At 46.9% G+C, this 55,684-nt stretch carries 53 protein-coding genes, 1 tRNA gene and 2 pseudogenes; 36 read left to right on the top strand and 20 right to left on the bottom strand.

Going from position 1 to position 55,684, the window contains the following annotated elements; genetic code table 11:
- Together pstA and pstB are read left to right on the top strand one after the other, a co-directional pair.
- Positions 1-1,144, top strand: a 1,144-nt coding sequence (gene pstA, locus L4D06_RS23070; protein WP_429741644.1) for a phosphate ABC transporter permease PstA, incomplete at its 5' end; no start/stop codon positions are given.
- A gap of 139 nt (positions 1,145-1,283) precedes the next feature.
- On the top strand, positions 1,284-2,036 hold the full coding sequence (pstB, locus tag L4D06_RS23075) for a phosphate ABC transporter ATP-binding protein PstB (RefSeq protein ID WP_274163883.1): 753 nt from the start codon (positions 1,284-1,286) through the stop codon (positions 2,034-2,036).
- Between the two features lie 87 nt (positions 2,037-2,123).
- On the opposite strand, the gene L4D06_RS23080 is transcribed toward pstB, so the two are convergent.
- The gene (locus L4D06_RS23080; protein WP_429741646.1) at positions 2,124-3,806 is read right to left on the bottom strand and encodes an amidohydrolase; all 1,683 of its coding nucleotides are present in this window, start codon (positions 3,804-3,806) and stop codon (positions 2,124-2,126) included.
- A 129-nt stretch (positions 3,807-3,935) separates the two neighbouring features.
- Between L4D06_RS23080 and L4D06_RS23085 the strand changes: the two genes are divergently transcribed.
- Complete coding sequence (locus tag L4D06_RS23085) at positions 3,936-4,823, top strand: LysR family transcriptional regulator (protein WP_429741648.1); 888 nt, start codon at positions 3,936-3,938, stop codon at positions 4,821-4,823.
- Positions 4,824-4,943: 120 nt separating this feature from the next.
- On the opposite strand, the gene L4D06_RS23090 is transcribed toward L4D06_RS23085, so the two are convergent.
- The 7 genes from L4D06_RS23090 to L4D06_RS23120 form a co-directional block, all read right to left on the bottom strand.
- Positions 4,944-6,176 (bottom strand): carbohydrate porin, encoded by a 1,233-nt coding sequence (locus L4D06_RS23090; RefSeq protein ID WP_429741650.1) that lies wholly within the window; start codon positions 6,174-6,176, stop codon positions 4,944-4,946.
- 30 nt (positions 6,177-6,206) lie between these two features.
- On the bottom strand, positions 6,207-6,746 hold the full coding sequence (locus L4D06_RS23095; RefSeq protein WP_429741652.1) for a hypothetical protein: 540 nt from the start codon (positions 6,744-6,746) through the stop codon (positions 6,207-6,209).
- 448 nt (positions 6,747-7,194) lie between these two features.
- Positions 7,195-7,794, bottom strand: coding sequence for a hypothetical protein (locus tag L4D06_RS23100; protein WP_429741654.1), 600 nt, complete (start codon positions 7,792-7,794; stop codon positions 7,195-7,197).
- Positions 7,734-8,498, bottom strand: a complete 765-nt coding sequence (locus L4D06_RS23105; protein ID WP_429741656.1) for a winged helix-turn-helix domain-containing protein — start codon at positions 8,496-8,498, stop codon at positions 7,734-7,736. The genes L4D06_RS23100 and L4D06_RS23105 overlap by 61 nt, the downstream gene beginning before the upstream one ends.
- A 47-nt stretch (positions 8,499-8,545) precedes the next feature.
- The gene (locus L4D06_RS23110; protein WP_429741658.1) at positions 8,546-8,725 is read right to left on the bottom strand and encodes a hypothetical protein; all 180 of its coding nucleotides are present in this window, start codon (positions 8,723-8,725) and stop codon (positions 8,546-8,548) included.
- Positions 8,726-8,804: 79 nt separating this feature from the next.
- Positions 8,805-9,776: a hypothetical protein gene (locus tag L4D06_RS23115; RefSeq protein ID WP_429741660.1), complete on the bottom strand. Its 972-nt coding sequence runs from the start codon at positions 9,774-9,776 to the stop codon at positions 8,805-8,807.
- 26 nt (positions 9,777-9,802) lie between these two features.
- Positions 9,803-10,033 (bottom strand): cold shock domain-containing protein, encoded by a 231-nt coding sequence (locus L4D06_RS23120; RefSeq protein ID WP_429741662.1) that lies wholly within the window; start codon positions 10,031-10,033, stop codon positions 9,803-9,805.
- Between the two features lie 258 nt (positions 10,034-10,291).
- Here L4D06_RS23120 and L4D06_RS23125 point away from each other — a divergent pair, with 258 nt between their 5' ends.
- The 6 genes from L4D06_RS23125 to L4D06_RS23150 all read left to right on the top strand — a co-directional run bounded on the left by L4D06_RS23125 (position 10,292) and on the right by L4D06_RS23150 (position 18,097).
- Positions 10,292-11,650, top strand: coding sequence for a TolC family outer membrane protein (locus tag L4D06_RS23125; RefSeq protein ID WP_429741664.1), 1,359 nt, complete (start codon positions 10,292-10,294; stop codon positions 11,648-11,650).
- Positions 11,651-11,709: 59 nt separating this feature from the next.
- Positions 11,710-12,789 carry an efflux RND transporter periplasmic adaptor subunit gene (locus tag L4D06_RS23130; RefSeq protein WP_429741666.1) on the top strand — a complete coding sequence of 360 codons (1,080 nt, stop codon included), beginning with the start codon at positions 11,710-11,712 and terminating at the stop codon, positions 12,787-12,789.
- A 6-nt stretch (positions 12,790-12,795) separates the two neighbouring features.
- On the top strand, positions 12,796-15,915 hold the full coding sequence (locus L4D06_RS23135) for an efflux RND transporter permease subunit (RefSeq protein WP_429741668.1): 3,120 nt from the start codon (positions 12,796-12,798) through the stop codon (positions 15,913-15,915).
- Between the two features lie 235 nt (positions 15,916-16,150).
- Positions 16,151-16,918, top strand: coding sequence for a hypothetical protein (locus L4D06_RS23140; protein WP_429741670.1), 768 nt, complete (start codon positions 16,151-16,153; stop codon positions 16,916-16,918).
- A 191-nt stretch (positions 16,919-17,109) separates the two neighbouring features.
- A tRNA-Ser gene (locus L4D06_RS23145) sits at positions 17,110-17,200 on the top strand.
- Between the two features lie 282 nt (positions 17,201-17,482).
- A complete protein-coding gene (locus L4D06_RS23150) occupies positions 17,483-18,097 on the top strand; it encodes a LysE family translocator (RefSeq protein WP_429741672.1) in 615 nt (204 codons plus the stop codon).
- Between the two features lie 70 nt (positions 18,098-18,167).
- Here the strand turns inward: L4D06_RS23150 and L4D06_RS23155 are convergent, their stop codons facing one another.
- Positions 18,168-20,024 (bottom strand): MFS transporter, encoded by a 1,857-nt coding sequence (locus L4D06_RS23155; RefSeq protein WP_429741675.1) that lies wholly within the window; start codon positions 20,022-20,024, stop codon positions 18,168-18,170.
- A gap of 423 nt (positions 20,025-20,447) precedes the next feature.
- Here L4D06_RS23155 and L4D06_RS23160 point away from each other — a divergent pair, with 423 nt between their 5' ends.
- The gene (locus tag L4D06_RS23160) at positions 20,448-23,012 is read left to right on the top strand and encodes a YncE family protein (RefSeq protein WP_429741677.1); all 2,565 of its coding nucleotides are present in this window, start codon (positions 20,448-20,450) and stop codon (positions 23,010-23,012) included.
- A 134-nt stretch (positions 23,013-23,146) separates the two neighbouring features.
- Here L4D06_RS23160 and L4D06_RS23165 read toward each other — a convergent pair whose 3' ends face one another.
- The gene (locus tag L4D06_RS23165; protein ID WP_429741679.1) at positions 23,147-24,046 is read right to left on the bottom strand and encodes a LysR family transcriptional regulator; all 900 of its coding nucleotides are present in this window, start codon (positions 24,044-24,046) and stop codon (positions 23,147-23,149) included.
- 130 nt (positions 24,047-24,176) lie between these two features.
- Between L4D06_RS23165 and L4D06_RS23170 the strand changes: the two genes are divergently transcribed.
- Positions 24,177-24,602, top strand: coding sequence for a PACE efflux transporter (locus L4D06_RS23170; RefSeq protein ID WP_429741681.1), 426 nt, complete (start codon positions 24,177-24,179; stop codon positions 24,600-24,602).
- 108 nt (positions 24,603-24,710) lie between these two features.
- Here the strand turns inward: L4D06_RS23170 and ppsA are convergent, their stop codons facing one another.
- A complete protein-coding gene (gene ppsA, locus L4D06_RS23175) occupies positions 24,711-27,080 on the bottom strand; it encodes a phosphoenolpyruvate synthase (protein WP_429741683.1) in 2,370 nt (789 codons plus the stop codon).
- A gap of 175 nt (positions 27,081-27,255) precedes the next feature.
- On the opposite strand from ppsA, the gene ppsR reads away from it, so the two are divergent.
- Together ppsR and L4D06_RS23185 are read left to right on the top strand one after the other, a co-directional pair.
- A complete protein-coding gene (gene ppsR / locus L4D06_RS23180; RefSeq protein ID WP_274163710.1) occupies positions 27,256-28,089 on the top strand; it encodes a posphoenolpyruvate synthetase regulatory kinase/phosphorylase PpsR in 834 nt (277 codons plus the stop codon).
- A gap of 297 nt (positions 28,090-28,386) precedes the next feature.
- Positions 28,387-29,577: a diaminopropionate ammonia-lyase gene (locus L4D06_RS23185; RefSeq protein WP_429741685.1), complete on the top strand. Its 1,191-nt coding sequence runs from the start codon at positions 28,387-28,389 to the stop codon at positions 29,575-29,577.
- Positions 29,578-29,660: 83 nt separating this feature from the next.
- Here the strand turns inward: L4D06_RS23185 and L4D06_RS23190 are convergent, their stop codons facing one another.
- A complete protein-coding gene (locus L4D06_RS23190; RefSeq protein WP_274163708.1) occupies positions 29,661-30,152 on the bottom strand; it encodes an Lrp/AsnC family transcriptional regulator in 492 nt (163 codons plus the stop codon).
- Positions 30,153-30,443: 291 nt separating this feature from the next.
- Between L4D06_RS23190 and L4D06_RS23195 the strand changes: the two genes are divergently transcribed.
- The 7 genes from L4D06_RS23195 (at position 30,444) to L4D06_RS23225 (ending at position 37,887) form a co-directional block, all read left to right on the top strand.
- Positions 30,444-31,205, top strand: coding sequence for a maleate cis-trans isomerase family protein (locus L4D06_RS23195; RefSeq protein WP_429741734.1), 762 nt, complete (start codon positions 30,444-30,446; stop codon positions 31,203-31,205).
- A gap of 64 nt (positions 31,206-31,269) precedes the next feature.
- On the top strand, positions 31,270-32,487 hold the full coding sequence (locus tag L4D06_RS23200; protein ID WP_429741687.1) for a M20 aminoacylase family protein: 1,218 nt from the start codon (positions 31,270-31,272) through the stop codon (positions 32,485-32,487).
- 180 nt (positions 32,488-32,667) lie between these two features.
- Positions 32,668-33,711, top strand: a complete 1,044-nt coding sequence (gene dctP, locus L4D06_RS23205; RefSeq protein WP_429741689.1) for a TRAP transporter substrate-binding protein DctP — start codon at positions 32,668-32,670, stop codon at positions 33,709-33,711.
- Positions 33,712-33,862: 151 nt separating this feature from the next.
- Entirely contained in the window at positions 33,863-34,402 is a 540-nt protein-coding gene (locus L4D06_RS23210) for a TRAP transporter small permease (protein WP_429741691.1), read from the top strand.
- On the top strand, positions 34,402-35,745 hold the full coding sequence (locus L4D06_RS23215; protein ID WP_274163704.1) for a TRAP transporter large permease: 1,344 nt from the start codon (positions 34,402-34,404) through the stop codon (positions 35,743-35,745). Before L4D06_RS23210 ends, L4D06_RS23215 begins: the two co-directional genes overlap by 1 nt.
- A 39-nt stretch (positions 35,746-35,784) precedes the next feature.
- A complete protein-coding gene (locus tag L4D06_RS23220; RefSeq protein WP_429741693.1) occupies positions 35,785-36,963 on the top strand; it encodes a M24 family metallopeptidase in 1,179 nt (392 codons plus the stop codon).
- A gap of 219 nt (positions 36,964-37,182) precedes the next feature.
- The gene (locus L4D06_RS23225; RefSeq protein WP_274163702.1) at positions 37,183-37,887 is read left to right on the top strand and encodes a VC0807 family protein; all 705 of its coding nucleotides are present in this window, start codon (positions 37,183-37,185) and stop codon (positions 37,885-37,887) included.
- A 124-nt stretch (positions 37,888-38,011) separates the two neighbouring features.
- On the opposite strand, the gene L4D06_RS23230 is transcribed toward L4D06_RS23225, so the two are convergent.
- Positions 38,012-38,485, bottom strand: coding sequence for a hypothetical protein (locus L4D06_RS23230; RefSeq protein WP_274163701.1), 474 nt, complete (start codon positions 38,483-38,485; stop codon positions 38,012-38,014).
- 352 nt (positions 38,486-38,837) lie between these two features.
- Between L4D06_RS23230 and L4D06_RS23235 the strand changes: the two genes are divergently transcribed.
- Positions 38,838-39,893 carry a UDP-glucose--hexose-1-phosphate uridylyltransferase gene (locus tag L4D06_RS23235; protein ID WP_429741736.1) on the top strand — a complete coding sequence of 352 codons (1,056 nt, stop codon included), beginning with the start codon at positions 38,838-38,840 and terminating at the stop codon, positions 39,891-39,893.
- Between the two features lie 82 nt (positions 39,894-39,975).
- On the top strand, positions 39,976-41,136 hold the full coding sequence (gene galK, locus L4D06_RS23240) for a galactokinase (RefSeq protein ID WP_429741696.1): 1,161 nt from the start codon (positions 39,976-39,978) through the stop codon (positions 41,134-41,136).
- Positions 41,137-41,342: 206 nt separating this feature from the next.
- Here the strand turns inward: galK and L4D06_RS23245 are convergent, their stop codons facing one another.
- Entirely contained in the window at positions 41,343-41,681 is a 339-nt protein-coding gene (locus L4D06_RS23245) for a cytosolic protein (protein ID WP_274163699.1), read from the bottom strand.
- A gap of 473 nt (positions 41,682-42,154) precedes the next feature.
- Here L4D06_RS23245 and L4D06_RS23250 point away from each other — a divergent pair, with 473 nt between their 5' ends.
- A complete protein-coding gene (locus L4D06_RS23250) occupies positions 42,155-42,433 on the top strand; it encodes a hypothetical protein (RefSeq protein WP_429741698.1) in 279 nt (92 codons plus the stop codon).
- Between the two features lie 225 nt (positions 42,434-42,658).
- Here the strand turns inward: L4D06_RS23250 and L4D06_RS23255 are convergent, their stop codons facing one another.
- Complete coding sequence (locus tag L4D06_RS23255; RefSeq protein ID WP_429741700.1) at positions 42,659-42,814, bottom strand: hypothetical protein; 156 nt, start codon at positions 42,812-42,814, stop codon at positions 42,659-42,661.
- A 587-nt stretch (positions 42,815-43,401) separates the two neighbouring features.
- Complete coding sequence (locus L4D06_RS23260) at positions 43,402-43,557, bottom strand: hypothetical protein (protein WP_429741702.1); 156 nt, start codon at positions 43,555-43,557, stop codon at positions 43,402-43,404.
- Between the two features lie 118 nt (positions 43,558-43,675).
- Between L4D06_RS23260 and L4D06_RS23265 the strand changes: the two genes are divergently transcribed.
- Positions 43,676-44,047: a hypothetical protein gene (locus tag L4D06_RS23265; RefSeq protein WP_429741704.1), complete on the top strand. Its 372-nt coding sequence runs from the start codon at positions 43,676-43,678 to the stop codon at positions 44,045-44,047.
- 357 nt (positions 44,048-44,404) lie between these two features.
- On the opposite strand, the pseudogene L4D06_RS23270 reads toward L4D06_RS23265, so the two are convergent.
- A pseudogene (locus L4D06_RS23270) lies at positions 44,405-45,426 on the bottom strand (IS110 family RNA-guided transposase).
- 88 nt (positions 45,427-45,514) lie between these two features.
- On the opposite strand from L4D06_RS23270, the gene L4D06_RS23275 reads away from it, so the two are divergent.
- A complete protein-coding gene (locus L4D06_RS23275) occupies positions 45,515-45,862 on the top strand; it encodes a cupin domain-containing protein (protein ID WP_429741706.1) in 348 nt (115 codons plus the stop codon).
- 22 nt (positions 45,863-45,884) lie between these two features.
- Here the strand turns inward: L4D06_RS23275 and L4D06_RS23280 are convergent, their stop codons facing one another.
- Complete coding sequence (locus L4D06_RS23280) at positions 45,885-46,841, bottom strand: IS30 family transposase (RefSeq protein ID WP_429741708.1); 957 nt, start codon at positions 46,839-46,841, stop codon at positions 45,885-45,887.
- 227 nt (positions 46,842-47,068) lie between these two features.
- On the opposite strand from L4D06_RS23280, the gene L4D06_RS23285 reads away from it, so the two are divergent.
- The 7 genes from L4D06_RS23285 to L4D06_RS23315 all read left to right on the top strand — a co-directional run bounded on the left by L4D06_RS23285 (position 47,069) and on the right by L4D06_RS23315 (position 51,859).
- A complete protein-coding gene (locus L4D06_RS23285; RefSeq protein WP_429741710.1) occupies positions 47,069-47,617 on the top strand; it encodes a hypothetical protein in 549 nt (182 codons plus the stop codon).
- Between the two features lie 523 nt (positions 47,618-48,140).
- Positions 48,141-48,626, top strand: coding sequence for a DUF6985 domain-containing protein (locus L4D06_RS23290; RefSeq protein WP_429741712.1), 486 nt, complete (start codon positions 48,141-48,143; stop codon positions 48,624-48,626).
- 71 nt (positions 48,627-48,697) lie between these two features.
- Positions 48,698-49,180 carry a hypothetical protein gene (locus tag L4D06_RS23295; RefSeq protein WP_429741714.1) on the top strand — a complete coding sequence of 161 codons (483 nt, stop codon included), beginning with the start codon at positions 48,698-48,700 and terminating at the stop codon, positions 49,178-49,180.
- A gap of 632 nt (positions 49,181-49,812) precedes the next feature.
- The gene (locus L4D06_RS23300; protein ID WP_429741716.1) at positions 49,813-50,292 is read left to right on the top strand and encodes a GNAT family N-acetyltransferase; all 480 of its coding nucleotides are present in this window, start codon (positions 49,813-49,815) and stop codon (positions 50,290-50,292) included.
- A gap of 136 nt (positions 50,293-50,428) precedes the next feature.
- Entirely contained in the window at positions 50,429-50,728 is a 300-nt protein-coding gene (locus L4D06_RS23305) for a MafI2 family immunity protein (protein ID WP_429741718.1), read from the top strand.
- 311 nt (positions 50,729-51,039) lie between these two features.
- Entirely contained in the window at positions 51,040-51,369 is a 330-nt protein-coding gene (locus tag L4D06_RS23310) for a DUF4926 domain-containing protein (protein ID WP_429741720.1), read from the top strand.
- 130 nt (positions 51,370-51,499) lie between these two features.
- The gene (locus L4D06_RS23315) at positions 51,500-51,859 is read left to right on the top strand and encodes an Imm8 family immunity protein (protein WP_429741722.1); all 360 of its coding nucleotides are present in this window, start codon (positions 51,500-51,502) and stop codon (positions 51,857-51,859) included.
- 206 nt (positions 51,860-52,065) lie between these two features.
- Here the strand turns inward: L4D06_RS23315 and L4D06_RS23320 are convergent.
- Positions 52,066-52,666, bottom strand: a pseudogene (locus tag L4D06_RS23320) (substrate-binding domain-containing protein); the annotation flags it as partial.
- Between the two features lie 79 nt (positions 52,667-52,745).
- Here L4D06_RS23320 and L4D06_RS23325 point away from each other — a divergent pair.
- The 4 genes from L4D06_RS23325 to L4D06_RS23340 all read left to right on the top strand — a co-directional run bounded on the left by L4D06_RS23325 (position 52,746) and on the right by L4D06_RS23340 (position 55,427).
- Positions 52,746-53,042: a hypothetical protein gene (locus L4D06_RS23325; protein WP_429741724.1), complete on the top strand. Its 297-nt coding sequence runs from the start codon at positions 52,746-52,748 to the stop codon at positions 53,040-53,042.
- Between the two features lie 168 nt (positions 53,043-53,210).
- On the top strand, positions 53,211-53,672 hold the full coding sequence (locus tag L4D06_RS23330; protein ID WP_429741726.1) for a DUF1240 domain-containing protein: 462 nt from the start codon (positions 53,211-53,213) through the stop codon (positions 53,670-53,672).
- 697 nt (positions 53,673-54,369) lie between these two features.
- Complete coding sequence (locus L4D06_RS23335; RefSeq protein ID WP_429741728.1) at positions 54,370-54,813, top strand: hypothetical protein; 444 nt, start codon at positions 54,370-54,372, stop codon at positions 54,811-54,813.
- 95 nt (positions 54,814-54,908) lie between these two features.
- Positions 54,909-55,427 (top strand): YbjN domain-containing protein, encoded by a 519-nt coding sequence (locus tag L4D06_RS23340; protein WP_429741730.1) that lies wholly within the window; start codon positions 54,909-54,911, stop codon positions 55,425-55,427.
- Here the strand turns inward: L4D06_RS23340 and L4D06_RS23345 are convergent.
- Positions 55,414-55,684 (bottom strand): hypothetical protein (locus L4D06_RS23345; protein ID WP_429741732.1); only part of this gene is annotated, 271 nt, incomplete at its 5' end. The genes L4D06_RS23340 and L4D06_RS23345 overlap by 14 nt on opposite strands.

Consider the following 55,684-nt stretch of genomic DNA (forward strand, 5'->3'; position numbering starts at 1 on the left):
CTCTGACGGCTACACCGCGTTCTACACCACGGAAATCAAACTGACCGTGGATTTGTCTGAAAGCGCGTTGGGTATTGATGGGCAAGACATCAACAAAAAGACATTAATGAATGCCAGCTTCCGCAAAGTGGTGCGCAAAGCCATTCTTCAAGAAATCCCTGTTGATGGCCGCAAGAACAAACGTGCGCTGTATTCGTTTCTATCGAACGGTGCAGAATACGATTTGCGGGACAGGGTGATTGCGGACCCATCCTTGATTGGGCAGAAGCTCGAGTATTGGGCGCAAGCGGGTGATAACTTCAACCAATACAACAAGGGCAACATCAAAGCCAGCACTCCTGAAGATGGTCGTCAGTTCAAGAACCAGCAAATTGAGTGGTATGACGAATTGAAGCGTGAAGGCAATGTGCGCACTGTCTTTAACAAGAACTTCTTCACCAATGGCGATAGCCGAGATGCAGAGCTTGCCGGCATTTGGGGCGCAACCGTTGGCTCGTTCTACACCTTGTTGGTCACGTTAGCCTTGAGCTTTCCAATTGGTATATCTGCAGCAATTTACCTAGAAGAGTTTGCGCCACGCAACCGTGCCACCGAACTGATTGAAATCAACATCAATAACCTGGCAGCGGTTCCTTCGATTGTGTTTGGTTTGCTCGGCTTGGCTGTGTTCTTGAATGTGGCGGATTTACCTCGTTCCGCGCCTGTAGTGGGTGGTTTGGTACTGACCTTGATGACACTGCCAACCATCATTATTTCAAGCCGTGCCGCGATCAAAGCTGTGCCGCCATCCGTGCGTGATGCTGCATTGGGTGTCGGCGCATCAAAAATGCAAATGGTCATGCACCACGTATTGCCTTTGGCAATGCCGGGCATGCTAACTGGCACCATCATCGGGATGGCACAAGCCTTGGGTGAAACCGCGCCGCTGCTGATGATTGGTATGGTTGCATTTATCGTAGAAGTGCCTTCTGGCCCACTCGATGCGGCCACGGCGTTACCTGTACAAATTTATCTCTGGGCAGAAAACCCAGAAAAAGGTTTTGTTGAGAATACATCGGGCGCAATTATGGTGCTGCTGGCGTTCTTGGCATTTATGAACGCATGTGCCGTTATCATGCGTAAGCGCTTAGAGCGCAGATGGTAGGAGTATGGAAATGACAACCACGACCACAACTGCAATGACACATGTCGGTGAATTCCCGCAGAAAAAGAAAATGGAAGCGGCTGAGCACACTGCAGCCCCGAAAGAGACCTGTGGTGTCCCGTTTGTAGACGCACCAAGAATGACGGCTAGAAACGTCAGCGTGAGCTACGAAGCGGGCGCAAAATCAGCCATTCGTAACATCAATCTCGATATTGGTGAGAAACAAGTGCTTGCCATGATTGGCCCGTCAGGCTGTGGTAAATCCACGTTTCTTCGTTGTTTAAATCGCATGAACGATACGGTTCCTGGCTGTGAAGTGAAAGGCGAGATTTTGTTGGACGGCCATAATATCTATGCCAAAGAGCAAGAAATCGTTGAGTTGCGTTCACAAGTCGGCATGGTATTCCAACGTCCAAACCCATTCCCGAAATCCATCTATGACAATGTGGCTTATGGCCCGCGTATTCATGGTTTGGTTGACAGCAAAGACGAGCTAGACGGCGTGATCGAAGAATCACTGCGCCGTGCAGGTTTGTGGGATGAAGTAGCGTCACGTTTGGATCAGCCTGCGACAGGTTTGTCGGGTGGCCAGCAACAGCGCCTTTGTATTGCGCGAAGCATCGCGATTGCACCGGAAGTGATTCTGATGGATGAGCCGTGTTCAGCACTTGACCCAATCGCAACGGGTATCATCGAAGATTTGATTGAAGAACTGAAAGAGAACTTCAGCATCGTGATGGTCACGCACTCCATGTCACAAGCTAAGCGTGTCTCAGACCGCACCGCCTACTTTCACTTGGGCGACTTAGTAGAGTTGAATACCACCGAAAACGTATTCAACAACCCAGAGCATAAATTAACACGTGATTACATCAGTGGGCGTTTCGGTTAGTTTGTTGTTTTTAAGTGAGAAATAACATGAAAGGCGGACATGGAGTCCGCCTTTTGATTCGTATTAAGTGATGTTACTTACCCATGTTTAGCCCGCGTATTCAAACACAGTTTTACCATCTTTGATGGTTTCTAACACCTTGATGTCTTTGATTTCCAATGGCTCAACATTCAAAGGGTTTTGTGCTAAAACGACCAAGTCTGCTCGTTTTCCCACTTCGATAGTGCCTTTTTCTATTTCTTCAAAGTTTTGGTATGCCGCGGTTTTAGTGACGGCTTCCAGTGCTTGGTAAGGGGTGATTTTGTGGTGTTCACCTAGCGTTTCGCCAGAACGCGTAACACGGTTAACGGCGGTCCACATGTTTAGCATTTGGTCTGGGAAGGCAACGGGAGCATCCATGTGAATGGTGTATGTTAGCCCAAACTCCTCAGCCCATCCCATCGGGGAGATGTTTGATGCGCGCCATGGGCCTAAAACAGAGTCGCGATGGTAATCACCCCAAAAGAAGGTGTGAGCTGGGAAGTAAGACGCCATCATTCCGGCATCACGCATGCGTTTGATTTGGTCGAGACGCATCGTTTGAGCATGAATCGTTGTAGTGCGGTGATCTCGCTCCCCGTACTTTGCGTTGGCTTTTTCTACTGCATTTAACAGTAAATCGGCAGCGGCATCACCATTCGCGTGACTGATCAATTGTGCGTTGTGTTGAAAAGCCAAATCTACGTAGTGATCCATTTCATCTTGGTTCAAGACAGGATAGCCGTGATAGTGATAAGAGTGGCTGTGCGGCACTTCAAAGTACGGCGTAGATAGGAAAGCGGTCTTTCCTTGAGGAGAGCCATCACCCGTGACTTTCATCCCCGCCAGTTTCAGGCCGTTGTTGTACTCACCAAGCTTCATGTTCTCCAAGATGGTTTCGAAATCTACCCATTTGGCATACGCCAATACATCAATTTTTAGTGCGCCAGTATCGGCCATGGATTTGATAAGCCCTAGTGTGGAAGCCGTTGCTAAACCTTCTTGTGCGGTTGTCACACCATAACTGGCAAAGAGATCTTGAGCCTTCTGAAAATTGGCAAGGGCCTCTTCTTGGCTGCCAACCGTCAAATGTGGAAAAAGCGCATAAGTCGCGGATTCTTCAATCAAGCCAGTCAACTCACCGTTGCTATCTTTGTGGATAATGCCGCCGCTCGGGTTCTCTGATGCTGTGGTGTAACCAATTTGTGTCATGCCTGCCGTGTTACACACGCCTAAGTGACCAGAGACGTGCATCATACAAACGCTGAAATCGCCGGTAACCTTATCCATTTCTTGTATATTTGGGTGACGCTTTTCAGCGAGAACAGAGTCGTCATAACCGAATGCAATGTGAAGAATGTCTTTATTTAATCCTGGCTGCGAAAAATGGCGTTGAAGTTCGTTTTGAATGTCACCAACACTGTCACTTGTTCCCATTGGAGAAGGGTAAACAAACAGCGAGTTTGCTAAGGGAATGTAATTCGCAAAGTGACCATGAGCGTCGATAAAACCTGGCGTGACAGTTTTGCCTTCAAGATCGCGCACTTCAGTGTTTTTGCCTTTCTGTTTGAGCACGTCTTTCGTGCTGCCAACCGCGACGATTTTACCGTCTTTGATGGCGATAGCTTGAGCGCGATCTTGTTCACTTGTTACCGTGACAATGTCGCCGTTTTTCAGAATAAGATCTGGTGCAGCGAATGCCATCGACGAGGAGAGCGCTAAAGCGATCAAAGAAAGCGGGAAAATTTTCATATCGACCTCTGCCATAAGTTTTTTTAAGTAGGATTTTGAACTCACAGTTATTTTTAACTGAAATTCATTTACGACAAAGTCAGTTTTGTTAGGGTATTACTAACAAGAGGTGCAACGGATAGGAACAAAATGCATACCTTAGAGCAACTCGCCACCTTCATTGCTGTATACGAGCAAGGCTCTTACAGTGCCGCTGCAAAACTGCTGGGAAAATCGCGGACCACGGTGCGTGAACATGTGATGGCGTTTGAAGATGGTGTGGGTTACGACCTGTTCATCATTGATGGCCGAAAAGCCATTCCTACAGAGAAAGCCAGTAAACTCTATTTTCAAGCTAAGGTGGTGGATAAACAAAACCGCGAGCTCCATTACTTCAGCCAATCACTTTTCGACAGTGATGTTCATTCACTTACGGTTGTGCATGATGTCTTTGCCCCTTTGAATTTAATGGTCAGTATTGAAAAGAGGGTGAAAGAACACTATCCCAACATGGTGATTAACTGGCTGCACAGAACGCGTCAGGAAGCCTTGGTCATGCTGAAAGAGGGCCAAGCGGATTTTGCATTAATGCCCAACAGAGACATGGCCTTTGCTGAAACGGAGGTGACATGGAAAACGCTGGGTCATTTACATTTGAAATGCTATGCGGCGAAAGATTCCCCACTGTCTGCCATGGAGGCGGTGACTATTCACCATCTGCAAAGTGAAACTCAATATATTAGTGAAAACTTTCTGGCGCTTAACGTCGGCTTCGCCAAGATTTCACCTCGGTTTCATGTGGTAAGTAACCATGATTTGCTTTGCGAGATGATTAAGCAACAGGGGTGGGCGGCAATGCCAGAAGATTACATGCAACCCTATTTGAAGAGCGGTGAGTTGGTCGAGTTGAAGCTTAAAGAGCTACCAAAAAGTAAAATGATTGGGCTGAATGTGTTTTTCGCCATTGGAAAAGATAACCAAAAGGTATTTGCTGACACCATTGATTGGTTTGTCGAAGAAGGCCACATGTTGGGTTAAAAAAGGGGCAAGCCGGAAGGAGAGAACACTTTGGGTATATTGACGCAATCGGAGAAGCATCAATATACCCATGGCTTGCCCAAAGGTGTGAAGCGCGTTTTGGAGATAGAAGCTGCTTAATTAAAAACGAATATTCGTTCTTAGCCCAAACAGCAGGGCTTTATCTTCTGTTGATACCATGGATTCCACGTACTGAAGATCCGCTGTGAAGGTCAACCAAGGCGTTGCTTGATAGGCATAGTAGGCTTCAACGCCTTGTTCATTTCTCATGCGGGCATCAATAGGCAAATCTGCTATATCAAGAATGCTATTGACGGTGTTTTTTAAATCGTTTGAGAGCGTGAGGTGGTAGTAACCGATGCCCCAGTTGTCTTGCGGGCGATCGAAGAACAACGCCTGACCACCGAATCCCCCAGCAAACGTTGCATCTAAAATGTTTGGATTGCCGTCTGCCAGTGAGCCTCGTAGATAGATTCCCCACGCCTCTTGAGGGTTCCCTTCATTCTCTGCAACGTTATGCGTGAACTGTAACCGCGCGTTGTACTTGTATTTGGCGGTTTCTGGTGGAACGTCCCAGTCCATCCCTTCTTCTGTGCTATAGGTATAAGCGCCGCCTAATGTCGTCATACGTCCCGCCCACTGCGTCATATATGTGGCAGAGAGGGCGATATTGACACCATCATCAAATGCGTCATCCAGTCGGACTTTCTCGGTATAGCGATCTTTCGGGTCATATATCATGCCGGTAAAGCGCCAAGGCCCCTCTGCGTGATTGACCATAGCCCCGAGAAAAGCGGGGGGAGTTACGCCGCTTGGCGGCGCAGCAAAGGCAACATTCATAAATCCGTGGCGAGTTGCACCACCATAAAATGGTGCATGACGTAGTAGCTCAAACGCATCGACTTGGCCGACTACTGCATTGGTGGATGGCGTGAAGCGGTGCACGTAATACAAGCTAGAAATATATGCACTTTCACCATCTTCATACCCATAAAACCCTGTGTTGGGCAAAGATAGGCTGTTGATGCCAAGATCATTCGCCTGGCCGTCTCGGTAAATCAATTGCGAATGAAAGCTGCCGCCATGCCAAAGTCCAAGCTTTTCCGTGTCTGCGCCAATGAGTAAGTCGAATCGGTGTGAAGTGTTGCTTGGATTGCCATCCACGCCCGAACGCGCAGATTGATATGTATTGGTGTATTCACCTTGAAAGGTAAGGCCAAACTCTTGAATTGTAGAGCGTGCTCCCGCCCAGTCGCCAGTGAGTGACTCTTGTGTTAGTACGTTAGTTGCTGCGAGTGCGGCTGGAGCAGCTAACATGACAGCAATTGAGATGATTTTTAGTGTTGTTTTCATTATCAGTATGCTTCTTGTTGTTTGCCGGTTTTATGCGGCTTGTCCCTGAGTGAAAGATCGAGCTTGAGCCAGATGACAAAGTTGGAGCTGATGCTGGCAGCGCATGGATGCTGAAATCGCATCAGATGCTTCGGGTAACGTGAGATACCCCCGCTTGAATGCATCAACAACTGTGGCGACATTGCCGAACTCCAGTTCTTGCCAGCTACTGATCAGCCCCTTGTGTTTTAAGTAGAGATAAAACTTCTGGGTGTCGCTGTGTTCTGCGTGTTCGTTGGCTTGCAACAAACGCCCTATTTGTATTTTTGCTTTCTCAATGCTGCGCGCTAAAGCGTGGTAGCGTTCCAGATTGACGGATACCGCCATTCGAGAAAAACACACCTGTAGCGATTGCAATTTGTCGTCTACGTTTTCATCGTTAGCGATGGTGATTTCCAACGCATTGAGTGTTTCTAAAATCGCGCTTCTCTCCGTCGGTAGAATCGCGATGGTGTCATCCTTGACGAATGTTGTTACTTCCTTGCATCGCACCAGCAGCAATTGGCGTGCGTCGTGTATGCAGCTAAACATTGTCGTCACCTTTGTGATTCAGGCAGGACAAATACTAGGGATCAGAAGCTAAAAAGAACTAAAATCACGAAAAATCGACGACAAGATAACTTGTTGTAAATAATGGATTTTCATGTGGTTTCATTGGTTATCTCATAGGTTTCAAACCACCTTGGGAGCTTGGCGTTAAGTGTCAGGGATCATTTTCAGATAGGGCATCGATTGCTGCTGGGGCAGGGGTATGTTTTGGGTGCAAGTGCAAGTGCAAGTGCAAGTGCAAGTGCAAGTGCAAGTGCAAGTGCAAGTGCAAGTGCAAGTGAAGATACAGACGGTGTCGAGCCGATGACAGGCTGAACAAGAGAACCTTTGTTCATGGCGATATGAGAATGAGTAGTACGAATGGGAGGGGGGTAAGAAACAAAAGCCTACAGCGAGAAACTGCAGGCCAAATTGAAAAGAGAGAAAAGTATTACAGGGTGGAATCGATAATCTTTGCTTCAGGGATTGGGTGTACCCTGACAATGCCCATGTAAGGAACTTCCATAATGGCCTCGGTATGAGATATTGAAATGATATTTCGCTGCCCTTGATACATGTCATGAAGCAAATCATCGAGATAGGGGCGGAACGTCGCCAAATCAAAGTGTTCAGAATGCTCAGTGATCGTAGCTGTGCGCTTATCTACCTCTAACTTTAAACGGTCGCCACCGCTTACTTGCATGTGCGCATCAAATTGCAGCGTCACGAAACCCATTAATCCCTCAGAATCAAACAGCTTCATTCTCACCGCAATGGTGGCCTCGCCTCTTTCTTTTATTGCTGTTTCAATGTCAGATTCAACGACACGAAGTCCCCAATGGTGACTGAGAAAACCAAACTGGTTCGGATAGCCCCGATGCTTGAGATACCACACCTTGTTTTCAGCCATCGTTTCAGGATGATTCACAGACGAATGATGATGGTTAATGCCCCAAGCCCCAATTGCGGCAACCAACAAAAGCAAGGTAACTATTTGGTGGAAGATAGATGGTCGGCGGAATACAGATGGTCGGTGGGAGACAGATGGCATAGCAGTACCTTCTTGTTGGTGTCAGCCCAGGTCAGGCTTGGCAGTCTTTGAGTGGGTGTTATCGCTGAAACTTCAATATGTTTTAAACGGTTTGACGTTCGCGCATCGGAAAGCAACGAATCACACGCGGTATAGTTCAGCGCATCTTGTCCCAATGTTCCCTTTATCACCATCGGTTGCCACTCTGTGGGGGCGCTTCTTGTTGGCAGCCAACTATCAAATATGCCGTGCTGAAACATGGAAGAAATGCTGATAAACAGGCTCACAGCACACACAATATTGAGCGTATACAGTGAGAGAGAACCACGATGTTTACCGCACCATTGAAAGGCTTTGGCCTGAGTCGACCGGTGTTTTTGTAGTGTTGATTTAAGCTGTTTTTCATCAAGCTGCGTGACGTCCGCAATCAAGGCATAGCCTTTCATGACCTGAGTTTGAATAAAGCGCGGGGTGTCTGCTGAGTCTCCCAGCAACTTACGCAGATTTTTTACTGACGTGGCAACACTGGATTTTGCGCGCTTGCCGTCCCAGACCGAATTGAGAATTTGGTCAACGGAGATATCAATGCCCGGATTGGCAACGAATAGGTGCAGCAACTTCCATTCATTGGATTTAAGTTGCTGAGTGTTTTTTTGATGAACATGCGCAATCTTCCCTGATGCGTTATCAAAAACAATGTCCCGGTTAATCAGGTAATAGGTCATATTTGAACGCTATGAATGCCAGTAAAACTGAAATGACGCGAAGGGCGCTATTTCGGTGAGAGGATAAAATCGTAGAGGTTATTAACGCCTTGCTGATGCAAAATATCAGTCTCATGAAAGAGGGATTCAACCGCCTGATTGTGGTGTTGAAGCGAAGTAAAGACCAACAGCAGCACTAGGCTGACAGCTGCGGTTAGGATGATTGTTGCCAACATATATTTGTTCATAAGCCACCCCCCTAATCTTTAGTACCAAGGTATCAGGCGGCGTTTATTCGCACCAATCAGTTATGTTAGGGAAAACCCATCAAAGTGAGGAGGGTGATGCTTCATAGTGAAGGAGGGTGTTTTCCAATGTGGCAATTTTTTCCAATAAACGCGCTTTCTTGATATCCAAAGGGATAGGTTTTCTTCCTCGTTGGTGTTCATTGGCAGGTTTATCGCATGTGTTAGCCAGTCTACCCAACTCGCGTCTGGCCTTGGTGAGTTCTCTTTGCAGCCGTTGCTTCTTTGTCAGGGTGGGTCTTCCCGCCCGTTGCTTCTTGATTGTGACAGTGTGAGTTTGCCAAACCTTCTGCGGCGACACGGTTTTGTGTTGTGATGCTTTCCAAAGCACACAAAGCGCAAAATATGCGTCGATCATAGCTTGTTCTGCACGAACAAATTGCACGGGTAACGGTATGGCAGGGCGCCCCGTGCGAGTTTGATGCTCAGGTGGGTAGACCAGTGACATTCGGTGGTGAATAACAAATAACATGGCTTGTCTAATGGTGCTTCTCATACCTTGAAGCCAATGTTTGTTGGGTTTGGACTCAGCATCAAGTTGTGTCATCAGCGTATTCGCGACCTGCTTTAGGCATTGAGTTTGAGTGGGAATTTCCGCATTGGTTAGCTGCGTAAAGTCGCCATTAAAGTCGCGAATAAATGATGGTATTTGCTCTGTGAAGCCTTGGGTTGAAAGGTAGAGGTCATAAAAATCAGAAAGCTGCCCGAGCAATGTCTGAACGTGTTGTACCTGTGCGGTAAGAGCAGTTGATAGGCGACGGTTTCGCTGTACCCCAAGCAGCAGATTTTCTGCATCTGCCCAGAGTCGGAACTCTTCGCTGACAGCAAATAGCGTTTGACTGAGCTGTGCTCGCTGGTGGTTATCAATAGAAGGGTGGATCGTCGCGATTGATTGTATGACTTGCTGATAGAGGGTGTTTTTTTGTTCAAACAGGCGAGCGACCAAGCGTTCTTGGCGAATGATTGGGCATTCTGTTGGGCGTCCTCTTGGCATCAACCTTATCTCTTCTGTGTGTGCATTTAGTCGAGTGGGAGAATATGGGTAGCTGAATAGCCACCGCTGGCCTGCTGTGTAATTTCCATATAAATGCGTTGCTCGTGACGAAGCGTGATCGGGGCGTCACAATGGATGGTCGACAGATCAAAAAGGACGTCGACTCCCATGCCATCGGGTACTGCGAAACCAAATCCTTTCTCTGTGTTAAACCATTTAATACTGCCTTTTAGGCATAGTGTTGGCTTCGATTTCATGGTTTTACGCCTCCTCGTGACACGATATCACTTTACCTAAATTCCACGTCAATGCGTCAATTAATATGTAATAAATTAAATCGATATTTTTCCGGCGGCACAACACAAAACTGGATCAAGATCACATCAAAAGCTGATCTGGAACAAGATTGTTACCCCTGCTCTCTACTGCGTATTTTTCAATGTCGGTAAAAAGTCCCCGAACCGTCCTGTTGGGTATGCCCAGACAGGTTGATTATTTATCGGCGGGCTTTAACCATGAAAAAAATAACTTATATTCCAATGACTTTACTCAGCGTGATTATTAGCGCGGGTACGGTGGCAAAACCTGTTTCGCTTGAAACCCTGTATCACGACACTCTTAACAACAATCCCCAGCTTTCTTATTCATGGTTGGACACTGAGCGTGTTGCCAAACAAAAAGATCAAGCGAGTGCGTTATATCAGCCTCAAATAGATGCCTCCCTTTCTTATGGCGCATTACGTAACGATTGGACCACGCTAACAGAAACCGATGGACAGGGTGCAGAGGCCAAGTTGTCCATTGGTCAAAACTTGTTTAATCAGGAACTGAACGACGCTAACAAGCTTGCAGATCATCAGGTCGCTTTGTCATTGGTGACGCATCAGGTAGCAGTCGAAGGGCTGACGTTGCAGGTTGCCAATCGCTATTTTTCTACTTTGCGCACGCAGGAAATATTGAAGCAGACAGAAGCGACATTTAATGCGATTGCTGAACACCTTAAACAAACAAAGCACCGTTTTAATAACGGCTTAATTGCCGAGAACGACGTGAAAGAAACGCAAGCACAGTACGACTTGGCGCAGGCCGCAGTGATCTTTGCGCAAAACGATGTTGAGAAGGCATTGGATGATCTTTACGCCTTGTCGGGCAAGTCATACTCCGGCGTGCAGTCTTTTGATCTTTCTGCAGTGGAAGCCAATACACCAACGCCTGAAGGGTTTTCCTCATGGGAAGAAAAAGCCCAGACCCATAGCCCGCAAATGCGTATTCAGCAGCAAGTGATCACTCTTTCAAAAGCACAGATTTCACTCGCTGAAGCTGGACATTTTCCCACTCTGGGTTTGCTCGCGGAATATCGATACGCCTTTGGTGCCAAATCTCGCATCAAACCTATGGTTGGTGAAGCAGGCGCATGGGGCGATTTAGACAACAATGCCACCGCCTTTGCGGGAGTTGCGATGACGTTGCCGATTTATCGCGGCGGTGCGACAAACTCCAAGGTGGAGCAGGCCAAAGTGCAATATCAGCAAGCACTGGAATTGCGTGAGCAAACTTGGCGTGACCTGACCCGTGATGTTCGAAGCACTGAGAAGAATCTGCACGCGTTATCAAGCGCCAATCGTGCTTATCAGCAAGCGGTGATTTCGGCAGAAGCCGCACTGGCTGCCACAGAGCAAGGCTTTGACATTGGTAGCCGCACCATTGTCGATGTCCTCAATGCCACCCACCAACTTTTTGCCGCCAGACAGCAGCAGTCGGAAGCAGAAATCAATTATCTGCTGGCAGCGCTCAACCTCAAATTTCTCGGTGGTGAACTCACTGAGCGCGACATCACAGCCATTAATCGCCTTTCCCTACGAGGCGATGAGTGAAGGTGTTTTTGAACCTTCAAAACAAAATTCGTGACGACATAACCAGAAAGAGAACTGACATGAAAAAAGTATCGTTATCAATCGTGGCTTCAGCACTATTGCTTGCAGGATGCAGTGCAGAAAAAGAGACGGTTGGATCTGCTGCTCCGGCAGCAACAGCCGTCACTGTGGTCGAGGCCGTGGAGACAAATCACGCGCCAGTGAACTTCTATGTTGGCCGTATCCAAGCGATGGAATCTGCGCAATTAACACCGAGAACCACCGGCTATCTGTTGAGTAAGAATTTTGAAGATGGCGCTTTGGTTGATAAAGGCAGTGTGCTTTTTGATATCGACCCTACCTCTTATCAAGCAGCTTTAGACGCCGCGAAAGCCACCTTGGTTGAAGCAACATCGGCGCTTAATCTGTCAAAGCTAAACCATACGCGCAACAAAAACATGCTGTCGACGGGCGGCCTTTCCCAAGCTCAATTTGACCTGAGTCTCGCTGAATTGACGATGGCGAAATCACGCGTTGAATCTGCGAAAGCAAACGTCACGGTTCAGCAAGATAATCTAGAACAAACCAAGGTGCGCGCGCCGTATTCGGGTCGTATAGGTAAAAGCAATTTCTCTATCGGCGATATGGTTGGGCCCAGCTTTGGTGCGCTGACAGACATCATTCAAGTGTCTCCGATTGAGGCGAGTTTCTCGGTGAACGAGAACAAATTGGCGCACTACAAGTTTGAGAAAAACAGCCAAACCCCTTTCATCCTAGAGATTGATGGTCAAACAACCGGACATGTGGGTTCGCTGTCATTTGTTGACAATAAAGTGAATGCGACGAGCGGGACGATAGCGATTGCGGCGCAGTTTGATAACGATGCTGGAGCGCTTATTCCGAACCAGTTTGTTCGAGTGGGTGTGACGGCGGGTGAACTTCAAGGTCAGATTATCCCTCACAAGGCCATTCATCAGGATGTCGATAGTCACTACGTGATGATGATTGTAGACGGTGTTGCCACGCGTAAAGACGTTGAGGTTGCCTCCCGCATTGGGCAAGACGTATTTGTGACAGGAGGGATCGAATCTGGTGATTCGGTGATTGTTGGTGGACTCCAGCGCATTCGTGCGGGAGCCCCTGTTGTGGCAGCGGAGTAACTCATTATGCTCAGTCAATTTTTTATCAGTCGACCGAAATTCGCCTTTGTCATCTCTATATTCTTGACGTTGATAGGGTTGATTGCGATTAAAACCATGCCGATCTCTGAATACCCAAGCATTACCCCTCCACAAGTGCGTGTGGTGGCGTTTATGCCGGGAGCCAGTGCAGAGACAGTCAAGGAAGTGATTGGCAACCCGATCGAAACGGAAGTTAACGGCGTTGAAGGTATGGTTTACATGCAGTCGCGTTCGTCAAACGATGGTCGGTATTTCCTGAATATTACGTTTGAAAACGGCATCGACTCAGACATGGCGATGGTGAATGTTTCAAACCGCGTCGCCACGGCGGAGAATCTCCTGCCATTTGAAGTACGAGCGCGTGGTGTGAGGATCCGTAAAGCCTCGCCGGATGATTTGATGGCGATTGCTTTCCATTCTCCGCAAGGGAACATGGACGAGTTATCACTCAATAGCTGGGTGGAAGCGAACTTTATGGAGCGCTTGGCTCGTGTGCCAGGGCTGGCGACGTCGGAACTGGTTGGTGCCACGTTTGGCATGCGTGTCTGGACTGACATTGATCGTATGGCGAGCTTGGGCGTGAGTACCTTGGATGTGAAAAATGCCATTCGTGAGCAGAACGCCGTCGTACCAGCGGGTCGAATTGGGCAAGGGCCGAGTCGTGAAAACACGGCAATGCAGTATAACTTGATCACGCAAGGGCGATTAAATAGCGCAGAAGAGTTCCAACAAATCATTGTCAAAACCAATCCTGATGGTAGCCAGATATACCTTGGTGATGTGGCGAAAGTTGAGATTGAACGCCAATTCTTTGATGCTTACGCAACCTATAACGGGCAACCCGCTGCACTGGTGACAACCTCATTGGCGCCGGGAGCCAATGCGCTTGATGCAGGCGCCGCGACGATGGAAATCCTCCAAGAGATTGAATCGCTTCTGCCTGAAGGCGTGGTTTACAGTGTGCCTTATGACACCACAGTATCGGTAGAAATCTCGATTAAAGAGATCGTGAAAACCCTTTTCGTCGCTGTGTTGCTGGTTATTCTTGTCACCTACCTATTCTTGGGCAATATCCGCTCAACGTTGGCTCCAGTGGTAGCGATTCCCGTGTCCTTGATTGGTACCTTTGCTTTCATGCAAATGGGCGGCTTCACCATCAATACCGTCACGCTGTTTGGTTTAATCCTTGCGATTGGGATCGTGGTGGATAATGCCATTCTGGTGGTGGAAAACGTCGAGCGCATCCTCAATGAAAATGAAGATATGTCGGCGAAAGAAGCCACCATCAAAGCCATGTCAGAAGTCACGGGCCCGATTGTCGCGTCAACTTTGGTTATGCTGGCGGTGTTTATTCCCGTTGCCATGCTGCCGGGGATCACTGGCCTGATGTTCGCGCAATTCTCCATCACCATTTGTATTGCCTTGGTGCTCTCTGCAATCAACGCATTGACCTTGTCTCCAGCACTGTGCGCGTTGGTGATGAAACGTAACACCAAACCTGCTGCATGGTTTGTGGCCTTCAACCGACTGTTCGACAAAGCAACGGCGGGTTACAGCTTGGTGGTGACCCTTTTTGTGCGCAAAACATCAGTGCTGCTGGTGGCCTTTGCGATTGCCATTGTCGCTATGGTGCAGATGGGCAATAAAGTTCCAACCGCTTTTGTGCCTGCTGAAGATAAGGGGGTATTGGCGGTGGCAATGTTCTTGCCAGACAACGCATCGAAAGCTCGAACGCATGACATTGTGGCTCAGGCAGAAGCGATTCTGGCCCAAGATCCCGCGATTGAAGATTTTGCAGCAGCGGTGGGTTTCAATGCTTTATCAGGGGGCGTTTCATCCAATGCGGCAGCCTTATTTGTGAACCTGAAAGACTGGGATGAGCGTCTAGCAATGGATGGTGATCATTCTCAGCAAGCCGTCGCCCAGCGTTTGAACATGCAGCTTTATGGCATCGACAAAGCCATGAGTATTGCGATGGGTTTGCCACCAATCCCAGGGATTGGTATTGGTGACGCGCTGGAAGTCATGGTGCAGGATACTGAAGGCCGCAGTGCCCAAGAGCTTGCGAGCATGACGTACCAGCTAATGGCGGCGGCGAACCAAGCGCCGGAAATCATCAATGCGATGACAACCTACCGTGCCAATGTTCCGCACTACAACGTAGAAATTGACCGCGAGAAAGCGCGTCATTTGGGGGTGTCGGTCGGTGTTATCAATGATGCGCTGGCAACGCATTTGGCTTCTGCATACGTCAATGACTTTGCCATGGATGGACGCAGCTACCGCGTCTTTGTTCAAGCCAAAGGCGAGCAACGTGACGATCTACAAGACGTGCTTCGCATCCATGTACCGTCTGCGATGGGTGAGCAAGTTCCGCTATCAGCGGTTGCCACTATTGCGCCGACCATGGAACCAGACATGGTGACCAGCTACAACATGCTCACTTCTGCGCGTCTGCAAATGAACCCAGCACCGGGTTATTCATCGGGTGAGGCGATTGCGGCACTGGAGCGCGTGGCAGCAGAGGTGTTAAGTGATGGCTACACCATTGATTGGACTAACATGGCCTATCAAGAAAAGCTCTCGGGCAATGCTGCGCAAATTGCGATGGCACTGGCGCTGGTCTTCATTTACTTGTTCTTGGTTGCCCAGTATGAGTCGTGGGCTCTACCTGCTGCCATCATCATGGTTGCCCCGCTGGCTGCTGTTGGGACATTCGCGGCATTGCTGCTTGGCGGACAAGCGCTATCGATTTACGGCCAGATAGGCATGATCCTACTGATTTCTCTCGCGGCGAAAAACGCCATCTTGATGGTGGAGTTCTCTCGCATCAAACGCGAGCAAGAAGGGCTCCCTATTGAAGAGGCGGCGATTCAAGGCGGCAAGATGCGTTTCCGCGCAGTCAATATGACCTCTTGGTCGTTCATTCTTGGCATCTTGCCACTGGTCTTTGCAAGTGGTGCAGGTGCGGTTGCCCAGAATACCACTGGCCTCGCTCTGCTCGGTGGCATGTTGGTTGTGCTTTGTATCGGCGCCATGATGACTCCTGGTTTCTATGCACTGTTCCAACGATTGCGTGAGAAGGTCAAACCAACCACAACGTGATCCTCAACCATTTGATCCACAAAAATATTCACAACAACAATATCCAAAGCAACAATATTTACAACAACAACGGGTGAGCCCACATGTGGCTCACCCCAATGAATGGAAATCCCCCTCAAATGTGATTTTTATGAACGGCATTGTTCATTGACAATGGCGTGATTGATTCTTGTCCGATTTTCGCCTCTTGGAAGGGACGCTAGGCAGAGCGATGAAATTTAAAAAGGAAAACACCATGAATAGAACACTTATTGCTAGCTCTCTGATTGCTGCAGCGTCCCTGCCTACTTTTGCTGAAGAAGGCAAGGTGATCGACCCTTCTGATTTAACACAGGTCTATACGCAAGCCGCAGTGTTTGTGACCTCAGATGCTGATATGCGCTTGTCTGGCATGTTGACGGGTGCGTGGAACGAAAATATCCAATTCGCAGGTTTTCTAGAAGGTAACTTTGGTGATGCAGATGCCAAGTCGGGTAAAGATTCGGTGGGGGCAGATTACTTAAGCAGTCGGGGGCAGTATTTTCAGGTGCACGCGATTGATAACAACATGATGCCCAGAGTTGGCTTTATGACAGACATCATTCATCAAAAAAACACAGGGATGGATGACAACCTACTGTTTTCTGCAGGCGCGATTGGTTTGATCAATCCTAAGTACACTGGCGGCGCTATGGTGTTCCCGAATGTGAACTATACCGTTGGCGAAGTGTTTGGTGAGTCCGCTGACGGTTACATGCTCAACCTGTTTGCGACTGTGCCAGTGGGGGATTCAGGCGCCTTTTTACAGGCATGGCCAGAATACGTAAAAGTGACCGGCGATGTCGTCGAGATGGAATCGACCGCCTACAACATGATGTTCAATGCGCCGATCAAAAGTGACCGGACACAATGGCTGATGACTAAACTTGCGTACGCGTCATCTGATGTGGTGTTGCCAAGCGGATTGGAATTGGAAAATGAGTATGAATTGAAAGCTGAAATTGGCGTGAAATGGTTCTTTTGAATGTGAATATAAACCGATGATGACTTGCGTTTTATAATGTGATTCGTCATCGATTCATTTTAGGGTGCCGAGGAAATCATCAAACTGATGAACAAATCCTCGAACTGTTTAAAGGCTGCGCAAACAAACAAATTTCAGCAAATTCAGGCTTTACAAGCAGGCGAGGGCTTTGTAATATTCGCCGCAACAACGGAGAGATGGCTGAGTGGTTTAAAGCACCGGTCTTGAAAACCGGCGTGGGTTTATAGCCCACCTAGGGTTCAAATCCCTATCTCTCCGCCAAATTAGAAAAGGCCGCTGTTCTTGCCAAAGATACAGCGGCCTTTTTGCATTCCAGCGATGGTGATTCTATCTCGGGATTTGAAAGTCCCTCTATGCCTCGAACTGGCTCCACCAAATCAGATTAAGCCCGCCTTCTCTTGATAACAGGAGTGAGCGGGCTTTTTTGTATCTGGCGTTCGGCATTCTTGGATTGAAAGGGTTAAGTGTCTATAGTGGTTCAATTCACAAGCGATGGTAGCTCGCAACTAAAGCTTTGTTTGAGAAATTCATCAGGGAGATATCGTGGAAATTTGGACGCTGCTTTTCTTCATTCCGGCATGCTTTGCGCTGAACATGACCCCGGGACCGAACAATCTCCTCTCCATGAATAATGCGCGGTGCTATGGGTTTAAATCTGCGTTTATTGCTGGGTTAGGCAGAATTACTGCGTTTGCTGTCATGATAGCGTTGGCAGCGTCGGGGTTAGCCGTGGTGCTGTATGCGTCCGAAACGCTGTTCTTTGCGATCAAACTGTTTGGCGCTCTTTACCTGCTTTGGATTGCTGTTAGCCTTTGGCGCTCAGAATCAAGCCCAGTGTCTGAAATCGATACTAATCAAAACCGCTTTGGTCTCGCGAAGCAAGAATTCATTCTGGCGTCTGGCAACCCGAAAGCAATATTGATCTTCACCGCTTTTCTTCCTCAATTTGTGGATGTTTCCGCAAACGTTCACCAGCAATTTTTCGTATTAGGTTGCACGTTCTTAGCACTGGAAATGACGGCAATATCTATCTATGCAGTGTTTGGCATCTACCTCAGGCAATGGTTCGCTAAACCCCGAATGGCAAAACGTTTCAATAAAGCATGTGCCGCCTTCTTAGCGTTTTCTGGTCTCAATCTCTTACTTAGTCGTCAGTAATTTCAAGCAGCGTTTCGGTTGTAGCCCTCACCGAATTGTGGGGCTATCTCCCTTGCTAAAATTTAGCGAGTTAGTTGATAAGCAAGTCCTGCACCTGCTTCTGCGCCACATGGCGGTCGACTCCATCTGATTGCATGGACTCACCAATGTTCACTTCAAGTTTTGACCAAAAGCGCGAGGGGCGAGTGGTGAGAGCGTGCCCACCTTTGTGGCTAAAGAACGAGCCCCACAACCCCTTGAGTGCCATTGGAACCACCAAGGTTGGTGTTCGTGCCAAAATCTTCTCAACGCCTGCTTTGAATTGGCCGAGTTCACCGTCTGATGTCAATCGACCTTCTGGGAATATGCAGACCAATTCCTCATTATTTAATGCGTCATCAATCTGCTCGAACGCGGCTTCGAACGTCTTTGCGCATTTGTATTTTGAACAGATCGGAATCACACCGGCATGGCGAAACACATATTTGAGTAGCGGAAGTTCACTGATAGATTTGTCCATCACAAATCGCACCGGGCGGGTAGATGCCCCCATCAAAATCAGCGCATCAACATAACTGACGTGGTTGGCGACAATCAGGGCTGCGCCTTTTGCCGGAATGTGTTGGCGACCCTTTACCGAAACACGGTACAGGCAATGGCTGAGGAGGTAACTGATAAAGCGCTGCGTGAACTCAGGCACTTGGCGGTAAACAAATAATGCGACGACAAAGTTCCCCAATGCCATCAAAGCAAATAGCTCGACAATTGAAAAATCTAAAACACTCAGCACCAGAATTGAAACCGTCGCAGACGCAACCATAAACAGTGCATTCATGATGTTGTTCGCCGCAATTGATTGCGCACATTCGCCATCGGAAGAGCGCGATTGAATGAAAGCATACAAAGGAACGATGAACACACCGCCACTCACGCCAACAAAGAACAGGTCAATCATCACTCTGTAGTGCATCGAATGTGTTAAGAACTCTTGCACGTTGTAATACTGAGCAGGGAAAGATTCGATACTCGGAACCGCCCACAACAAATCGCCCGTGAACAGCGTTAATCCCAAAATGCCAAAGGGGAGAATACCCAACTCAACATGGTTGAAAGATAACTTCTCACACAACCATGAACCTGCCGCGACACCAATCGAGAAGAGCGCGAGCAACAATGAAACTACAGTGCTGTCGGCATGCAAGTGTTCACGTGCAAAGTTAGGGAACTGCGTTAAATAGGCTGCGCCCATAAACCAGAACCAACTAATGGCAAGAATAGACATCCAAATGCCTCGTTGTTTCCTTGCTACTTTCAGCGTTTTCTTCAGCCCTAAAATCGGTTCAAAACGTACCTTCTTACAATGCCTACTCGGCATAGAAGGAATGCGAAGGCTACTCAATAAACCTAACACCGACAGAGCGACAACAATGCATGATGCGAAGAAAGTACCGTTTGGAACCGCGAGTAACAGGCCAGCGCTCAGTGTGCCGATGAGAATAGAAAGGAAAGTCCCCATCTCGACCCATGCATTGCCTTTTACTAGTTCGTCTGGCTTCAACGCTTGAGGCAGCAGCGCGTATTTTACAGGGCCAAAGTAGGCCGATTGCGTACCAGTCATGAAAAGCAGAGCAAGCATAAGTGCCACGCTCTGGGTCAGAATCGCGGCCGCCGCGCATGTCATGATAAGCAGCTCAACCATTTTCAAACGGCGAATGAGTGTTGCTTTGTCCATGCTGTCAGCAACTGCTCCAGCATGCGCAGAGAATAAGAAAAATGGCAGAATAAAAAGGCCAGCGGCGAGGTTAATGAACAGGTCTACAGAAAATGGCAGTGCGTCAATCTGGCTATACGTCACCATCAACAACAGCACGTTTTTATAGAGGTTGTCGTTCAGTGCGCCAAGGCATTGTGTGATGAAGTAAGGGAAAAATCGTTTTGAGAAAAGCATGCTGGCTCCGTTGATGCAACTCACTGAGATGACTGCACCTTACGTGATGTGTACACATAAACCAGCGGCGCTGCAGGAGTGACATAATGAGAAACCCAAGGTAACAGTGGATGGAACTTTGGTGGAATAGCCTTCGTAAACAGTCTTCAATTCTAGCGGGGGGAGTAGACGCGTTTTCGCCTCAAACATTCTTTCTCTAGCACTCTCCCTTTAACACTCACTTCTCGTAACCACTAAAGCGTATCTCACTAACATGCGGTCGCTTGGGCTTGTGTTCTAGATATAACCTCTGTGATGTTGAGTCAGGAAGCGCAATATTCTGTACAGCGAATTGTGATCTTCAGTCAGGTCTTAATTTTGAGAAAAAATAATTTAGACAGGAAGAATTTAGACTCCGCGTTGGGTTATATGGAGACCATAATAATGAAAAAACATGCCCTTACCGCGCTGATTGCTGGGCTCATAGTGAGCACCACGTCGATAGCTGCACCGCAACAAGAATATCAGGATGAAATGGACCTCATGTTCCAGCAAATGCGAGCTCGCGTGCTTGAACTGCGTGAATACGCATCTGATGATGGCAATGTCATTCTAGAGAATGGTAAACGCTATATTATGGTCGATGGGCGACGTTTTGAAATCGACGCCATGAACTATTTGAACTTTGATTTACCGTTTCCTTATCACAACGAAGACGCCATTCGCCATGTGTTTTCGTTCTTCGATAACGACTGGTTATTGATGGAGTATGGACGTGGTGTGAATGCAGTACATCGTCTGTATGGAGACTATGAAGCGCCTGTGGGGCAGGGGTGCCAACTGGCCTATCAACCGTACAGTACGGGGGCGCATTTCGATCCTAAATCCGTTTTTGTAAAAGAAACGGAAAGCTGTGCGCTAGAAGAAAACGAAAGCCATGAACAACTCGCTTATCTGGGCAAGGCTAAGAAGCTAGATTTCGCCACCTTTGGCTACGAAAGCGAATCAGACTTCGCACCAGAGTCTGTTGCTGTTAGCAATGGCAAAGTTTATGTGGGTAACACTCACAGCGGTTATTCACACATCGTACGCTACGATCTGAATACGCAGCGAGCGCTGGCTCCTATCACTGGTTTTACTTTTAACGGCACACAAGAATCTTACCGCGTGGTCAGCGACGTGACTGAACACAATGGTCGTCTGTATGTTGCATCACTTTCTTCAAACCGTGTTGATATCTACGATACCCGTGACGATTCCATCATTATGTCGTTGGGTACTGGGCAATGGGGTGGCAACACCTTCGACAAAAACCTGACTCACCCGTCAGCTGTTGCTGCCAATAACGACTATGTCTTTGTTGCAGACATCACGGGTAAAATTTCAGTGTACCTGCAAAGTGATGTCACGACAGAAAACCACAAGCGCACCACCAAGCATGCGTTCCTGAGCCTGCCTGATAGCAACAGTATTTGGTCAAATGTGAAGTTGGAAGTTGTAGGCAATGAACTGATTGCTAGCTTCGACAACAGCAAGACGTACGTTTTCGACATCACCCACATTGAAGCGAGTGATGTGCTGGTTGATGCGGAGAAAGTCTTTAACCGTACTTCACGCCGTAACGTTTATGAGTCTGCCAACGGTGATATTTTCGTGGGCACTAGCCAAGGTCAGATCGAGCAGTTCAGTGCGGGTAGTCTTGAATTTGGTGAGAACGGTGTGGTTAGCCCAACTGTTCACGAGTTTAGAACCTACCTGAATGCACAAACTAACGCAGAAGAGTCTACCTCAGCATCTTTCGACCTTGCTGTTGAAAACGACACGCTTGCGATGCTTCAAGGCCGAACTGTGCTGCTGAGTGAGATAAACAAACTGGATGTGTATGTCGATAAATACCCATCATGGGAGCAGCCTGTTGACTTTGATTTGTATGCGCCAGAAGTGGTTAAAACACCCCTGTTGTTTGACGGTGAAAGCTGGGAAAGCCTGACGCAAAACCACAGTGTTCGCGTAGACCGTCTGTTGTCTGGCAAGCAGCACCTTGATGGCTTGGAAATCATCAGTTACGTGGCGCAGCGCACGCAAGATCTGACGGTGGAAGCGAGAATCGGTAAGAATACGCCGTGGATTAAACTGGGTTCACTGGTTGACCTTGACCCATTCTCGTCATTCAAACTGGATCATACGTTTGAGGATAGCTACAACTATCCGACGGTCTCTGGTGAGCAGTCAGTGGTGGTAATGGGCTTTAATGAACTCGACTACCTGCCAAAAGATTTGATTGATATTCGTCTGACATCGAAAACCGATGAATTTGTAAAGAAAATCACTGATTTCAAATCAAAATGGCGTTTGCACTTTGGTACCTATGGCTCGGGTGAAAATCCGGGTAACTGGGGGATGATCACGCCGCCATATGCACGTGAGTGGATGATCATCATGGCAAATTATGCCTATGTGATGAATAGCCCTGAATTCGAACATCTGTGGTTTAACTACAAGGCCAGTATCGGTCAGGGGCAGGAAGAGTTCTTCGGTAACGCTGGCCCTATCGATGGCCCTGGCGGCAACTTTACCCCAGCAGATTACGAGCGATACTATCAAGCGTTTATGGATCGTAGCTCTTTGCGCTTAGGGGTCTCGACTATCGGTGGTGGCTTAGGCGGCGGTGATGTACTGGGTATTGATACTTGGTTCTACTACGCTCACTACTACAGCTCAGGTATCGGTGTTGTTGGACACGAGTTCGGCCACCATTGGGGCTCGCATGACAGCAGCTTTGCCAACGAAGCACGTGGCTTACAGCGTATGACGCATGACATCCATCAAATGATGATCCGTCAGCAAAATCTTCCGTATCTGGATGATGAAATCAACGCATTCTACAAATCACCACAAGATCAGCTGCATAACAGTGTCGCGGAACATCTTCGTAAACCTAGACCAGTGGATAACGTGAACGTGGTTGAGCGTTATTTCCAAGAAAATGCACTGCCACTCAAACTATAATTTTGTTGGTAATGACATAAAAAAAGAGTCGCGAAATGCGACCCTTTTTTTGTCTCTTAGTACAGCATTAGCTGTTAGTTGAAACGGCAGGGTAGATAAACTACATAAAGTGTCCTCATCCTTTGCTAACCCACTCAACTTTCCCAGTGGTCATTAATAAAACTCGTGCTTTGAAGCGCTTGAATCACTTTTTCAAGCACGGGGCCGACGGCGTGGCGACGCGAAACTAAGCACCCCACTGAGGTCATCCACCCAGTGTGTTCATGGGCGACGGGTAGGGCAATAACATTACCTTGTTGGATCATGGGCTTTGCAGACAGTTCGGGGACGTTCGCCCAACCCACACCTTTACTGACGAGACTCACCAAGGTTTGGTGAGTGTTGGCGTACCAGACTTTTGAACTGATGCCGTAGCTGAACCAAAGCTCTTTGTGCTCTGCGCTGCGATGAACGCATTGTCGGTATCGCTTTAAATCCGCATCATGAACAACAGGCAGTTCGGTCAATTTATGACGAGGTGCGGCAATGGTAAGAAACCGTGCTTGCCCAAGCAGAAAGAAATCCATGTCCACTTTTAATTCACCGTCAGCATAGATGATCCCCACGTGCGCTTTGCCGTCTCGCACCAAGTCTTCCACATCAAACGTAGAAGCCGTGATGATGTCGAAATGCGTGATAGGAAAGGCGTCACAGAGCGGCGCAAGAATAGCAATCAGGTTCTCGTCGAGCAGACTTTCATCGACGGCAATCACCACTTCATGTTCGTGTTCTTGGGTCAAAGATTCGACTTTCTGATCGAAGTACTTTTGTTGATGAAGAATGGACTGGGCGATGGGTAACAGTGCCTTTCCATTTTCCGTCAAAACCGGGGTGTTTTTCTCTCGGTTAAACAACTCCTGATCGATGGCGATTTCAAGGTTTGCGATGGCTTGGCTAACGCCAGATTGGGCGCGCTTCAATTTGCGTGCGGCTGCAGAGAAGGAGCCACTTTCGCAGACGGTGACGAATATCTTTAATTGTTCGAAGCTGTACATGATGACACCAAGAAAAAACCTGTACGCTCAAGCTATCATTAATCGTGATGGCTGTTAACTTTGTTTATGGTTTTTGCCTGCCATAATCGCCACTTCGAAATCTTGGCTATCTTTCTTTTTGAGTTACCTTATGACTACCTTAGAACGTATTTTTCACTCAGTTTTGTTTGAAGCGCTTGCTATCACTTTCTCGGTGATTGGCTTATCTATCTTTACCGATCACGATCTTAAAGCGTTATCAGGAACTATGATAGTTGTGGCGACAATCGCCATGATTTGGAATTACTTTTTTAACCTGACATTTGATTACTTTGTGAAGGGTGAGAAAACAGAACGCTCATTTGGCACGAGGGTATCTCATGTATTGCTGTTTGAAGGTGGGCTACTATTTTTCACCATTCCGGTCATGGCTTACTTGTTGAATGTGAACCTGTGGGATGCGTTTATCATGGACATTGGGGTGACTATCTTCATTACGATTTACGCATTTTTGTTTAATCTGATTTACGACCACACTCGCGTATTCATCGTTCAGCAACGTCAGGTGAGCGTGTAACGTTAACGGCAATTGAAATGAGAAAAAGCCCGTCGCGCTGTTAACGGAAAATAGTTAACCAGAGCGGCGGGCTTTTGTTAGGTTTGGTTTAGTGCGAAATACCTAGCGTTACTTGGCAACTTTTCCGAGCTTGGTCCAGGTATCGACGACCGTATCTGGGTTCAATGACACTGAGCTAATGCCTTGCGCCATGAGCCATTCAGCTAAGTCGTCATGATCTGACGGGCCTTGACCACAAATGCCGACGTATTTGCCAGCACGTGTCGCGGCATCAATCGCCATTTTTAGCATGGCTTTCACTGCAGGGTTGCGTTCATCAAACAAGTGCGCGACATCCCCTGAATCACGATCCAAGCCCAGCGTTAGCTGTGTCATGTCGTTCGAACCAATCGAGAAGCCGTCAAAGTACTTTAAGAAATCATCCGCAAGTACGGCGTTTGATGGCAGTTCACACATCATGATGACTTTCAGACCTTGTTCGCCACGGCGGAGATCGAACTTCGCCAACAAGTCATTCACTTCTGCCGCTTCACCTGTGGTGCGAACGAATGGGATCATGATTTCAACGTTCTTGAGCCCCATGTCATTGCGCACACGCTTGATGGCCTGCGTTTCCAACTCGAAGCAATCTTCAAACACCGGCGAGATGTAACGCGATGCGCCGCGGAAGCCCAACATAGGGTTTTCTTCGTGCGGTTCAAACTCGCTACCACCAATCAGGTTGCTGTACTCGTTCGATTTGAAATCGGACATACGTACGATAACGCGCTTCGGCCAGAACGCGGCTGCGATGGTGGCGATCCCTTCTGTCAGCTTGCTGACATAGAAATCGACGGGGTCTTTGTAGCCACGAATGCGTGAGTTGATTTTTGCTTTCAGCTCGTCGCTCTGCGCGTCAAAGTTCAACAGGGCTTTCGGGTGAATGCCGATCATCTTATTGATGATGAACTCCAAACGCGCAAGGCCAACGCCTTCGTTTGGAATTTGTGCGAAATCGAACGCGCGGTCAGGGTTACCGACATTCATCATCACTTTGGTGGGCAGCAATGGCAGTTCATCTACTGCGGATTGACGCACCACGAAATCGAGTTTTCCCTCGTAGACATAACCGGTTTCGCCTTCCGCACACGAAATGGTGACTTCTTGGCCATCACTGAGCTTACTGGTGGCATCGCCACAGCCGACGATGGCGGGAATGCCTAACTCACGCGCAATGATGGCAGCGTGGCACGTACGTCCACCGCGGTTAGTGACAATCGCTGCCGCTTTCTTCATCACAGGTTCCCAATCGGGATCTGTCATGTCGGTCACCAGCACGTCGCCTTCTTGCACGGATGACATTTCATCAAGCGAAGCAACAACGCGCACGCCACCGCTACCGATGCGTTGACCAATCGCGCGGCCTTCAACCAGCACACCGGCTTTGTCGTTCAGCTCATAGCGTTCGATGATGTTGCCGTTCTTCTGTGAACACACGGTTTCTGGGCGCGCTTGCACGATGTATAGCTTGCCGTCGATGCCGTCTTTTGCCCACTCAATGTCCATTGCACGTTGGTAGTGCTTTTCGATGATCATCGCTTGTTTGGCTAATTCCGCAATTTCATCGTCAGTGAGTGAGAACTGGTTTTGTTCTTCTGGAGAGGTATCAACGATCTCGACCTGTTTGCCAATCACTTGGCTGTCGGCATAGATCATTTTGATAAGTTTGGAACCAAAGGTGCGTTTCACTACGGCAGGCGTGCCGGCTTCAAGAAGCGGCTTGTGCACGTAAAACTCATCAGGGTTTACTGCGCCTTGCACGACCATTTCACCCAATCCCCATGAAGAGGTGATGAACACGACTTGGTCAAAGCCAGATTCGGTGTCCAGCGTGAACATCACGCCTGATGAGGCTTGGTCAGAACGCACCATGCGTTGAATACCCGCAGACAGCGAGATACCACGGTGGTCAAACCCTTGGTGAACACGATAAGAGATAGCGCGGTCGTTAAAGAGGGACGCGAAAACGTGTTTGGTGGCTTCTAGTACCGCATCAATGCCTTTCACATTGAGGAAAGTTTCTTGCTGACCCGCGAAAGAGGCGTCAGGTAAATCTTCTGCGGTGGCAGAGGAACGCACAGCGACAGAAAGCTCCGAATTTCCATCAACTAACGTTTCATAGTTATCACGAATATCCTGCTCAAGATCTGCAGGGAAGGGGGCATCTAATACCCATTGTCGAATAGTGGCGCCGGCTTGGCGCAGTGCATCGACGTCTTCAACATCGAGTTCATCAAGAATCTGATGAATGCGCTCGTCCAGCCCTTCAAAATCAAGAAACTGGTTAAACGCATACGAGGTGGTTGCATACCCGTTTGGCACGGATACGCCCGCGTTGGCGAGGTTTGACACCATTTCGCCGAGGGACGCATTCTTGCCGCCGACTTTGTCGACATCATCCATTGATAGGGAATCGAACCACAGGGTGTTCTTTTGCATTTCTTTCTCCAGAAATAGTGCAGCAATTGGGATTTTAGTGGCAATCTTGGCCTCTCAACGAATAAAACCACGATGAGTTTTAAAAGCTGTGGAGACACAAGTAGCTTGCCGAGTGTTGTTATTGTTATCGTTGTGTATATATCCTATGAAAAATTTGCGAGAAGATTAACCATCTATGCACAAAGAAATTCAAAGTCGAGACGTCTTCTATGTTTCGGATGGGACAGCCATCACATGCGAGACGTTAGGACATGTCGTTTTGGGGCAATTTGCATTTGAGGCGAATGAAAAAACCTTTCCCTTCGTCGAAACTGAAGACAAGGTTTGCGAGCTGCTAAAACGGATTCAGCATTCTTACGAACGTGATGGCGTGAAGCCGCTGGTTTTCTTTTCCATGGTGATCCCAGAGATCCGTGAACGCCTGATGGAGGCCCCAGCATTTTTTTATGATGTGCTGGAAAGCATGGTGCAACGGGTCGCGGAAGATACTCAGCTAGAACCGAAGCCGAAATTGCAGCGCTCTCGCAGTGTAGGGAAGGATTCAGATACCTATTTCGACCGTATTTCTGCCATCGAATATACCTTGGCCCATGATGATGGGGTGTCGCTGAGAGATCTCGAACATGCTGACATCATCCTACTAGGCGTGTCTCGAAGCGGGAAAACGCCAACCAGTTTGTACATGGCGATGCAGTTTGGCCTGCGGGTAGTGAATTACCCTTTTATCGCGGAAGACATGAAGATGCTGCGCTTGTTGCCTGAATTTGAATTTCATCGACACAAGCTGTTTGGTTTGACGATAGACGCAGCGCGATTGACCCAAATCCGCGAGAATCGGCTTTCAGGCAGTGAATACGCCAGCACAGAACAGTGCGAGCAAGAAGTGAACACCATTGAGTCACTGTTTCGCCGCGAAGCGATTTCTTACATCAACACCACCGCACTGTCTGTTGAAGAAATCACCACGCGTGTGCTCGAGAAAACAGGGCTTAAACGCCGTTTGTTCTGAGTCCGCTTTAATAAAACCCAAAGCCCATCTGTGTTGAACAAACTCAACCAGATGGGCTTTTTGTTGGCTCAAATTGAGCTCAGACAAAACGCAAATCAAGGGGCGCGTGATTCTGCATCAAGCGGTGAAATGCGACTTGGTGACGGCGCATAAATCCCGCAAGCACATTATAGAAACTGCACATAATCCTCACGTCCTAGGGCAAGAATACAGAATCTGCGCGTGGGCTCTCTGTAAACTTTTTACTATCAAGCACGTGAACTTGTGCATTACCGATAGGAAAAGGACGTCATAAGCATGCTGAAACTGTCAGGGACACTTACTCATTTTTTAAATCCTCTTGCGTCTGCCAAGCACGCTTACAGCGCAGAGCAGCGTTCGGTGTTAAGTGTTGAACATGCACAAACGGCGATTCGAGATATTACTCGCTGGCCGGGATATGCGGTTACCCCGCTACATGATTTAAGTGCCACGGCAGCCGCGTCGAAGCTGGGTAAGCTCTGGTACAAAGATGAGTCACAGCGTTTTGGTTTAAAAAGCTTTAAAGCCTTGGGCGGCGCGTATGCAGTAGCCCGACAGCTTCAACTTGTACTGCAAGCACGCCATGGCGAGATGCCCACTATTGATGATTTGCTGGCTGGCAAATGGCAGAAAGAAGCGGCAGACGTGGTGGTAAGCTGCGCGACCGATGGCAACCACGGACGCTCGGTTTCTTGGGGCGCCCAAATGTTTGGTTGTCAGTGCATTATTTACATTCATCGCGATGTGTCTGAAGGGCGTAAGGAAGCGATGGAAGCGTTTGGCGCGCAGGTAATTCGCATTGCGGGAAACTATGACGAATCGGTGCGAACAGCTGATGTTGAAGCGAAAAAGTACGACCGCGTTATCGTGTCAGATACCTCTTACGAAGGTTATATGGAGATCCCGAAAGACGTGGCATTGGGTTACACCGTCATGTTGTCTGAAATTGTTGAGCAACTGGATGGCGAAGTTCCCACTCATGTCTTTGTGCAAGGTGGCGTAGGGGGCTTGGCGTCTGCGGTATGCGGGTATTTCTGGGATGTATGGGGTGAGGCGCGTCCTCGATTCGTTATCGTTGAGCCAGAAAAAGCAAACTGCCTTCAGCAAAGTGCCAAAGCAGGAAAACCGGTGGCAGTGTTGGGTGACTTAGAGACTTTGATGGCAGGGCTTGCTTGTGGCGAAGTCTCTAGTTTGGCGTGGACGATCCTCTCCAATGGCGCTGATGATTTTATGACGATCAGTGAAGAGGCTATTCCAGAAGCGATGAGAATATTGGCGAAAGGCTACGACACCGAGCCTGCCATTGAAGCGGGCGAATCGGCAGTGCCAGGGTATGCTGCAGCGATCATTGCGAATCGATCGCCTGAATTTGCAAACAAATTGGGGTTAGACAGCACCAGCCGTGTGTTGGTGTTAGGCACTGAAGGTGCTACAGATCCTGAGCTTTACCGAGAACTTGTTGGCTAAGCGTTAGCCAAATAATGACGAGACATTCACGTCAAAAAGCGGCTCGTTTTCGCGCCGCTTTCTTTTAAAAAACAGGAAAATGCTTACTCTGCGTGCTCATCAATCGGCACGGACAGACCCACTTTGACAGGGTCCATCACCACATTGGTTTGAAAGCTTTTGATGTTCGCGTTATCGAAGAAGGCTTCTCGGGTGAAGGTGTCATACCCTGCCATATCTGCCGCTGTCACAATGAGAATGAAATCCGAACTTCCTGTCACGTAATAACACTGCTGTACTGAGCGATTGGCTTTCATTTCCTTTTTAAAGTTGTGCATCAAATCCACGCGCTCTCTTTCCAGCGTCACTTGCACAACAAACGTCATTGCGTAGCCCAAGGCTTTGGGGTCAACCACTGATACATCCGAACGAATGACTTTGTGTTCTCGCATGCGCTTTAAGCGACGTTGAACGGCAGCGGGAGAAAGCCCGACTTGGTCGGCAATGTAGTCAGACGTTGCTCGATTTGACGCTTGAACGATGTTTAGTATTTTTCGATCAAAGTTGTCTATCGCCGAGGAGGAAGAGTGCGCCATATTGATTCTGTCCTTAGAAAGTCGGTGTTAATAATGGGAGCGTGATGCGTTCATCTTTAAGACAAGATAGGGAAGTTAATGTCTTGTTAGCGCCTCGTTTTTTCTCCGCTACTAAAAAATGACTATAGCGCATAAAAAATGCGGATTTTCTTCATTCCTTGTCTTCTTTATTAGGATTTTCTTCAAACTCCTCGGGTGATTATTGCACTTGTGAAGGAAATGTAATGATCAAATCGGCGTTTGGATATTGAGACGTTAATTCTGAGATATGAGTTTAAAGACATGGATGAGATGCAGGTTAAAACCTTAGTACCCGCGTATGAGTTAGAGCACCTCGCACCGTTAGGACGGATTGGCGTGATTGCGTTGGCGACAGATTTCAATATTGAGCAAGACCTTAACAGCATCTACCCCAGCGATGTGCGTGCCTTCACCAGCCGTGTAAGAAACGTCAACCCACTCACGGTTGAAAATCTGCGCACCATGGCGCCGGGTATCAGTAAAGCCGCTGACAGCATCCTCCCCAACACCGACTTAGACGTGATCATTTATGCCTGCACCTCGGGAACCGTGGCGATAGGCAGCGATCGCGTGACAGAACTCGTGCATCAAACACGTCCAAAGGTTGCTGTGACGAATCCGGTGACTGCCGCATTGTGTGCATTCAATGTCTTGGGGGCGAAAAAGCTATCCATTTTGACGCCATACACTGAGGCCGTGAACCGCGAGATGGCAGCGACGTTTTCGGCAGAAGGTTATGAGGTACTAAACATTGCAGGGTTCGGCTTTGAAGACGACACCGCCATGACTTATATCTCGCCAGAAGACATCGCGCAGGCTGCGATTTCGAACTGCGACCCAGAGGCGGACTTATTGTTTATCTCCTGCACTGCTTTGCGCGCAACCCATGTCTTGAAGCGCGTTGAATTGGCGCTCGATAAACCTGTAGTGAGCAGTAACCAGGTGCTGGTGTGGCATTCGTTGCGCTTATTGAAATACCCAAAACCCATTGAAGGGTTTGGTGTGTTGTTAGAGCAGTATCTCGCGCAATAGCGCATCTGTTTCTATTGTCTGAAATAGGGATGTTTTATTAATGACGACTTACGGAGCGCACACAATGTCATTGCCTTCTTCGGGATCACCTTCATTGAAATCAGGGCCGTCTTTGTCAGAGCAACTGATTACGGACATGACAACATGGCGGCGCCACTTACATCAATTTCCAGAGTGCGGATTTGACGTCAATCTTACGGCGGATTTCATTGCAGAAAAACTAGAAAGCTTTGGTATTCAGGTTGAACGAAACGTGGGTAAAAGTGGGCTGGTGGGCATCCTTCGCAGCGGCGACAGTGATGCAAGCATTGGGCTGCGTGCTGACATGGATGCGCTGCATATTCATGAACAAAACACCTTCGCGCACTGCTCAAAACATGATGGAAAAATGCATGCCTGTGGTCACGACGGGCACTCTGCCATGTTGCTCGGCGCGGCGTTTTATTTGGCACAGAGCCCCAGTTTTAACGGTACAGTCTATTTCATTTTTCAACCTGATGAAGAGCATGGCTGTGGCGCTCAAGCCATGATTGATGATGGCTTGTTTGAGCGCTTTTCGATTGATGAAGTCTATGGAATTCACAACTTTCCAGGCCTTGCCGAGGGTGAGCTTATGGTTCGCCCAGGTTCATTGATGGCGAGCGAGAGCGGCTTTGAAATTTCCATCAAAGGTGTTGGTGGACACGCAGCGCTGCCGCATCAAGGGATTGACCCAATGGTGGTTGGCGCACAAGTGATCCTTGCCCTGCAAACGGTCGTGTCGCGCAATCTTAGCGCCATCAGTGAAACCGCTGTTGTGTCTGCCACCGAGTTTATTACCGACGGCACAGTGAACGTCATTCCCACCCAAGTAACCATAAAAGGCGACTGCCGATGTTTTACGGAAGCCACGCTTGCCCGTCTTGAAGAAAGCATGGCGCGAATCGTGGCAGGGATTTGTCAGGCCGCTGGCGCAAGCCATACCTTTACGTTCACCAATACGTTTTACCCCACAGTGAATGCCAAACAACAAACGGTGTACGCCGTTGAAGCCGCACGGAAAGTATTGGGCACTGACAACGTGAATGCTGAATGCGAGCCGCTGACCATCTCTGAAGATTTCTCCAGCATGCTGCGTGTGAAACCGGGCTGCTATGTCCTATTGGGTAACGGGACTGAATCTATTGGAGGCTGTGCCCTCCACAATCCGAAATACGATTTCAATGACCGCATTCTCCCCCTAGGTGCGCGTTATTGGATACAGCTGGTCAATGACCGTTTGGGTGACGCCATGGTGAATTGACTCAACTGAAGCTGCAAAACAGAAAGATCGAGATATGAAGTAAACCCTTAATCACCCACATCTCTGAGTGACCTGTGTCTGAGTGAAGAGTCTCTCAATGAGCCTTATCACTTGGGGGCATTCGTGCGGCGAAAATTTCGCTAAAGAGCTCAGTAAATAGCGATAATAAGGAAGTAAAGGATGAAGCGATTTGGCATAGCACTACTGAGTTTAGGCATGATTTTCAGTGCCCACGCTGAAACATGGAAGTTTGCGTCTGAGGAAGATAAAACGGACGTGCAGGACATTTATGCGCAGAAATTTGCCGAGGTGATCAAGAAAGAATCGGACGGTGATATTCGTGTTCGTATTTACTACTACGGTCAGCTTGGTACAGAGAATGACATCGTTGAACTAGCCGCCAAAGGTACGATTCAATTCGTGTCTGTGGGATCTGGGCACTTAGGCTCCTATGTCCCAGAAGTACAAGCGGTGAGTCTGCCATATGTGTTGGGTACAGACGAAGAAATCACACACAAGGTGCTGACAAGCAGCCCAACCATTTACAACGAACTCGCACCAAAATTCGAGAGCGTGAATTTGAAACTGCTCTCCATGATGTCAGAAGGCGAAATGGTGTGGGGCGCAAACAAAGCTGTGCGTTCACCAGAAGACTTTGCCGATCAGAAGATCCGTACCTTTACCTCAACCATCCCTGTTGAAACCTACAAAACGTTTGGTGCAACGCCGACCCCATTATCTTGGGGAGAAGTGTACGGTTCGCTGCAGTTGAAAACCATTGATGGCATGGTGAACCCGATTTACTTCATCTACAACGCTAAGTGGCATGAAGTGCAGGACTTTTTGATGTTCCCAGGCCAACAACCTTACGTGGGTACCGTGTCGACCAACAGTGAGTGGTTTAACGGTTTGTCTGAAGAGAAACAAGCCATGATCCGTAAAGCGATTAAGGCGGCAGATAAAGCGGCATACGACTACCAAATCCGCATTAACAGCGAAAACATGGAGAAAATCCTCAAAGAACGCCCTGATATGCAAGTGGTGGTGTTAACGGAAGAAGAGCGCAATCGCTTCAAGGCATTGAGCGAAAACCTCCACGGCACTTATTACGATGTGGTGGCGAACGCTTACCCTGAGGACCAAAAAGACGCGGCGCGTGAGGGTGCACGAAACATCCTTCAAAACTTGCTAAGTGAAGTCGACGCAGCATCAACTGCGAAGTAAGTGTTGGCCCATGAGCGAATAAACATGGGCTGACGAGTATGCGCGATGTTCTGACAACACTCACAGACCATCGCGCGTATTTCCTTTTTACAAAGCAACGGCTTTCAACGAGTGCTCGAGAAGTATTGCTGATGCGAGTGAAGGACGTTTTATGAAAAATCTGTTGAAGAAGGTTAGCCTGATCACCGAGAAGCTTGAGCGCTTTTTGATCATGACAGGCATTATCGCCATGATGGTGAATTCCACGGCAAATGCCATCGGTCGCTACGCGTTTAACAAAAGCATTTTCTTTTCCGAGGAACTGAATCAGTTTCTTATCGTTGGCGTCACCTTTATTGGCTTTGCCTATGCCGTTCGAAAAGGGCGGAACATTCGCATGACGGCGGTTTATGATTCACTAAGCCAGCGCGCCAAAAAAATCCTAACCACAGTGATTGCGCTAACGACCTCGCTACTCTTGTTTTATCTCGCCTATTTGTCAGTGTTCTATGTAATAGAGCTCAAGAACATCAACCGCCTCAGTCCCGCTTTGCAAATGCCGGTTTATTACATCTACGCCATTATTCCTGTTGGTTTTGCCATGGCGGGGTTGCAGTACGCCATGAGCTTTGCCATGAACCTGCTTCATAAAGAAATCTATGTGTCTTTTGATGTCACGGAAGATAAAACCGACAAAGGGAGCGCATTGTAATGAACGAAGTAATACAGTTTTTTGGTGACATTATCGCAGGTGAACTCGATATCTATGTGATCACCTTTACCCTCGTTTCTGTCATGGTTGTGCTGCTTTTTCTGAGCTTTCCAATGGTGGTGCCGCTCGCGGTTGGCGCATTGATTGGTTTGATTCACTTTTCACAAGTGGACCCCGAAGTGCTGATTCAGCAAATGGTCACGGGCATTTCCCCAAATGCCTTGATTGCGGTGCCCATGTTCATTTTGGCCGCCGACATCATGACGCGAGGCCATACGGCTTATAACCTGCTGGGCCTCATTCAAGCCTTTGTTGGACACCTTCGTGGCGGTTTGCCGATCACCACGTGTATCAGTTGTACTTTGTTTGGTTCGGTCTCAGGCTCCACGCAAGCGACGGTGGTGTCGGTGGGGCAGATCATGCGCCCCAAGCTGTTGCAAGCCGGCTACAAAGACAGCTTCGTGATGGCGTTGATCATCAATGCCAGTGATATCGCTTTTCTTATTCCGCCAAGTATTGGCCTGATTTTGTATGGCACATTAGCCAATGCCAGTGTCGGCGAGTTGTTTATTGCGGGTATTGGGCCGGGCATCGTGCTAACGGGTTTCTTCGCGATTTATAGCTACCTCTACAGTGCAAAACATGCTGATTCCATCAGCTTGGTGGAAGAAACGAATACGGCTGAGAAGATCGAGGCCATCAAGAAAGCCATTTTACCGCTGGGTTTTCCTGCGCTCATCATCGGCGGGATCTACTCGGGTGTTGTGACACCAACGGAAGCGGCGTCTTTTGCCGTGCTTTACGCCATCATTGTTGAGTGCGTTTTCTATCGCATACTGGGTGTGAAAGACATCTGTGATGCGGCACTAAGCACAGGCTTGATCACGGCAGTGGTATTCGTGTTGGTAGGGGTCGGGCAGGCATTCTCTTGGTACATCTCGTTTGAACAAATTCCTCAAGATTTGCTCGCGCCGCTGGATTTAAGCAGTGCGTCGCCTGAGTACATTTTGTTTGTTATTGCCTTGGCATTCTTCGTTGGTTGTATGTTTGTTGATTCGCTGGTGGTGTTGTTGATTCTAACGCCTATCTTCATGCCGATCGTCAATGCTGCAGGGCTCGACCCTATCCTCGTTGGGGTTCTGATCACCTTGCAAATGGCGATTGGTTCAGCAACACCGCCATTTGGCTGTGACATTTTCACGGCAATTGCGATATTTGAACGTCCTTATCTAGAGGTGATCCGCGGGACATTGCCGTTCTTTCTCATTCTTTTATTCATGTCGGCATTGCTGATTTTCTTTCCGAGCATCGCATTGCTACCAAGAGACATATTATTCGGTTAGGCCATACTTAAATAGCGCATCAACGAAAAGGAAACCAATATGCCAACAAAGCCCCTAGTGGCGCCAGTGCGTGGCTTCGCAGTGGTTGAGTTTGAACATAGAACATTGCAATTGCAGAAACACATGCGTGAACAGCAGGTGGATGCGGTGTTCTTCACCACCGAACCCGAGTTTCGATATTTGAGTGGCTTTAAATCCCAGTTTTGGGAGAGCCCTACACGCCCTTGGTTTTTGGTGGTGCCCGCGGAAGGGAAGCCTATCGCTGTGGTGCCAGAAATTGGGGTCTCTGGGTTTGACCAAACATGGATTGAAGACGTAAGAAGCTGGCCTTCGCCGCGTCCAGAGGATGACGGCATCTCTTTGTTGGCAACAACCTTGGCAGAGGTCAGTACACGCTTCCGCCGAGTGGGTGCGATGTTGGGGCCTGAAACGCATTTACGCATGCCTGCACAAAACTTTGTCGCATTGCAGCAGATTTTGATGCACCACGAACTGGTGGATGTATCGAGTAGTGTGCGGGAGATTCGCAGCATTAAATCGCAGGCCGAAATAGAGAAAGTGCGCTTTGCATGCGGCGTTGCTGCGGCGGGTTTTGAGTATCTTCGTGGTCATCTTTCAGCAGGCATGACAGAGCGTGAGGCGTGTAAAGCCATGCACCTCGAAATGTTGCGTTTGGGGGCCGATAACTGCCCGTATTTGATTTCATCTTCAGGACTGGGTGGGTATGACAACATCATCATGGGTCCGACCGACCGTGTGCTGAATGACGGCGATGTTTTGATCATCGATACAGGCGCAAACTTTGATGGCTACTTCTGCGATTTTGACCGGAATTTCGGATTTGGTGATGTCGATTCCGACACATTACGCGCCTATGACGCGGTCTATGCCGCCACTGAGGCCGGGCTGAATATCGCTGCGCCAGGTTGCACCACAGGCGATGTGTGGCAAGCAATGTGGACGGAGCTAGAAAAAGGCGGTGCACTGGGTAACGATGTCGGCAGAATGGGGCATGGGTTGGGGATGCAGCTTACCGAGTGGCCCTCGCATGTGCCGAATGGCGACGTAGAGTTGAAAGCGGGCATGGTGTTAACGCTTGAGCCAGGAATGGCGTTTGCACCCAACAAGATGATGGTGCATGAAGACAACATCGTGATCACTGAATCTGGTTGCGAACTGCTGCATGACAGAACATGGCAGACGATGCCGCTTATCTGATCAGTGGGTTTAATGGTCTAGCTACAACTTCTAGCTAGAAGGCCAAGTTCAGTTGCTTAGTTTGATGATTTAATTCAATCAGCGATGACTAATAGCAAGGGGAATTGGTCGATCAGAAACGAATTCGAACAAAAAAGGGGAGGAAGAAAACTACCCAATGAATTCTCCATTCGATAGTATTGGAACAGCATTCGAATTTAGTCTGGAAACAACGTCATCATGAACAATGCTCCAACACATAAACCACGCCCGATGGTCGACCTTGTCGTCAGCATCGTCATTCCGGCTTTTGTTCTCATGAAACTAAGCGGAGAAAATGATTTAGGTGCAAGCGGTGGTTTGATTGTCGCCCTTAGCTTCCCGCTTGGGTGGGGGTTATTTGAGCTTGTTAAATATAGAAAATTTAACTTCATCGCGCTGTTAGGCTTAGCCAACGTATTACTGACGGGCGGTATTGGCTTACTTGAGCTAGATACCAAATGGCTCGCGATAAAAGAAGCTGCTATCCCTGCCGCGATTGGCCTTGCTGTACTGGGTTCAACCTTCACGTCTTCCCCATTAGTGAAGGCATTACTTTTCAACCCGTCCGTGATGGATGTTGAGAAGATCAATCAACAGCTTCATATGCGAAATAGCATGGCAGCGTTTGAAAGCCGTTTGATGAAAGCGACATATCTTGTTGCGGGTTCATTTGCGTTTTCAGCCACGATGAATTTCATTCTTGCTAAGTGGATTGTCACTAGCCCTGCTGGGACGCCGGAGTTTAATGAGCAATTGGGTCAGTTGACCTTATACAGCTACCCAATGATTGCACTGCCATCCACTATCATGATGATGGGTATCTTCTACTACTTGTGGCGCACCATTCACGATCTGACAGGGTTGAAACTGGAAGAAGTGTTGGCGAACAGTTCGTCGAAGTAAGTATTCCGAAAGGCTAGGGCGAGTTTAGTCTCGTCCTAGTCCATCAACAATCGCCACTGACTCGCCTCTGCACCGAATCAACATTGCCTCATATCACACTCATCCATCGTGCCATCGCTCAAATCTATTCAACCGCAACGGCTCTTAGCAATTCGACCACACGATGGTGTAAGCCCGCAGGGTCGGGGAATAGGCGTTTTGAATATAACCAGTTGGTATGTGTGCCAATAGAGATTTGACCGCTGCTGATCTTGATGCCGGGGTTGACGTAAATGTCACCGTTTTGAAGAATGTTTCTCGCCATTTCTCTAGAAAGTGTCCACCGGTGACCGCTGCGCTTGTTTGGACGTCGGTCATCCAAATGACACTCAATACCGTTGATTGTTTTCTTAAGCCATGTGGTTTGGTTACTGGTTTCAAACAGCTTAATATCTTCGACATCGGGGTTAATGGGCGCGTTCTCGTCCACGACTTCTGATTCTTGACTGTCTTCTTTCAAGAAGGCTTTCCACGCTAACCACGCACCAAACCCCGCGATGCCTGTTTGTGCCACTTTGGATAGAAGGTCGACGGCTTCCGTTAACACTTCCCACATCATGTTGCTCCATCAATCACGTTTGCCATGGCTAAAGATTGGATGAAAATCAGTGACTAGGGTGTACGTTATGTTAGACGAGGAGTCAAAAGGTCAATCAACGACGGGCGTATTAAGCCGAGGGGCGGCTTATTTGGTTTGGTGAGTGGTGTGGTTTTAACTCCAAAATTGTTTGATGTAGACGAAAGGGCTGCATTACTGGTTGAGTGTATTATACTCTAACGATGGAAACGTTTACATTGGCATGCGTAAACGTTCGGTACGCCGACGCCATCTCTGATTTATTGGTGTGGTTATCCCGAATCCTGCTCAAAATGGCGCTGATGTAATCATGACAAATGGATGAGTAATGACGATGTCGAATGTTGAATTTAACCCTGTTGATCACGCACATCGACGGTATAACCCGCTAACTGGTCAATGGATCCTTGTATCTCCACATCGTGCTAAACGACCGTGGAGTGGTCAAGACGAAAAGCCATCCTCACAAGCGTTACCGAGCTATGACAAACAGTGTTTTCTGTGTCCGACGAACAAGCGAGTGTCTGGCGACAAAAATCCCGACTACCAAGGGACTTACGTATTCAATAACGATTTTGCTGCGTTAATGGTGGAATCACCGGATGCGCCCGAATCGGATAGTCTGCTGTTCAAAACCCAAGGCGTTCGTGGGTTAAGTCGCGTTATCTGTTTCTCGCCTGATCACAGCAAAACGCTGCCTGAGCTTCCGCTTGAAAGCATTCGTGGTGTTATTGATACGTGGAACGAGCAAATCGAAGAACTGGGTAAAAATTTTGTTTGGGTGCAAGCATTCGAAAACAAAGGCGAAACCATGGGCTGTTCGCAGCCGCACCCTCATGGACAAGTTTGGGCAAACAGCTTTTTACCCAATGAAATTGAGCGCAAAGAACGCCATTTAAACGCGTACTATCAAGAGCAAGGCTCTAATCTGCTTGTGGATTATGTGAATGCCGAATTGAAAGATGGCGCTCGCGTGGTGGTTGAAACCAAGCATTGGGTTGCTGTTGTGCCTTATTGGGCCGCGTGGCCCTTTGAAACCCTGTTGCTGCCAAAAACGCACATTCGTCGTATGAGCGAATTGAGTGATGAACAGCGCGATGATTTGGCGATTGCCATTAAGAAACTGACCAGTCGCTATGACAACGTATTTCAATGTTCCTTTCCGTACTCGATGGGTTGGCATTACGCGCCATTCTTTGATGAAGGGACAGATATTGAACATTGGCAATTGCATGCGCTTTTCTATCCGCCATTGCTACGGAGCGCATCGGTTCGCAAGTTTATGGTGGGTTATGAGATGTTGGCGGAAAGCCAGCGTGACCTGACCGCAGAACAGGCGGCACAGCGCTTACGAGAGGTCAGTGACGTGCACTATAAAGAGCAAGAATAAGCACATAGCAATACCGAATTCAGAGGGCTTGTCTTATACGGGCGGGCTCCACGTAGTTTGAAATTTCATAAGAGCGATAAACATGTCTGATCTCATCCAAAATGTGAAAGCGTCTTTTGAGAAGATTTTTCACTACTCGCCCACGCACATTGTGCAAGCCCCTGGGCGCGTGAATTTGATTGGTGAACACACGGATTACAACGACGGATTTGTTCTGCCATGTGCGATCAATTATCAAACCATGGTGGCTGCAGCCAAGCGTGATGACAACATAGTGCGCGTTGTTTCTGTCGACTTTGATAATGCCTTGGACGAATTTGACCTTTCTAAAGACATCACCTTCCAAGAAGGGAAAATGTGGGCGAACTATATTCGTGGTGTCGTTAAATGCTTGCTAGATCGTGGCTTTGTGTTCAGTGGCGCTGACATTTCGGTAAGCGGGAACGTTCCGCAAGGCGCAGGCTTGAGTTCTTCTGCTGCGCTAGAAGTGGTGGTAGGGCAAACGTTTAAAGCGCTATATCAACTGGATATTTCTCAAGCAGAGATTGCCTTAAATGGTCAGCAAGCGGAAAACGATTTTGTTGGCTGTAACTGCGGCATCATGGATCAAATGATCTCAGCGGAAGGCAAAAGAAATCATGCAATGTTGCTTGATTGCCGCACATTGGAAACCCAATTGGTTCCGGTGCCGGAAGACGTGGTGGTAGTGATCATCAACTCCAATAAGAAGCGTGGTTTGGTTGATAGCGAATACAACACCCGTCGGGAGCAGTGTGAAGAAGCGGCGCGTATTTTTGGTGTAAAAGCGCTACGTGACGTGACGATTGAGCAGTTCAATGCGCGCGCGGGCGATCTTAATCCGCTTGTCGCGAAACGTGCCCGACATGTGATCACCGAAAATGATCGTACGTTGGCGGCGGCGAATGCTTTGAGAGGTGGTGATATCAAGCAATTGGGCGAGTTGATGGCGGCGTCTCATGCGTCAATGCGAGACGATTTTGAAATCACGGTAAAAGAAGTGAACGCATTGGTAGATATTGTGCAGGGCGTAATTGGCAAGCAAGGTGGTGTTCGCATGACAGGCGGCGGCTTTGGCGGCTGTATTGTCGCACTTATTCCACCGACATTGGTTGATGAAGTGAAAGCGGCGGTAGAAACCAACTACGAAGCGCAAACGGGCTTGGTGGCATCGATTTACGTGTGTCAGGCAAAAGATGGCGCAGGGCTGGTAGAAGTTCTGTAAGGAACGGAGACGGAGTAAGCGTTATCGAAAGGAGTGCCCGTGGCCTTTCATTCCTAGCGCCTCATCTTGTTACGTTTGGGGCGTGTTTTTACCTTGGTTAGTGGGCTTTGCCCCAAACTCGTGTCAGGCCGATCTGCTCTGGCGCGGTTCTGTTCCATTCCTTGCTGGGGATGCTAATTCTCCGATTTCAATGCACTGAATAATTTTTAGTCCATTCGGGTAATAAAGGTTTGCTCGTCATCCACAAAAGCCACAAAGCCGCCATGATAGATAAACACCCGACCACGTCCCTCAACGAGACAGGCAAGCTGTGGGTTTAAATCTTCTTCGTTATCCTGACTTTGAAAAGTGCCGGTATCGGTGATTACGCCGCTGAGTGTCGGCAAATATCCGTAAGTGCGCTTGGCTTGATCAATCAGGTTCAATTCGCTGGCGGTCGAGAAGCAAGAGGGGATCGTACCGGCATCTTCGATAAACATAGTTTTCAGTTCTACATAAGCTGTAATAACCAGCCAGTCGATGCCGTTAACATGATGGATAAACATAGAGTTTCTCGGTAATTCTGATGTGAAGATTTTACCACTATCAGGGGAGAACGTATTAGAGATTTAGTGGGTAAAGGCGGTAATTCTGTGCCATTTCTGGACATTCACTAGGCCAGCTTGTAACACGGTTTTTTCCACTTTTGAGCCAGATTAGAAACTCATCAAAATTCTGCGCCACTGAATTTCCCATATCTCAACTAATGACCGATAGCGTATCTGTCGAGATTTTAAGTACTGGATAAATATGCAGCCCTGATGGTGACGGTGCATAATCTTCAATCTCACCGATTTGTCACTTTTTAACAACGTGACTTTTGCAGGTCGGATCTTGGTTTTATAAAACAGAATGTTACGTTAGGTGTTAGAATCGCAGTTTGTTGTTATTGGACTAAATGGCGTGTTTAAACACACCATTTAGGGAGCTAATACACTGTTATGTGTTTTGTTTGCTTTATATCTTATTGGAGAGCTTCGTGGATTTAGAAAAATCTTGGAAGATAACAATTGTGCACCTTAAAGCTGCAAGAAGCACACTGCTTGAACATATGCTTTTTGCAAAAGCCAATGAAGTTGAAAAAGAGTTCGACGAATACTTAGAGCATAATGAATTAGAGCTGGCAATGAATGCTCTCGATTACGTTGGTACATTATCCAAAGCTCCCGATGAATTTTGGTTTAATCTTGAGTTAGCGGCGTTAAACATGGGTCTTGTTGTGGATGCAGAGAGATACAACCGCATACGAAACACCTAACAAGCAAATAAACGTGGACGCTTACTCGTGGCGCATTTTTTCATAGAAATGCCGTGATTTAGGCGTTTAAATCAGTTTGGGCTAGTAAACGCCCGTTATTCGAACGTTATCCGTCAGTTCTTCTCTGTGTTTAGTTGGCGATGTTTGGCTAGCTAGTTCCTCCCTTTGTCGCAGACTGTTTAAACTCAAAACCCTCGTCAAACCAATCCCAAACTCGATGCAAAATCATGCGGCTATCTTTGCTAAGTTGAATTCAATGCCTTTGGTTTTATCGAGTGATTTTGTTTTTATGGTCGCAGTTGAACTCACAAAATGGCGCGTTCGTTGGGTGTTGGTGGCAAAGCCGCGATAGTATGAATGTTCAGCGGCTAACAAGGTCATGAACGGGACACCTTGCCAATCTCGAAGCGCTTAGAAAGTGTTGTGAATACATAGGTTTGGTCAGGTTCAGTGCGGTCAAGTGCCCGTTATCACAGCGTTATCCGTCAGTTCTTCTCATTGTTTAGTTTGCGATGTTTGGCTAGCTAGTTTCTCTATTCGTCGCAGGTTGTTTAAATTCAAAACCCTCGTCAAACCAATCCCAAACTCGATGCGAAACCATATGGCTATCTTTGCTAAGTTGAATTCAACACTTGTGGTTTTATCGAGTGATTTTGTCTTTTAGGCCGTAGCTGAACTCGCAAAATGGCGCGTTCGTTGGGTGTTGGCGGCAAAGCCGCGATAGTATGAAAGTTCAGCGGCTAACAAGGTCATGAACGGGACACCTTGCCGATCTCGAAGCGCTTAGAAAGTGGTTTGAATACAGAGGTTTGGTCAGGTTTAGTGCGGGCAAGTGCCCGTTATCACAGCGTTATCCGTCAGTTCTTTCCGTGTTTAGTTTACGATGTTTGGCTAGCTAATTCCTCTCTTCGTCGCAGGCTGTTTAAACTCAAAACCCTCGTCAAACCAATCCCAAACTCGATGCAAAATCATGTGGCTATCTTTGCTAAGTTGAATTCAATGCCTTTGGTTTTATCGAGTGATTTTGTCTTTATGGTCGAAGTTGAACTCACAAAATGGCGCGTTCGTTGGGTGTTGGCGGCAAAGCCGCGATAGTATGAAAGTTCAGCGGCTAACAAGGTCATCAACAGGACACCTTGCCAATCTCGAAGCGCTTAGAAATTTGTGTGAATATATTGGTTTGGTCAGGTTAAGCTCGGGCAAGTGCCCGTTATCACAACGTTATGAAACAAGGAGGTTACAGTGGAAGAAGAATACTATAAGAAGTCGGTTGAAGGCTTCGAAGTCGTTACCGAGCAAGGTAAAGATCCCGAACCATTTATGATCACATCTAATGGTATAGACTTTGAACAGCTTAAAGTCACAACCCTCAAAAAATTTACGGATACAGTTAAAGCAACTGAGGAACTTTCTGAAAAAGAGCGTAGTTCTGTATTGGATTACATTTCAGATAATGCAGATTTAGTTAGTGGAAAGCTTGAATCATTCGTTAATGACCAAGAAGCAGCTGTCAAAGTTCATGATTACTTAACTTCTATGTTTGTGGATTTTCCTTCTATTTCAGAGCTTGCGGATGTTTTGATACAAATCCTCCTGAAGTTATTGGGAGGCTGACGGAATGTTTCATAACGCTTGGCATTTTTGCTTCTACTTCAAATTTGGTGTTTATGGCACAATGTTTAGGTTGGGTGGAGGCGTTGTTGACCCCTTAATTGGGCTACATGGATCCCCCCGTTCGTCAAACATCCGCAAGACATTCTGAGATATGTTATGGACTGCCGCTCTACATTCGGCCTTTTTCTGACTCTCGTCATGGCCCTGATGACATTGCGCGGTTGCAGTGCCTTATTCGTTAGAAGGCATCAAATGTGCCCGCCGCATTAACAGGCTCTCTGCAAATGGTCTTAACCTATTCTCATCAGCTGCGTCTGCAATGACCCGGTTGGGGTGTTTCCCTACGTGGCTTGTGTATTAGGCCACGTAGTCTTGGTATTCGGTTTGATTGTGTAACAAAGCCCAGATGATTCGGGCATTCTTGGCGGCGAGCGCAACAATGGCTCGATTCATGCCTCGCCGTTCAAGCACATTTCGCCCCCAGTTGCTGAGCCTGTCCTGTTTCTCTCCAAGGTTAGTGATAGCCGCTCTCGCACCATGAACGAGCAAGGTTCGAAGGTACTTATCACCATGTTTGGTGATGCGCCCAAGCCTGGGTTTACCGCCAGTCGAATACTGCTTAGGCACGAGTCCGAGCCAAGCGGCGAAATCCCGACCTGAGTCGAATTGCTCGCCTTTGTGATGGTGGCAAGGATGGCGGTTGCCGTTTGAGGGCCAATGCCTCTGACCTTCATGATCCGCATGGCATTGGGGCTAGCTTTTACAACAAGATCGAAGCTCTGCTCTGTCTCCTCGATACGTTGGTTGAGCGTTTGCAGGTGCTCAAAGCAATCCGCTAAAACAGCACGCGCAATATCGGGTATTCCGTTTTCAGCGGCCTCAAGAATGAGCGGTACTTCGCGATGGATCGCGGCGCGACCTGTAGGAAGGACAATCCCGAATTCCGCCAATAGCGCCCGAATTCGGTTGATAAGGGCTGTACGTTCCCGAACCCAATGCTCACGCATTCGGTGAATAGCCAAAATGGCTTGGCGCTCACGCGATTTAACGGGAACAAAGCGCGTATTGGGGCGTTGAACCGCTTCACAGATAGCGATGGCATCGTTAACGTCATTTTTACCTTTGGTACGATACGGCCCCACGTATTTCGCCGCCACAATACGAGCATCATGACCGAGTTTAATGAATTCTCCTGCCCAAAAATGCGCACCACTGCAAGCTTCCATGCCTATACGCATAGGTGGAATATTTGCTAATGTAGTCAGCAGTTTAGCGCGAGACACCGATTTGTGAAGAATGACTTTTCCTCGCTCATCAACCGCGTGCAATGAGAAGTGGTGTTTGGCGAGGTCAACACCGCAAAAGATTTGAGAAGACATAGAACCTCCGGTTTTGAAAAAGACACCTAAGTGTGGCAAATCCACATGAGGGGGGATCCATGTCATTCGTCATGCTCTAGGAGGAAATTTGACAGTAGTATCCAAGGAGAATACGGAACATTATCATTGGGGTGATCAGTCTGATGGGTGGCATCTGGTCAAGTCAAAGAGCTTGAGCGTAATCCAAGAACGAGTACCTCCGGGTTGTAGTGAGGTTCGTCACCTACACAAGAAATCAGAACAGTTTTTCTTTGTTCTATTTGGTTGTGCCACGTTGGAAGTGAATGGCGAAGTTTTTGAACTCAAAGAGAACCAAGGCTTTCACGTGCCAAGCAATACGCCCCATCAATTGAGTAACCTCGGTCAAAAAGACCTGCATTTTACCGTGACATCTACTCCACCTAGTCATGGCGATCGTATTGAAGTACGAACTTAGCTTCAAGTTTGAAGTGCGACATTTACTCTGATTTGGGTACATAACATTCCTCCGGTGTTTTAAAGGCTAATCGTTTTCTAGGGCGAGTGTTAAGTTTCTTTGCGACTTGGTTACACTCTGCTTGAGTGACAAGTTCTAATGACGTGCCTTTTGGGAAATATTGTCGGATAAGACCATTGGTGTTTTCGTTGGTTCCTCGCTCCCACGAGTGGTAAGGCGTAGCAAAGTAAAAGGTTGTTTTTAAAGCTGCTTCTAATACGCTGTACTGATGAAATTCGGTGCCATTGTCTGCCGTTATCGTTTTCACTAAATGAGATTTGAGCATCATGATCACTCGACGGTTCAATTCTCTGGTCGTTTTGTTATTCAAGTGACCGATAACGGTGTAACCCGTTTTTCTCTCAACGAGTGTAACGAGACAATGAAGTGAGCCTTTGCCCATGACTGTATCTATTTCCCAGTGTCCTTGTGAGTTTCTATTTTCAACATCATGAGGGCGTTCAGAGATATGTTTTTTGGCAGCGATACGACCGCGGCTGTCATAGGCGCTATAGCGTTTTCGACGTTGTTTTGGCGCACAACGTAAGTGTTGCCAGAGAAGCCCGCCTTTTGCCTTGTCACGCCATATGTATTGGTAAATAGATTCATGGCTGATGTAGTGTAAACCTTTGCGGTTGAGGTGGCCTACGATTTGCTCTGGGCTCCAGTCGAGGCGCAGATAGTGCCTAACAAGGGCATAAATTGCCTCGGTCATTTGCGTGTTTCTGCGAGAACGACGTCTTCGAGCTACTGTTCGTCGCTGTGCTTTACTAGGTCGGTACGCACCATCAGTGACCCAGCAAGCATTACGCTGAACTTCGCGATAAATGGTACTTCGGTGTCGACCCAACAACTTGGCAATGGAAGCAACAGTACAGCCTTGCTTTCTGAGTACTGAGAGCATATACCTTTCATTCTCGGTGATCTGTTGGTAGTTCATTGGCTTTCACTTCTTGGCGGGAGTAAAAGAAATGAAATAGCACAGGTCACCGTTTTCTGCTGAAATGGTGTCGCACTTACTATTTGAATTCGCCGAACATAACAAAAGCATGAACGGGACGTTTACTCGTGACGCATTTTTTTATAGAAACGCTGTGATTCAAGCGTTTCAATTAGTTTTGGCTAGTAAACGCCAGTTATGCTGACGTTATATTTTTTGGAGAAATAATGAAATATATTCTACTTATCATATTAATTACTTTTACAACGCATGTTTCTGCTGCATTAAAAGAGTACAAGCTACCTACTGCTGAAGATGGCGAAATTGTATTTATAGTTGATGACGAAACAAAACTCCCTGTAAGTGCCTCTGATGATATGGCTCGTGTTATCGAAGGAGCACTTACATTTTTGCCTAAAAAGCCGGGAGAGTCATTAAGATGGACATGGCAATATAGAATTCAATTTTTAACTGATCAAAAAGTTAAGTCAGTGGTTATTGAAGATGAGCGCGATGAAAAAATAAAATTGCTAATTGAAGATGATAAACCATTGATTGTAAATAATGAATGGACTGGCGTGGAAAAGAGTATGCACTTAAGTAAGTCATCTTTTGAAATGATGAAATCCGAAGAGACTTGGCTTCTATTAAGAAGAGTAAGGATTACTTATGAAGATGGCCAAGAATCTAAACTACATCAAATGATAGTAGTTACTCAACCAATGCGTATTGATATATTAAATAAAACTATCGCTGCGCTAAAAGCAAGAGAATAGAAATCGTATCTTGTGAAATAAGTGAAAATCTAACAAATAAGAATAAGTGTCGCGCAGTCGATACTTTATTTGGGTGTTGGACAAGCCCGTTGCTGCTTTATTAAGTCAATTTCTCGGGTGAGCGCCGGATGGATGTATGCCCGCCATTCTCCTTATCCTGTTCGCCTTTTGGCTACCTCGGTCGAGTGACGCCCACGCAGACCATGAGTCGTTCCCCGCACGTTGGACAACATCGCGTCACGGGAATGTTTTGCCGTGGTCATGACGCTAAGGGAGCGACCGAGTTTAGTGAGCGTAAGGTTAGCCCCATCGAGTGAGGATTGATTCGCAAGTATCAGAGACTGAAGCCGTTTTTTATGAATAGTGGGACATTGACTTTGTAGAGTATCTTGTAGAATTTGAATATCGCGCATCGTTCATCCCTTTTGGTGGAATGTGGTTTTTGGCGAAATTCATTAGATCAAAAGGGACGATGCGCGTCCTTCTCATTGTTTAGAAAAGAGATTTTGAGGGGATTCACTAGATGCAGGCGTTAAATGTTATTATGAATATCGATCTTAGCAAACATAAACCAGATGAGTATGGAACTTACACGCTTCCACTTTACAGTGTGTTACTAGAAGCAGAAGTCGCGTTAAAAATACCATCTGAGAATGGCCAGGTAGAAAAATGGCAACTTCAAATTGTACAAAAATTCCTCCAGAAAGAAGAGCAATTGAAAGACGAGGTGTTTCAATTGCTCTTCGAGTACTATCAAGAGGGATTGCCGGACTTACGAACTCAATTTGGTAGTAGTGCTGATGAAATGGCTCCCATAATAGATCATATTGATCAGTTGAAGAGTTTGATTACTCCCACAGGTATTTGCATTGGCGAACTTGATCCATCTGAAGAAGCTGTCGGACTACTGTTCGAGTGTTCGTGGGAACCTGAACACGGCCTTGGGATACTACTCAACAATTGGACCGTGGAGGAGATTGGTCATCAAGATCTCGCTTTTACCATTTAAAAAGGCGCTGTTGTCGCACTGTTTTTCCGCTGCGCTCCAAAACAGCCGCCAAGCGCGGCGTTAGGTTTACAATGAGTTCTTTCTATTACAAAGAATCAGCTCGAAAAAATGCGCGAGAAGGTTTCTTGGTGTGGTTACTTTGCGTACCAATTTGTGTGGTTATCCTTATTGTTTTTCGAGAAACTCACCCTACAATGGTTATGTTAGTAAGCTCGCTTGTAGTTTTCGTTAGTCTTTTTTCACTTTTTATTATTTACAAAGCTTCTAGATCTCAGGGCGATTGGGTTATTTCTATAACTGACTCTGCGTTTATTTGGGAAACCCCAAAAAAGCGCAGCTTATTGGGTGAGCATTCATTTCAATATGATCTTTGTGAAATTGAAAAAATTACAGGGGTGGAAGTTCATAGGTTTGATGGAACTCAAATAAATTATTTCTTGTATTTAAAAAGCGGAAATAAATTAAGCTTGATGACTGGTTCAAATGTACCAATGATTGAATTAATTGAAGTGTTAAAAAGTAAAGGGTTGAAATATGAGCATTCGAAAGCCTAACAAATAAGAATAAGTGTCGCGCAGGCGACACTTTATTTGGGTGTTAGACAAGCCCGTTGCTGCTTTATTAAGTCAATTGCTCGGGTGAGCGCCGGATGGATGTATGCCCGCCATTGATTAACAGGCGAGCGGCGCCATGAAGTTATTAGACATTCCATAACTTCAATGGGTTACGTCACTGTGTGTCTATTCTTCCACGCTTTCTCCTTATCCTGTTCGCCTTTCGGCTACCTCGGCCGAGTGACGCCCACGCAGACCATGAGTCGTTCCCCGCACGTTGGACAACATCGCGTCACGGGAATGTTTAGCCGTGGTCATGACGCTAAGGGAGCGACCGAGTTTAGTGAGCGTAAGGTTAGCCCCATCGAGTGAGGATTGGGTCGCAAGTATCAGAGACTGAAGCCGTTTTTTATGAATAGTGGGACACTGATTTTGTAGAGTATCTTGTAGAATTTGAATATCGCGCATCGTTCATCTCTTTTGGTGGAATGTGGTTTTTGGCGAAATTCATTAGATCAAAAGGGTCGATGCGCGTCATTCTCATTGTTTAGAAAAGAGATTTTGTGGGGATTCGCTAGATTGCAACGTTATGTGAAACGGTATCAACTCAACTTCAATAGAAGCTTTCAATTATGGATGTAGTATTTACCCCTGTAGACCTCGAAAGTTCAGTGAGCACCTGTATAGCATTTAGAAAAGATGCGTGGATCATCAGTCATGGCACTGAGGAGGGGTTTTCAAAAGAAGAGGCGGTACGTTGGTTTCGCTCAATAAAGGAGGAAAGCCCATTTGGATTTTTGCATATATGGTATGAGGGGATAGTTGTTGGGCAACTGGAGTTCATGTCAAATATCAAAACCTCAGACAACCAAAAAGCTGGTTATGTAAATCTGTTCTATCTCACTCCGGAGTACAGAGGTATAGGTTTAGGGCAAATAATCCATGATTACGTCATCAATGAGCTAATAAAAGCTAAATGCATCGGCGCAATGTTACGCTACATCCCCGGTAATGCCAGAGCAGAGAACTTCTACCTGAAAAATGGGTGGTACAAGTCGGGTGATGCTGAACCGAAACGTGGTCAGCTTATGCGTAAAGATTTCATAAAATAGCTTGTATAACAATAGCTTAAATGGGGATAAAAACACTGGGCCATTTTCTGGTCTTTTCAAATTTTGGCGCGTAAGGTGGTTGTTTCGAGTGAATCGTGTTTTTTAGCCCCTTAAGACGACGTTAAGCATCAAAATCATGTGTATCGATATAGCAAAGAGTGTCCAGAGAGCAATGCTTGGTGAAGTTCCGCCAACGTTAAGATATGTCTATGCATCTTTAGAGTCAGGTATGCTGAGCTTTCACGCTGTCTTCACCGACGATGCCACTGATGACCATCTTGAGTCTGCTAGTTGCGTGTTGACCGAAGTGCTAGCTGATTGTCCAGCCACAACTCAGCTTTGTGAAAAAATTGAACGTAATAGCGCAGCACCGTGGAAAATCGGAACTGGCGAAAATTTATTGTATTTAAGGTACGGTGAACTCGACAATGTTTAACAAAGCAATCAAAGGCGCCACTTCGAGGCTGGACCTACATTCCGCGGCTTCGCCGCTCACCATTGAAGGTGTTGCAAACAAGACATCAATGGCTAGGAAAGACCAAGCATCCTGCGGGCTGTTTGCAAAGGAAAAACGCGAGGTTCGGCTAGTCAAACAGATTGGGTGGTAGCTTTATAACAAAGGTTGTCAAGGCGGGCGCAAAACATCTCCGCAAATTTTTTATATCAACTTATGGCGTTTACGGTGACTTTCTTGCGTGAAGCTTATGTTTTACGCACCTTAAGCCGACGTTATGTTTCAGGAGAGTCATGGCTTTTACTAATTGCTCAAGGTGCGGCGAATCATTTCATCTAAGAATCACCTCTTCCGAGTCAATTGAGGAATTGAAACGAAAAGAGGATGCCGGCGAAGTCCTTTGTATTAGCTGTTTCAGAACAATCAAAGAACATGATGTAGTCGAGATAGTATCACTGAACAAAAACGTTCCAGAGGCTCAGATCGGCGATAGCGGTGCAGTTGTGATGGTACATGATAATCGAGCTTTTGAAATCGAATGTGTGCTCAGTGATGGCTCTGCTAAATGGCTGGGGTCATTCAGTAGAGAACAAATAAAGTGGTTGCAATCACCCAATGAGTAAATCACATAACAATGGCCATCAACGGGACACTTTGTCAATGCGGCAGCTTTTCAAAGTGTTGTGAATACAAAAGATTAGCGCAGTTTTGGGCGGTTTGGTAAGCGCCCGTTATTGCGACGTTAGGGTTTATATGAATGTTGAGCTACTTGGCATATCAAGTGATCAGTTAGAGCCTGTTGATTCGGGGTATCCTGAAAATTTCGAAAACTTCGATATTTTATTCGAACTGGATTTATGCTTCGAAAATCATCGAGCAGACAGCGTGCATTTTGAGTTTTATGTAGCGTCTCCCAAAGCTATGAGTTGTCGTCCAATAAATTGCTTTTCACCCCCGACATTAGTTATCGAAGAGTTCGATTGGGACATAATAAAAAGCCAAGTGTCAAAGTTGCTTAATCATGCGAATGCTTCAAAATCATGGGTGGAAGTAGCTACAAGATTAAGTGGCCAAATTAGGCCAGTAAGCTTGAGTTGTTTTCCATGGTCTTAACCCTAACAAATAATAATAAGTGTCGCGCAGCCAACACTTTATTTGGGTGTTGGACAAGCCCGTTGCTGCTTTATTAAGTCAATTGCTCGGGTGAGCGCCGGATGGATGTATGCCCGCCACTGATTAATCACCAAGCAACTTTGTGATTAYGATAACTACCAAGCGAAAATGTAGGGGCTGAATTGGCGTGTTTKTTTCTCTGGTGGTCATTGAACCGATGCGACGGAGTTTCGACGCACAAGCGTCGGAGAGAAAATGATGGATTCAGGTTCAACCGATTCAGAGCGTGCCAAAGCYAGCGCTAACCGAGCCGCTTTATCTGCCATCATTTGAATGGGATAACGCACCGTGGTGAGGCGAGGGTGAACGTAGCGAGCAATTAAACCATCATCAAATCCCATCATGGAAACTTGCTCAGGCACTTTGATGCCATGCTCATCCAACACAGATAGCGCACCAGAAGCCATGTAATCGTTGTAAGCGACTACGCCCGTTATCTCCAAAGACTTGGCTAGAAGGCGGGTCATGGCGACTTCGCCACCTTCGCTGTTTGGTTCGTTATATTCGATGTACTCGTTGTGTTCGACATCGTTGCTTGAGAGCGAAATATCGTGGTCGCTCAATGCTGCGAGATAGCCAGCGACGCGATCGGACGCATCTTCGATATCATGTGAAGAGGCAATACACGCGATCTTGGTATGACCCTGTTGGATGAGGTACTCCGTTGCCAGATAAGCCCTTTGAGTGGATAACTAACGCCTCGCAACGGTTGTTGATGAGTAGTTCAATGGCGTTGCGCTCTTCTTCATAATGATTTCATCCACGAAAACCAAGGAAGCGTTGCAAGTGGAACGAAGCCAGTTGGAAAGATGATGGCAGAGACTTGATGAAAGATGTCAATAAAACGCGAAGCTGGGGTAATCATGGCATGGCGGTTTACCGTGCTTATGACTTGGCAAAACAATTTGGCCACCTTGGCGTAAAAGCAGATGTGTTTACCAGTAAAGGTAAAGAATACATCGCCATCACAACCAAGAATCATTCAGACAAAGTACTCCGTCATGTTCTGGTGAATGGTGTCCGACTCAAGGTTAACGGGCATAAATACCGCATCAACAACCCAAAAGGTCATTCAGCTTGGGTTAACCCCACAAAGTCGTGCGACTGCTTTCAAAGGCGGTGAGGTACTCACTTTCATCATCTCGGCAGGAATCAATACCAATGAACTTGTGTTCAATGACGAGTATTATTGGCAGGATTGGTTTGGTAATCGTCGTTGGTGTTTCTTTTTGCGTCAATTATCTTTTTGACGAATGGAATGTGTCACAGAAAACAGTTGAGTTACTAGAGAATGCAACCACAGATTGAAGTACCGCGCAGTAAATCAATTCCCGCATTTGCAGTTTTATTGTTGCTGCTTGGAGGGATCTGGCTTGCTCTCTCTAAGGATTTTATCGTTACCTTAGATGACATAAATTCCGGAAAGGAGATTGTTGACATAAATGTTTATGGGCTATGGCTACCTTTAGGCATTTTTGGCATTTTCCCCTACCTTTTTGTGGGATTTGGCGTGACTATTGCCACCAAAAAGAAAGCTTCTGATGTATGGGGGCAGAAAGGGCAAATGGCCTCAAACATCGTTGTAGGTATGTTTGCAGGGCTGGGAATAGTGTTCGCTTTTGTTTGCTTCAGTTGGATGGTTAACACACTAGAAAATACTGGCTACAATTATTGCAAACCACTCAGTCGTATCAGTGCAATGGGTCGGCATGACGTCTATGTTGCTAGTCCTGAGTTATGCTCTAAAAAATAGTATTTATTCTGTTTACCCAAACTCAGCTTTTCCGAATCTAAGGGCATAGAGCATACTCAAACGGGTCGATCCATTCTGGCTCGTCCATGACCCTTACGCGACCTAGCTTCATTTCAGGCATGGTTGTTAGAATTCTCCATGTACCATACTTTTTCACAGTTGAAACATACATCATAAGGAAAGGTGTCGCATAATACCGAATTAGCTTGATTTTTTGGTTCTTTCGCAAGCTTATTTTTGGCACTGTAAGAAAAGTTTAAAAAAGGGAAAGCCAAACTTAAGATAGGTTGGCTTAATATTGGTGGACACTATGGGAATGTAAATAGACTACTTTGGTATCCAATACATTGTTACATAAGGAGTGGTAACGATGAGGTTTCAAATCGATCTCGGTGTTATTTTTTGAGGTAAAGCACTATAAATTCAGCTTCACGCAACAAGTCAAAGCACACGGAGTTGGTAAGGCTTTCTCCTCTTTCCTGAAAGGAGTTCAATTTTATCGAGTCGACGTTTGAAACGTCATATGCACTGATATGACTGAATTGGAATGAAATTAGGCTCTAAGGTGAGCCTTCAATCAACCAAAGATAACTTTAGTTATCTTAAGGATTTTAAGCCGAAATAGTGTCAATTGTTGCAGTGGTAGATTTCAAAATAAGCGTGATTTCCAATGTTTTTAAAAAGGAGATGGTAGATAGTGACGGATAGTGTCAATCGAGAAGACATGAGCTATGAAAATATAAGACAAATGTTGAACTTATATGAAATTAAAGCTGAGCTTTGCCATGGCCCACATGAATATTTGAAAATTGATGGGCCATCAGGTCACCCCCACATATTGGTTGTGGATAGTGAGAAGATGTTATTAATTTTCCAGATGAATTTTCGTTTAAGTTTTGAAGAGAGTCTAAGTAGAGAAGAAAAATTAGCATTCGTCAATAAGCTTAACAGTTGTGTAGTAGTGTCTCGTTTCTTCATACCTAGCGATGCTGATGAAATGCTCTCATCGAATTACTGTATTGATTATAAAGATGGTGTGACGTCGTTACAAATAATAGATGGATTATATGCTTTAGATATGTATACAACTTACGCGCTAGAGATTTGTGATGCGACAGGATTAACTACGCCACCATGCTAACGATTTATCTTTACTGTGACAGAAAAGCAGAAAAGCAGAAAAGCAGAAAAGCAGAAAATTGAAATCTTAAAGATAAAAAATGAGATAAATAAAAAATGACAGATATTATCGCGCCAGACAGAATGAGTCATGAGAAAATTAAGGAAATACTAATTGACGCCAATGTTAAAGCTGAATTCAATGGTGATACTGATGGGTTTGTTACAGTGACAGGGCCTTCAGGGTTTGCAAGTTTTATTACAATAAGTGACGAGCATATGTTAATAAAATATGAGGCTGTTTTTGAGTTTCGTGAACATGGTGGTATTGGAGAGAGGTTGGAGTTAGTCAATAAACTAAATGAGATGGTTGTGTTTTCTCGATTTTTAATTCCTTTTGATGACGATAAGATGTACTCAGATTACTATATTTCTTATGAGGAAGGTATTACGTCAAAACAAATAATCAACAGTATGTGTTGGTTTGATAATGTGACCTGGAATGCAATTGCTACTCTTGATGAATCAAACTTGGTTAAGGTTGGAGAAAAAAGCAAAACGAGTTCAACTGAGCACTTTGTCATCTATGCAATATTTTTTATTGTTTGTATTATATTTTTGGCTAGTTATTATTAATAGACTTCAAAGTATCAACAGGTAGGATTGATTGTTTACGGCGAATTTCGTGCTGTTGGTTTCGCGAAAAAGAGGCATCGAAAAACAAAGAATAGAACACCGCATTTTTCTTATCCCCCTTTGCTGGAAACCCGAAGGAGCGGATGCCTGAGGGTATACCCCTAGCACCAAGCAACTGTGTCATTATGATAACTACCAAGCGAAAATGTAGGGGCTGAATTGGCGTGTTTTTTTCTCTGGTGGTCATTGAACCGATG

The sequence above is a fragment of the Enterovibrio makurazakiensis genome (assembly GCF_050336585.1).
GTDB classification, from domain to species: domain Bacteria; phylum Pseudomonadota; class Gammaproteobacteria; order Enterobacterales; family Vibrionaceae; genus Enterovibrio; species Enterovibrio gelatinilyticus.

Coding starts and splice junctions, on each gene's coding strand:
- pstB (WP_274163883.1), top strand. CDS start 1,284: ATGACGGCTAGAAACGTCAGCGTGAGCTACGAAGCGGGCGCAAAATCA.
- L4D06_RS23080 (WP_429741646.1), bottom strand. CDS start 3,806: ATGAAAATTTTCCCGCTTTCTTTGATCGCTTTAGCGCTCTCCTCGTCG.
- L4D06_RS23085 (WP_429741648.1), top strand. CDS start 3,936: ATGCATACCTTAGAGCAACTCGCCACCTTCATTGCTGTATACGAGCAA.
- L4D06_RS23090 (WP_429741650.1), bottom strand. CDS start 6,176: ATGAAAACAACACTAAAAATCATCTCAATTGCTGTCATGTTAGCTGCT.
- L4D06_RS23095 (WP_429741652.1), bottom strand. CDS start 6,746: ATGTTTAGCTGCATACACGACGCACGCCAATTGCTGCTGGTGCGATGC.
- L4D06_RS23100 (WP_429741654.1), bottom strand. CDS start 7,794: ATGCCATCTGTCTCCCACCGACCATCTGTATTCCGCCGACCATCTATC.
- L4D06_RS23105 (WP_429741656.1), bottom strand. CDS start 8,498: ATGACCTATTACCTGATTAACCGGGACATTGTTTTTGATAACGCATCA.
- L4D06_RS23110 (WP_429741658.1), bottom strand. CDS start 8,725: ATGAACAAATATATGTTGGCAACAATCATCCTAACCGCAGCTGTCAGC.
- L4D06_RS23115 (WP_429741660.1), bottom strand. CDS start 9,776: ATGCCAAGAGGACGCCCAACAGAATGCCCAATCATTCGCCAAGAACGC.
- L4D06_RS23120 (WP_429741662.1), bottom strand. CDS start 10,033: ATGAAATCGAAGCCAACACTATGCCTAAAAGGCAGTATTAAATGGTTT.
- L4D06_RS23125 (WP_429741664.1), top strand. CDS start 10,292: ATGAAAAAAATAACTTATATTCCAATGACTTTACTCAGCGTGATTATT.
- L4D06_RS23130 (WP_429741666.1), top strand. CDS start 11,710: ATGAAAAAAGTATCGTTATCAATCGTGGCTTCAGCACTATTGCTTGCA.
- L4D06_RS23135 (WP_429741668.1), top strand. CDS start 12,796: ATGCTCAGTCAATTTTTTATCAGTCGACCGAAATTCGCCTTTGTCATC.
- L4D06_RS23140 (WP_429741670.1), top strand. CDS start 16,151: ATGAATAGAACACTTATTGCTAGCTCTCTGATTGCTGCAGCGTCCCTG.
- L4D06_RS23155 (WP_429741675.1), bottom strand. CDS start 20,024: ATGCTTTTCTCAAAACGATTTTTCCCTTACTTCATCACACAATGCCTT.
- L4D06_RS23160 (WP_429741677.1), top strand. CDS start 20,448: ATGAAAAAACATGCCCTTACCGCGCTGATTGCTGGGCTCATAGTGAGC.
- L4D06_RS23165 (WP_429741679.1), bottom strand. CDS start 24,046: ATGTACAGCTTCGAACAATTAAAGATATTCGTCACCGTCTGCGAAAGT.
- L4D06_RS23170 (WP_429741681.1), top strand. CDS start 24,177: ATGACTACCTTAGAACGTATTTTTCACTCAGTTTTGTTTGAAGCGCTT.
- ppsA (WP_429741683.1), bottom strand. CDS start 27,080: ATGCAAAAGAACACCCTGTGGTTCGATTCCCTATCAATGGATGATGTC.
- ppsR (WP_274163710.1), top strand. CDS start 27,256: ATGCACAAAGAAATTCAAAGTCGAGACGTCTTCTATGTTTCGGATGGG.
- L4D06_RS23185 (WP_429741685.1), top strand. CDS start 28,387: ATGCTGAAACTGTCAGGGACACTTACTCATTTTTTAAATCCTCTTGCG.
- L4D06_RS23190 (WP_274163708.1), bottom strand. CDS start 30,152: ATGGCGCACTCTTCCTCCTCGGCGATAGACAACTTTGATCGAAAAATA.
- L4D06_RS23195 (WP_429741734.1), top strand. CDS start 30,444: ATGCAGGTTAAAACCTTAGTACCCGCGTATGAGTTAGAGCACCTCGCA.
- L4D06_RS23200 (WP_429741687.1), top strand. CDS start 31,270: ATGTCATTGCCTTCTTCGGGATCACCTTCATTGAAATCAGGGCCGTCT.
- dctP (WP_429741689.1), top strand. CDS start 32,668: ATGAAGCGATTTGGCATAGCACTACTGAGTTTAGGCATGATTTTCAGT.
- L4D06_RS23210 (WP_429741691.1), top strand. CDS start 33,863: ATGAAAAATCTGTTGAAGAAGGTTAGCCTGATCACCGAGAAGCTTGAG.
- L4D06_RS23215 (WP_274163704.1), top strand. CDS start 34,402: ATGAACGAAGTAATACAGTTTTTTGGTGACATTATCGCAGGTGAACTC.
- L4D06_RS23220 (WP_429741693.1), top strand. CDS start 35,785: ATGCCAACAAAGCCCCTAGTGGCGCCAGTGCGTGGCTTCGCAGTGGTT.
- L4D06_RS23225 (WP_274163702.1), top strand. CDS start 37,183: ATGAACAATGCTCCAACACATAAACCACGCCCGATGGTCGACCTTGTC.
- L4D06_RS23230 (WP_274163701.1), bottom strand. CDS start 38,485: ATGATGTGGGAAGTGTTAACGGAAGCCGTCGACCTTCTATCCAAAGTG.
- L4D06_RS23235 (WP_429741736.1), top strand. CDS start 38,838: ATGTCGAATGTTGAATTTAACCCTGTTGATCACGCACATCGACGGTAT.
- galK (WP_429741696.1), top strand. CDS start 39,976: ATGTCTGATCTCATCCAAAATGTGAAAGCGTCTTTTGAGAAGATTTTT.
- L4D06_RS23245 (WP_274163699.1), bottom strand. CDS start 41,681: ATGTTTATCCATCATGTTAACGGCATCGACTGGCTGGTTATTACAGCT.
- L4D06_RS23255 (WP_429741700.1), bottom strand. CDS start 42,814: ATGACCTTGTTAGCCGCTGAACATTCATACTATCGCGGCTTTGCCACC.
- L4D06_RS23260 (WP_429741702.1), bottom strand. CDS start 43,557: ATGACCTTGTTAGCCGCTGAACTTTCATACTATCGCGGCTTTGCCGCC.
- L4D06_RS23280 (WP_429741708.1), bottom strand. CDS start 46,841: ATGAACTACCAACAGATCACCGAGAATGAAAGGTATATGCTCTCAGTA.
- L4D06_RS23285 (WP_429741710.1), top strand. CDS start 47,069: ATGAAATATATTCTACTTATCATATTAATTACTTTTACAACGCATGTT.
- L4D06_RS23290 (WP_429741712.1), top strand. CDS start 48,141: ATGCAGGCGTTAAATGTTATTATGAATATCGATCTTAGCAAACATAAA.
- L4D06_RS23295 (WP_429741714.1), top strand. CDS start 48,698: ATGAGTTCTTTCTATTACAAAGAATCAGCTCGAAAAAATGCGCGAGAA.
- L4D06_RS23300 (WP_429741716.1), top strand. CDS start 49,813: ATGGATGTAGTATTTACCCCTGTAGACCTCGAAAGTTCAGTGAGCACC.
- L4D06_RS23305 (WP_429741718.1), top strand. CDS start 50,429: ATGTGTATCGATATAGCAAAGAGTGTCCAGAGAGCAATGCTTGGTGAA.
- L4D06_RS23310 (WP_429741720.1), top strand. CDS start 51,040: ATGGCTTTTACTAATTGCTCAAGGTGCGGCGAATCATTTCATCTAAGA.
- L4D06_RS23315 (WP_429741722.1), top strand. CDS start 51,500: ATGAATGTTGAGCTACTTGGCATATCAAGTGATCAGTTAGAGCCTGTT.
- L4D06_RS23325 (WP_429741724.1), top strand. CDS start 52,746: ATGAAAGATGTCAATAAAACGCGAAGCTGGGGTAATCATGGCATGGCG.
- L4D06_RS23330 (WP_429741726.1), top strand. CDS start 53,211: ATGCAACCACAGATTGAAGTACCGCGCAGTAAATCAATTCCCGCATTT.
- L4D06_RS23340 (WP_429741730.1), top strand. CDS start 54,909: ATGACAGATATTATCGCGCCAGACAGAATGAGTCATGAGAAAATTAAG.